General features: G+C 70.2%; 52 protein-coding genes, 1 pseudogene and 1 riboswitch (2 of these 54 only partly in view). Of the genes and pseudogenes, 29 read left to right on the top strand and 24 right to left on the bottom strand.

Translation table 11 applies throughout. The annotated features are described in order from the left end of the window. From PKF00_RS30535 to PKF00_RS30525, 3 genes are all read left to right on the top strand, one after another. A protein-coding gene (locus PKF00_RS30535) for a SpoIIE family protein phosphatase (RefSeq protein WP_271221139.1) crosses the window boundary here: on the top strand, positions 1–1710 show its 3' portion. The gene continues 150 nt to the left of window position 1, outside the view; only the last 1710 of its 1860 coding nucleotides appear in the window; its start codon lies off the left edge, out of view; its stop codon occupies positions 1708–1710. A gap of 157 nt (positions 1711–1867) precedes the next feature. After that, a complete protein-coding gene (locus PKF00_RS30530) occupies positions 1868–3019 on the top strand; it encodes a glycosyltransferase (protein WP_271221138.1) in 1152 nt (383 codons plus the stop codon). A gap of 284 nt (positions 3020–3303) precedes the next feature. Beyond that, positions 3304–3954, top strand: a complete 651-nt coding sequence (locus PKF00_RS30525; RefSeq protein ID WP_271221137.1) for an FMN-binding negative transcriptional regulator — start codon at positions 3304–3306, stop codon at positions 3952–3954. Between the two features lie 35 nt (positions 3955–3989). On the opposite strand, the gene PKF00_RS30520 is transcribed toward PKF00_RS30525, so the two are convergent. After that, positions 3990–4394 (bottom strand): VOC family protein, encoded by a 405-nt coding sequence (locus PKF00_RS30520; protein WP_271221136.1) that lies wholly within the window; start codon positions 4392–4394, stop codon positions 3990–3992. Positions 4395–4450: 56 nt separating this feature from the next. Between PKF00_RS30520 and PKF00_RS30515 the strand changes: the two genes are divergently transcribed. After that, positions 4451–4945, top strand: a complete 495-nt coding sequence (locus PKF00_RS30515) for a MarR family winged helix-turn-helix transcriptional regulator (protein ID WP_271221135.1) — start codon at positions 4451–4453, stop codon at positions 4943–4945. Positions 4946–4960: 15 nt separating this feature from the next. On the opposite strand, the gene PKF00_RS30510 is transcribed toward PKF00_RS30515, so the two are convergent. Further along, positions 4961–6028, bottom strand: a complete 1068-nt coding sequence (locus PKF00_RS30510; RefSeq protein WP_271221134.1) for a PucR family transcriptional regulator — start codon at positions 6026–6028, stop codon at positions 4961–4963. A gap of 93 nt (positions 6029–6121) precedes the next feature. Here PKF00_RS30510 and PKF00_RS30505 point away from each other — a divergent pair, with 93 nt between their 5' ends. Then, entirely contained in the window at positions 6122–7048 is a 927-nt protein-coding gene (locus PKF00_RS30505; protein ID WP_271221133.1) for a proline dehydrogenase family protein, read from the top strand. Further along, entirely contained in the window at positions 7048–8673 is a 1626-nt protein-coding gene (gene pruA, locus PKF00_RS30500) for an L-glutamate gamma-semialdehyde dehydrogenase (RefSeq protein ID WP_271221132.1), read from the top strand. Before PKF00_RS30505 ends, pruA begins: the two co-directional genes overlap by 1 nt. 216 nt (positions 8674–8889) lie before the next feature. On the opposite strand, the gene PKF00_RS30495 is transcribed toward pruA, so the two are convergent. The 6 genes from PKF00_RS30495 to PKF00_RS30470 all read right to left on the bottom strand — a co-directional run bounded on the left by PKF00_RS30495 (position 8890) and on the right by PKF00_RS30470 (position 14526). Next, positions 8890–10125: a PP2C family protein-serine/threonine phosphatase gene (locus tag PKF00_RS30495; protein WP_271221131.1), complete on the bottom strand. Its 1236-nt coding sequence runs from the start codon at positions 10123–10125 to the stop codon at positions 8890–8892. 620 nt (positions 10126–10745) lie between these two features. Then, positions 10746–11201: a GbsR/MarR family transcriptional regulator gene (locus PKF00_RS30490; protein WP_271221130.1), complete on the bottom strand. Its 456-nt coding sequence runs from the start codon at positions 11199–11201 to the stop codon at positions 10746–10748. Further along, positions 11198–12016: an alpha/beta fold hydrolase gene (locus tag PKF00_RS30485; protein WP_271221129.1), complete on the bottom strand. Its 819-nt coding sequence runs from the start codon at positions 12014–12016 to the stop codon at positions 11198–11200. The genes PKF00_RS30490 and PKF00_RS30485 overlap by 4 nt, the downstream gene beginning before the upstream one ends. A gap of 400 nt (positions 12017–12416) precedes the next feature. Beyond that, on the bottom strand, positions 12417–12650 hold the full coding sequence (locus PKF00_RS30480; RefSeq protein ID WP_271221128.1) for a hypothetical protein: 234 nt from the start codon (positions 12648–12650) through the stop codon (positions 12417–12419). 273 nt (positions 12651–12923) lie between these two features. Further along, entirely contained in the window at positions 12924–13796 is an 873-nt protein-coding gene (locus tag PKF00_RS30475) for a glycosyltransferase family 2 protein (RefSeq protein WP_271221127.1), read from the bottom strand. A gap of 151 nt (positions 13797–13947) precedes the next feature. After that, positions 13948–14526, bottom strand: a complete 579-nt coding sequence (locus PKF00_RS30470) for a hypothetical protein (RefSeq protein WP_271221126.1) — start codon at positions 14524–14526, stop codon at positions 13948–13950. Positions 14527–14807: 281 nt separating this feature from the next. Here PKF00_RS30470 and PKF00_RS30465 point away from each other — a divergent pair, with 281 nt between their 5' ends. After that, positions 14808–16010, top strand: coding sequence for a hypothetical protein (locus PKF00_RS30465; RefSeq protein ID WP_271221125.1), 1203 nt, complete (start codon positions 14808–14810; stop codon positions 16008–16010). A gap of 154 nt (positions 16011–16164) precedes the next feature. Here the strand turns inward: PKF00_RS30465 and PKF00_RS30460 are convergent, their stop codons facing one another. Beyond that, positions 16165–16749 (bottom strand): hemerythrin domain-containing protein, encoded by a 585-nt coding sequence (locus PKF00_RS30460; protein WP_271221124.1) that lies wholly within the window; start codon positions 16747–16749, stop codon positions 16165–16167. Between the two features lie 139 nt (positions 16750–16888). Here PKF00_RS30460 and PKF00_RS30455 point away from each other — a divergent pair, with 139 nt between their 5' ends. Together PKF00_RS30455 and PKF00_RS30450 are read left to right on the top strand one after the other, a co-directional pair. Further along, positions 16889–17422, top strand: a complete 534-nt coding sequence (locus PKF00_RS30455; RefSeq protein ID WP_271221123.1) for an Orn/Lys/Arg family decarboxylase — start codon at positions 16889–16891, stop codon at positions 17420–17422. 157 nt (positions 17423–17579) lie between these two features. Next, positions 17580–17735, top strand: a pseudogene (locus PKF00_RS30450) (DUF2243 domain-containing protein); the annotation flags it as partial. A gap of 61 nt (positions 17736–17796) precedes the next feature. Here the strand turns inward: PKF00_RS30450 and PKF00_RS30445 are convergent. The 3 genes from PKF00_RS30445 to PKF00_RS30435 form a co-directional block, all read right to left on the bottom strand. Then, positions 17797–18249, bottom strand: a complete 453-nt coding sequence (locus tag PKF00_RS30445) for a DUF4383 domain-containing protein (RefSeq protein WP_271221122.1) — start codon at positions 18247–18249, stop codon at positions 17797–17799. A gap of 585 nt (positions 18250–18834) precedes the next feature. Then, the gene (locus tag PKF00_RS30440; RefSeq protein WP_271221121.1) at positions 18835–19110 is read right to left on the bottom strand and encodes a DUF2795 domain-containing protein; all 276 of its coding nucleotides are present in this window, start codon (positions 19108–19110) and stop codon (positions 18835–18837) included. A 474-nt stretch (positions 19111–19584) separates the two neighbouring features. Then, complete coding sequence (locus PKF00_RS30435) at positions 19585–19713, bottom strand: hypothetical protein (RefSeq protein ID WP_271221120.1); 129 nt, start codon at positions 19711–19713, stop codon at positions 19585–19587. Between the two features lie 278 nt (positions 19714–19991). On the opposite strand from PKF00_RS30435, the gene PKF00_RS30430 reads away from it, so the two are divergent. After that, a complete protein-coding gene (locus tag PKF00_RS30430; protein ID WP_271221119.1) occupies positions 19992–20675 on the top strand; it encodes a YqjF family protein in 684 nt (227 codons plus the stop codon). Positions 20676–20700: 25 nt separating this feature from the next. Here the strand turns inward: PKF00_RS30430 and PKF00_RS30425 are convergent, their stop codons facing one another. Beyond that, positions 20701–21273: a helix-turn-helix domain-containing protein gene (locus PKF00_RS30425; protein WP_271221118.1), complete on the bottom strand. Its 573-nt coding sequence runs from the start codon at positions 21271–21273 to the stop codon at positions 20701–20703. Between the two features lie 212 nt (positions 21274–21485). On the opposite strand from PKF00_RS30425, the gene PKF00_RS30420 reads away from it, so the two are divergent. Then, positions 21486–22283, top strand: coding sequence for an aldolase (locus PKF00_RS30420; protein WP_271221117.1), 798 nt, complete (start codon positions 21486–21488; stop codon positions 22281–22283). Next, positions 22283–23221: a dihydrodipicolinate synthase family protein gene (locus tag PKF00_RS30415; RefSeq protein WP_271221116.1), complete on the top strand. Its 939-nt coding sequence runs from the start codon at positions 22283–22285 to the stop codon at positions 23219–23221. The genes PKF00_RS30420 and PKF00_RS30415 overlap by 1 nt, the downstream gene beginning before the upstream one ends. Positions 23222–23317: 96 nt before the next feature. On the opposite strand, the gene PKF00_RS30410 is transcribed toward PKF00_RS30415, so the two are convergent. Both PKF00_RS30410 and PKF00_RS30405 read right to left on the bottom strand, forming a co-directional pair. Continuing rightward, positions 23318–24415 carry a sensor histidine kinase gene (locus PKF00_RS30410; RefSeq protein WP_271221115.1) on the bottom strand — a complete coding sequence of 366 codons (1098 nt, stop codon included), beginning with the start codon at positions 24413–24415 and terminating at the stop codon, positions 23318–23320. A gap of 174 nt (positions 24416–24589) precedes the next feature. Next, the gene (locus tag PKF00_RS30405) at positions 24590–25513 is read right to left on the bottom strand and encodes a 1,4-dihydroxy-2-naphthoyl-CoA synthase (protein WP_271221114.1); all 924 of its coding nucleotides are present in this window, start codon (positions 25511–25513) and stop codon (positions 24590–24592) included. A gap of 270 nt (positions 25514–25783) precedes the next feature. Between PKF00_RS30405 and PKF00_RS30400 the strand changes: the two genes are divergently transcribed. Continuing rightward, positions 25784–27052, top strand: a complete 1269-nt coding sequence (locus PKF00_RS30400; RefSeq protein WP_271221113.1) for a hypothetical protein — start codon at positions 25784–25786, stop codon at positions 27050–27052. On the opposite strand, the gene PKF00_RS30395 is transcribed toward PKF00_RS30400, so the two are convergent. From PKF00_RS30395 to PKF00_RS30385, 3 genes are read right to left on the bottom strand one after another with little or no spacing between them, the layout of a single operon-like run. Beyond that, complete coding sequence (locus tag PKF00_RS30395) at positions 27037–27417, bottom strand: RidA family protein (RefSeq protein ID WP_271221112.1); 381 nt, start codon at positions 27415–27417, stop codon at positions 27037–27039. The two genes, PKF00_RS30400 and PKF00_RS30395, sit on opposite strands and share 16 nt — an antisense overlap. Positions 27418–27423: 6 nt before the next feature. Next, entirely contained in the window at positions 27424–28716 is a 1293-nt protein-coding gene (locus PKF00_RS30390) for an amidohydrolase/deacetylase family metallohydrolase (RefSeq protein ID WP_271221111.1), read from the bottom strand. Positions 28717–28753: 37 nt separating this feature from the next. Further along, positions 28754–30073, bottom strand: a complete 1320-nt coding sequence (locus PKF00_RS30385) for a MarR family transcriptional regulator (protein ID WP_271221110.1) — start codon at positions 30071–30073, stop codon at positions 28754–28756. Between the two features lie 203 nt (positions 30074–30276). Between PKF00_RS30385 and PKF00_RS30380 the strand changes: the two genes are divergently transcribed. From PKF00_RS30380 to PKF00_RS30350, 7 genes are all read left to right on the top strand, one after another. Then, on the top strand, positions 30277–31356 hold the full coding sequence (locus PKF00_RS30380) for an ABC transporter substrate-binding protein (protein ID WP_271221109.1): 1080 nt from the start codon (positions 30277–30279) through the stop codon (positions 31354–31356). An 11-nt stretch (positions 31357–31367) separates the two neighbouring features. Beyond that, positions 31368–32891 (top strand): sugar ABC transporter ATP-binding protein, encoded by a 1524-nt coding sequence (locus PKF00_RS30375; protein ID WP_271221108.1) that lies wholly within the window; start codon positions 31368–31370, stop codon positions 32889–32891. Beyond that, positions 32884–33858 carry an ABC transporter permease gene (locus PKF00_RS30370; RefSeq protein WP_271221107.1) on the top strand — a complete coding sequence of 325 codons (975 nt, stop codon included), beginning with the start codon at positions 32884–32886 and terminating at the stop codon, positions 33856–33858. The genes PKF00_RS30375 and PKF00_RS30370 overlap by 8 nt, the downstream gene beginning before the upstream one ends. Next, positions 33858–34802: an ABC transporter permease gene (locus tag PKF00_RS30365; RefSeq protein ID WP_271221106.1), complete on the top strand. Its 945-nt coding sequence runs from the start codon at positions 33858–33860 to the stop codon at positions 34800–34802. The genes PKF00_RS30370 and PKF00_RS30365 overlap by 1 nt, the downstream gene beginning before the upstream one ends. Before the next feature lie 70 nt (positions 34803–34872). Beyond that, on the top strand, positions 34873–36009 hold the full coding sequence (locus PKF00_RS30360; RefSeq protein WP_271221105.1) for a M20 family metallopeptidase: 1137 nt from the start codon (positions 34873–34875) through the stop codon (positions 36007–36009). Continuing rightward, on the top strand, positions 36000–36728 hold the full coding sequence (locus tag PKF00_RS30355; protein WP_271221104.1) for an MBL fold metallo-hydrolase: 729 nt from the start codon (positions 36000–36002) through the stop codon (positions 36726–36728). The genes PKF00_RS30360 and PKF00_RS30355 overlap by 10 nt, the downstream gene beginning before the upstream one ends. After that, a complete protein-coding gene (locus PKF00_RS30350; protein WP_271221103.1) occupies positions 36725–37972 on the top strand; it encodes an alanine racemase in 1248 nt (415 codons plus the stop codon). The genes PKF00_RS30355 and PKF00_RS30350 overlap by 4 nt, the downstream gene beginning before the upstream one ends. A gap of 84 nt (positions 37973–38056) precedes the next feature. Here PKF00_RS30350 and PKF00_RS30345 read toward each other — a convergent pair whose 3' ends face one another. The 6 genes from PKF00_RS30345 to PKF00_RS30320 all read right to left on the bottom strand — a co-directional run bounded on the left by PKF00_RS30345 (position 38057) and on the right by PKF00_RS30320 (position 44358). Beyond that, entirely contained in the window at positions 38057–38848 is a 792-nt protein-coding gene (locus tag PKF00_RS30345) for an ABC transporter ATP-binding protein (RefSeq protein WP_271221102.1), read from the bottom strand. Further along, positions 38845–39933: a FecCD family ABC transporter permease gene (locus PKF00_RS30340; protein ID WP_271221101.1), complete on the bottom strand. Its 1089-nt coding sequence runs from the start codon at positions 39931–39933 to the stop codon at positions 38845–38847. The genes PKF00_RS30345 and PKF00_RS30340 overlap by 4 nt, the downstream gene beginning before the upstream one ends. Further along, the gene (locus PKF00_RS30335; protein WP_271221100.1) at positions 39930–41069 is read right to left on the bottom strand and encodes an ABC transporter substrate-binding protein; all 1140 of its coding nucleotides are present in this window, start codon (positions 41067–41069) and stop codon (positions 39930–39932) included. Before PKF00_RS30335 ends, PKF00_RS30340 begins: the two co-directional genes overlap by 4 nt. Beyond that, positions 41069–42394, bottom strand: coding sequence for an MFS transporter (locus PKF00_RS30330; protein WP_271221099.1), 1326 nt, complete (start codon positions 42392–42394; stop codon positions 41069–41071). The genes PKF00_RS30335 and PKF00_RS30330 overlap by 1 nt, the downstream gene beginning before the upstream one ends. Next, complete coding sequence (locus PKF00_RS30325; RefSeq protein WP_271221098.1) at positions 42391–43587, bottom strand: SagB/ThcOx family dehydrogenase; 1197 nt, start codon at positions 43585–43587, stop codon at positions 42391–42393. The genes PKF00_RS30330 and PKF00_RS30325 overlap by 4 nt, the downstream gene beginning before the upstream one ends. Before the next feature lie 375 nt (positions 43588–43962). Next, positions 43963–44358, bottom strand: coding sequence for a (2Fe-2S) ferredoxin domain-containing protein (locus tag PKF00_RS30320; protein ID WP_271221097.1), 396 nt, complete (start codon positions 44356–44358; stop codon positions 43963–43965). Positions 44359–44560: 202 nt separating this feature from the next. Continuing rightward, positions 44561–44744, bottom strand: a riboswitch (cobalamin riboswitch). A gap of 196 nt (positions 44745–44940) precedes the next feature. On the opposite strand from PKF00_RS30320, the gene PKF00_RS30315 reads away from it, so the two are divergent. The 9 genes from PKF00_RS30315 to PKF00_RS30275 form a co-directional block, all read left to right on the top strand. Then, the gene (locus PKF00_RS30315) at positions 44941–46050 is read left to right on the top strand and encodes an aldo/keto reductase (RefSeq protein WP_271221096.1); all 1110 of its coding nucleotides are present in this window, start codon (positions 44941–44943) and stop codon (positions 46048–46050) included. 705 nt (positions 46051–46755) lie between these two features. Beyond that, complete coding sequence (gene asnB / locus PKF00_RS30310; protein WP_271221095.1) at positions 46756–48594, top strand: asparagine synthase (glutamine-hydrolyzing); 1839 nt, start codon at positions 46756–46758, stop codon at positions 48592–48594. A 61-nt stretch (positions 48595–48655) separates the two neighbouring features. Further along, positions 48656–49510, top strand: coding sequence for a TauD/TfdA dioxygenase family protein (locus tag PKF00_RS30305; RefSeq protein ID WP_271221094.1), 855 nt, complete (start codon positions 48656–48658; stop codon positions 49508–49510). A gap of 11 nt (positions 49511–49521) precedes the next feature. After that, positions 49522–51132 (top strand): GMC family oxidoreductase, encoded by a 1611-nt coding sequence (locus PKF00_RS30300; protein ID WP_271221093.1) that lies wholly within the window; start codon positions 49522–49524, stop codon positions 51130–51132. 110 nt (positions 51133–51242) lie between these two features. Next, positions 51243–52214 carry a DMT family transporter gene (locus tag PKF00_RS30295; RefSeq protein WP_271221092.1) on the top strand — a complete coding sequence of 324 codons (972 nt, stop codon included), beginning with the start codon at positions 51243–51245 and terminating at the stop codon, positions 52212–52214. Beyond that, on the top strand, positions 52124–53470 hold the full coding sequence (locus PKF00_RS30290; RefSeq protein ID WP_309298449.1) for an ATP-grasp domain-containing protein: 1347 nt from the start codon (positions 52124–52126) through the stop codon (positions 53468–53470). Before PKF00_RS30295 ends, PKF00_RS30290 begins: the two co-directional genes overlap by 91 nt. Positions 53471–53515: 45 nt before the next feature. Continuing rightward, positions 53516–54898 (top strand): DUF8614 domain-containing protein, encoded by a 1383-nt coding sequence (locus tag PKF00_RS30285; protein ID WP_271221091.1) that lies wholly within the window; start codon positions 53516–53518, stop codon positions 54896–54898. Positions 54899–54905: 7 nt separating this feature from the next. Further along, a complete protein-coding gene (locus tag PKF00_RS30280) occupies positions 54906–55604 on the top strand; it encodes a class I SAM-dependent methyltransferase (RefSeq protein WP_271221090.1) in 699 nt (232 codons plus the stop codon). A 37-nt stretch (positions 55605–55641) separates the two neighbouring features. After that, positions 55642–56418, top strand: the 5' portion of a protein-coding gene (locus PKF00_RS30275) for a diaminopimelate decarboxylase (RefSeq protein WP_271221089.1). It continues 510 nt past the right edge of the window; 777 of the gene's 1287 nt are visible here — the first part of the coding sequence; it begins with the start codon at positions 55642–55644; the stop codon falls past the right edge of the window.

Raw genomic sequence — 56418 nt, 5'->3', positions numbered from 1 at the left:
GAGTTGCTGGAGGCGTCCCTGCGCGAGCTGCGCAAGGCGCCCAAGCGGTCCGGGGAGCGGGAGAGCGGCTCCCAGCGGGAGCTCAAGCTGCTGCGGCAGGTGTTCCGCACCTTTCCCGTCCCCGTGGTGGTGCTGGACGCCTCGGGGGTGGTCCGGCGGATCAGCGCCGAGACCTCGCAGATGCTCGGCAGCCCGGCCGGTTACCTGATCGGCCGCTCGTTCCCGCTGCTCGTCGACGTCTCCCGGCGGGCGGCCTTCCGCTCGCACCTGACCTCGGTGCAGCAGGGAGGCCAGACCGCGACGTTCCAGACCCGGCTGGCCCACCAGGGCCGCGCGCACACGGTGCAGCTCGCCGTCACCAGGCTGAGCATGCCCGGCGAGCCGCAGGAGATGATCGCGGTCGTGATCCTCCCGCTGGAGGCCCAGGTGACCGGGGAGCGTCCCGGTCCCGTCGACCGGTCGGACGCCTCCCTGGTCATGGCCGCCGCGCGCCGCCAGGAACTGCTGTCCAGGATGACCCGCCTGCTGCTGGACGAGGAGAGCCTGCGCCAGCCGGTGACCGTCACCCGCGCCGCACGACTGCTGGCCGCCGAGACGGCCGACTGGGTGATCGCCGACGTGGTCCGCGACGGCGTTCCCCGGCGGGCCGTCGTGCTGGGGCCGAGCGACAAGCCGGTGACCGAGCTGGTCCGCCTCATCGAGGGCCTGACCCCGCTGACGGCGCCCGCCGTGGCCCACGTGCTGACCGGGGGCTCCGGAGTGGTCCACGAGATGCTGGAGGAGGAGACGCTGCTGGGGGAGGTCCCCGGCGGCCCGCCGCTGCTGCGGGTCATGGGCGCGGCGTCGCTGCTGATCGTTCCGATCCAGGGCGAGACGGGCGCGCTGGGCTCCCTCACCCTGGTACGGCTGCGCGACCGTGAGCCGTTCTCCCTGGCCGACCTGGGCCTGATGGAGGAGATCGGCGCCCATCTCGGGCTCGCCCTGCGCGCGAGGCGCAGTTTCCAGACCCGTTCCCAGGCCGCCGACGCGCTGCGCACCAGCGTCGTGCCCCGGAGCCTGCCCGACATCCCGGGAGTCGAGGCCGCGGCGATCTACCACGCGGGGTCGAGCCCGGTCGGCGCCGAGTTCTACGACGTCTTCCCGGTGCGGAACGGCTGGGGCTTCGCCCTCGGAGGCGCGGTCGGCAAGGGCGAGGAGGCGGCCTCCGTCAGCGCCATGGCGCGCAACGGGCTGCGGGTGCTGAGCGTCTGGGAGTCCGACCCCGCCGAGGCCCTGCGCAAGCTGAACCACGCGCTGGAGGCGCAGAACACCGGGATGTTCGTGATGGCGGTCGCCGGGTTCGTCAGGGCCCGCAGGATCATGCTGGCCAGCGCGGGACACCATCCGGCCGCCCTCCTGCAGCCCGACGGCGGAGTACGGTTCACCGCGGGCGGCGGCGTGCCGCTCGGCATCTCCCCCGAGGCCGAGATGTTCACCGAGGAGCTCACGCTGACCTCGGGCCAGACCCTGGTGTTCTACTCGGACGGGCTGGTCGCGTCGCAGAACGACCAGGGCGAGGCGTACGGCGAGAACCGCCTGGCCGACGTGCTGGCGCGCTGCGTCGGGCAGTCTCCGGCCACCGTGGTCAAGGCGATCGAGGAGGACCGCCACGCCTTCTCCAGCGGACGCGTGTGGGACGAGATCGTGATACTCGCGCTGCGGGTCGTGTAGGCGGACGCCTCAAGAGCCCGAATTGCGGAGAAAGTTTAAGGTTTGCCAAAGGCCGAGAATTGGGTATGGTCATGTTCATCGCAGATGAGTGCCTAAGAAGCAGGCACCCCTGAAGGATCACAGGCTTTTCATGCCTATCTCCTCCCAGAGGTGTGCCGTGAACATTGCATTCGTCTCCTCCGACGCTCCGTCCGCCGACCAGAGCAAGGACGACGTCGCCACGCAGCGGGCCCACCTCATGGCTGTCGCCAGAGAGCTCGGCCGTGAGCACAAGGTCACGATCTACACCCGCAGGAACTCCGACGCCGACAGGCCCCGGGTCCGTGTCTCCCAGGGCGTCACGCTGGAACACCTGCCCGCCGGTCCCGCCGAGGAGCTTCCCGAGGACCGGGTGCTGCCCTACCTGTCGGACCTGGGCGACCAGCTCATGCGCCGCTGGGGGCAGGACCGCCCCGACATCATCCACGCGCACTCCTGGACCGGCGGCCTGGCCGCCATCGCGGGCGCGAACGGCCTCGACGTGCCGTTCACCCAGACCTTCAGCAGCGAGAACACCCGCGACGCCAGGAAGGTCCGGGTACAGCGGGCGATCGGCCGCCGGGCCAGCGCGGTGATCGCCGGCTGCGGGGACGAGGAGTCCACGCTGATCCGCCTGGGCGTGCCGCGCCGCAACATCTCGGTGATCCCCTGCGGGATCGACGTCGAGCGCTTCCGGCGCCAGGGCCCGGCCGCGGCCCGCGGCACCCGGCCCCGCCTGCTGCACGTCGGGCCGCTGACCCAGGACAAGGGCGTGTACACCGCGATCCGCGCCCTGGGGGGCATTCCCGACGCCGAGCTGCTCATCGCGGGCGGACCCGCCGCCGGGGAGCTGGAGCACGACGCGGACGCCCACCGTGTCATGCTGCTGGCCAAGGAGGTCGGCGTCGAGGACAGGGTCACCCTGCTCGGCCAGGTCCCGCACGCCTCGGTGGCCAAGCTGATGCGCAGCGCCGACGTGGTCATGTCGCTGCCGCGGGAGGCCCCCGCCGGCGTCGTGGCGCTGGAGGCCATGGCGTGCGGCGTGCCGGTCGTCGCCTCCGCGGTCGGCGCCCACCTGGACTCGGTCGTGGACGGGGTGACCGGGCTGCTCGTGCCGGCCGACCGGCCCGCGCAGACCTCCCGCCTCACCCGTGAGCTGCTCGCCGACCCCACCCGTCGCACCGCGATCGGCTTCGCGGGCGCCGACCGCGCCCGGTCCCGCTACTCCTGGGAGCGGATCAGCCAGGAGCTGCTCCACGTCTACGAGAACGCGATGGCCGCCCAGCACTGAGCGCGCCGCGACGGGCGCGACCGCGCGAGGCCGGCCACGCGCCGTCCCGCGCGCCGGCCACACCATCGGACCGGGGTCCCGTTCGGGGCCCCGGTTTCGCGTGTCCCCGGTTCTCGCACGGCTCCACCCGCCGGCACGGCCTCACGGCTTCGGACTCGGCGTCCGTCTCGCGTACGACCCCGCCGCGGACGTTCCTCCCCGCGATCCGGCCTCCTCCGTACTCCCCTGCCGCGCGGCCGGAAACCGACTTGCCGATCACATCGAATGGAAATACGTTCGACCGCATGCTGATTCATCCCTGGGACGCCGCCACCGAGGACGAGGCACTCGACTTCGTCCGGGCCAACGAGTTCGGCCACCTGATCGCCTCGGGCCGGGGGCGTGACGTCCCGGTGGTCGTGCCGACCCAGTTCCTGCTCGCCGACGACCGCACGGTCCTGCTCCACCTGGCCAGGCCCAACCCGATCTGGGCCGCCATCGGGGAGAACCCCGCCGTGGTGCTCTCCGTCGCCGGGGACTGGGCATACATCCCCGGAGCGTGGAAGGCGCTGCCCGGCGGCTCGGAGGATCCCCGGATGGGCGTCCCCACCACCTACTACGCGGCGGTCCAGCTCGTCTGCCACGCCGAGGTGCTCTCCGGCGTGACGGACAAGACGGAGATCCTCAGGGCCCAGCTCGCCCGCCTGGAGGCGGACGGCGGCCTGGAGGACCCGTCCGCGCACGAGCGGCGCCTCAGCGGGATCCTCGGCCTGCGGCTGACGGTCAGGGAGATCAGCGGCAAACTCAAGTACGGCGGCAACGCCGACGAGCCGCACCGGCGTCACGTCGCCGACAGGCTGGCCGAGCGCGGCGGCCCCGGAGACGCCGCGGCCCGCGCGCGCGTTCTCCGCGGGCTCGAGGGCCGGACCCCGCCCTCGCGGCCCGGCTCCGCCTGACCGGAGGAGCGGCAGGACTCCCGCCGGGCGTCCGATCAGTAGGACTGGAGCTCGAGCAGGTTGCCGTCGGGGTCGCGCAGGTGGGCCGCGCGCAGCGTCGGCCCCCAGTCAGGACGCCTCCGCGCGGCGGCCACGAGGCTGCCGCCGTGCCGCTCGCACACCCGGAGGGCGGCGTCCACGTCGTCCACCCTCAGCACCAGGGCCACGCCGTCCTGGTCGCGAGGGCGCGGGAGGGGGGCGGGGGCCGCGACGGCGGCCGCCATCGCCGCGCGGTCGTACAGGGAGAGGACCGCGTCGTCACGCAGGTCCCAGCCGGCGTACGGACCGCCCTCGTCTCCCCTGGAGAGGTCCGCCCCGACGATCTCGCCGAGGACGCCGTGGTAGAAGCGGAACATCCCCGCGAAGTCGTCCACGAGCAGCCGGGGGTAGAAGGCGTCCATCCCTCACTCCAATCATTGGTGACTACCAATCATTGGAAGTATCCTACAGTTGAGGCGTGACGACCCCGGACTTCTCCCAGAGCCTCCTGGACCTGGACGTGTTCGTGCTGTCCAATCTCGCCCTGAACGTGCGAAGACGCCTGACCGAACGGCTGGCGGAGCGGGGCATGAACCGCTGGGACGTCGCCGTGCTCGCGGTCCTCGTCGACCACGGACCGACCGTGCAGCGCGCCGCGGCGAGCCTCCTCGGGGTCGACCCGAGCGACATGGTGGACATGGTGGAGCGGCTCGTGAACGCCGGATGGGTCGAGCGGGAGCGCGATCCGTCCGACCGCCGCCGCTACATCCTCACGCTGACGCCCCAGGGACGGGAGATGTTCGAACTGGCCGGGCAGGAGGAACGACGGCTGCGCGAGGCCCTGCTGGCGCCGCTGGACGCGCGGGAACGCGAGGAGTGGCGGGCGCTGCTCCACCTCCTCCACGGCCATCTGCGGGCAGGCGGTCTCGACGCTCCCCCGCCCGCCGCGGGAACGGCGGAGCCCGAGCCGTGACCCCGTGCGGGCGGCTCAGAGAAGACGGGCGGCCTTGAGGGCGAGGTGGATCAGCAGCCTGTCCTCGCCGTCGGCGAGATCGCGTCCCGTGAGGCGCTCCGCCTTGCCCAGGCGGTAGTAGAGCGTCTGACGGTGCACGCCGAGCGCGGCCGCGGACTCCTGCACGTGACCGGCGCGGTCGAGGTAGCCCTCCACGGTCCTGGCCAGCTCCGGATCCTCGGCCAGCCCGCCGCTCTCCCCCGCGAGCTCCCGCAGGTCGGCCGGGGACAGGCGGGTGAGCATCCGGTAGACGCCGAGGCCGGACCAGGCCGCCACCGGGGCGAACCCCGGCACCCTGCCGGCGACCTTGAGCGCCCGCACGGCCTCCCGCCAGCTCCGCCAGGCCTGGGCGGGCTCCGCCCTCGCGTCGCCGACCCCGGCGGCGGTGCCGTACATCTCCTGGACCCTTCCCGCCAGCTCCAGAGCCTGCCCCGCGGGGGCGAGCAGCGCGACCAGCGACTCCCCGTGAGCCAGCGAGGCGGGGTCGGCGAGCACCCCGCGCGGGAGCGTCCAGAGCGCGGCCACCCTGGACGGCGAGCCCAGCACCGCGATCGCCGCCACCGGCCCCGCCAGGTCGAGCTGCGCCAGAGCCCACGAGCGCTCCTCGACGTCGGAGGAGAACAGCTCCCGCAGGTTCCTGCCCAGGTCCTGGCGGCGGCGGACGTCCTGGGCGAGCACCGCCGCCGCCCTGTCCACGAGACCGGAGACCGAGGCGAGGGCGTCGCCGTCGAGCGTGCCGTCGTCCAGCAGCCACAGGTAGCCGTAGGTCACCTCGAGGTAGCGCAGCGGCACGCACACCCTGGCGAGCACGCCGAGTTCGGCGTCCGCAGGGATGCGGACCGGGCCCTTCGCCGCGGCGATGCCGTACCCCTCGAAGTAGGCCCTCACCTCCTGCGTCGCGCGGCGGCGGAGGATGGACTCCTGGCGGACCATGTCGATGTCGCCGCTCTGCGCCGCGTAGGCCAGAAGCTGGAAGGAGCGGTCCTCCAGCGTGGCCGAAGCGCCGAGCCTGGCGGCGATCTCGTCGACTGTCTCCTGTAGCACCCCACCATTGTTGTACATCTGTATGAAACCGGATCCCATCGGTCGTGGCAGATGCACATGGGGTTGACTGATGTGAGGTTTTAGTCTAGAAGCATGCTCGGTTCTCTACTTCTCGCCGGATCGCGAGTGCCGCTGGTGCGGCGCGCGGTCTCCGGTGTCCCGCTGACGCGTAAGGTCGTCGATCGTTTCGTCGCGGGCGAGAGCGTCCAGGAGGCGGTCAAGGCCGTCCATCGGCTGACCGACGCCGGTCTCGCCGTCACCATCGACCATCTGGGCGAGGAGACTCGGGACGCCGGCGCCGCGGCCCAGACGGCCGAGGCCTACATCGTGCTGCTGCGCGCACTGCGCGAGCTGGAGCTCGGCCGCCGCGCCGAGGTCTCGGTGAAGCTCTCGGCCGTCGGCCAGGCGCTCGGCGCGGACGGCGACAAGATCGCCCTGGAGAACGCCCGCCGCATCTGCGAGGCCGCGGACGCCGCGGGGGCGACCGTGACCTTCGACATGGAGGACCACACCACGGTCGACTCCACACTGGCCATCCTGCGGACGGTGCGCGAGGACTTCCCGTCCACGGGCGTCGCCCTGCAGGCCTACCTGTTCCGCACCGAGAACGACTGCCGCGACCTGTCCCACGAGGGGTCGCGGGTCCGCCTGGTCAAGGGCGCCTACGCCGAGCCCGCGTCGGTCGCCCACCAGAGCAAGGGCGAGGTCGACAAGGCCTACGTCCGCTGTCTGCGGATCCTCATGTCCGGGCAGGGTTACCCCATGGTGGCCACGCACGACGACCGTCTGATCTCGATCACCGAGACCCTCGCCGACCGCTTCGGCCGTTCGCGGGGCGACTACGAGTACCAGATGCTCTACGGGATCCGCACCGACAAGCAGCAGGCCCTGTCGGGCGCCGGTCACACGATGCGCGTCTACATTCCGTACGGCGACGACTGGTACGGCTACTTCATGCGCCGCCTCGCCGAGCGCCCGGCCAACATCGCCTTCTTTCTTCGCGCCCTTGGAGGCAAGTGATGGATGCCATCTCCAACGTCCCGACCCCGGCCAACGAGACCGTCCTCGGCTACGCGCCCGGCAGCGCCGAACGCGTGGCGCTCGAGAACCGCGTCAAGGAACTGGCAGGAGCCCAGCTCGACCTGACCATGACCATCGGCGGCGAGCAGCGGATGGGCGGCGGCGCCTCCATCGACGTGGTCCAGCCGCACAACCACGCCTCCGTGCTCGGCCGTACGGCTGACGCCACCGCCGACGACGTGCGGGCCGCGATCGACGCCGCGCTGAAGGCCGCGCCCGCCTGGCGCGCCCTGTCGTTCGACGAGCGGGCCGCGATCTTCCTCAAGGCCGCCGACCTGCTGGCCGGCCCCTACCGGCAGACGCTGAACGGCGCCACGATCCTGGGCCAGTCGAAGTCGGCCCAGCAGGCCGAGATCGACTCGGCGTGCGAGCTGATCGACTTCCTGCGCTTCAACGTCGCCTACGCGCGGCAGCTCTACAGCGACCAGCCGGTGTCGTCCCCGGGCGTGTGGAACCGGATGGAGTACCGCCCGCTCGAGGGCTTCGTCCTGGCGATCACGCCGTTCAACTTCACCGCCATCGCCGGGAACCTGCCCTCGTCGGCGGCCCTGATGGGCAACGTCGTCGTCTGGAAGCCCTCCCCCACCCAGCAGTTCGCCGCCCACTTCACCATGCGCCTGCTGGAGGAGGCCGGTCTCCCGCCGGGCGTCATCAACATGGTGACCGGCAACGGCGCCGCCGTGTCCGAGGTCGCGACGACCCACCCCGAGCTGGCCGGCATCCACTTCACCGGTTCCACCCCGACCTTCCAGCACCTGTGGTCCACGGTCGGCGCGAACATCGCCTCCTACCGGTCCTACCCCCGCCTGGTCGGCGAGACCGGCGGCAAGGACTTCGTGCTGGCCCACCCCTCCGCCGACCCGGCGGTGCTGACCACCGCGCTGGTCAGGGGCGCCTTCGAGTACCAGGGCCAGAAGTGCTCCGCGGCCTCCCGCGCCTACGTCCCGCGCTCCGTCTGGTCGGTCATCCGTGACGATCTCGTCGCCACCGCCGAGTCGCTGACCATCGGCGACGTGGCCGCCGACCTGTCCACCTTCATGGGCGCCGTCATCGACGGGCGGGCCTTCGCCAAGCACAAGGCCGCCATCGACCGGGCCCGCGGGCTCGACTCGATCGACGTGCTGACCGGCTCCTACGACGACTCGACCGGCTACTTCGTGAAGCCGACCATCCTGCAGTCCTCCGACCCGACCGACGAGATCTTCGTCAAGGAGTACTTCGGGCCCATCCTCGGCGTGCACGTCTACGACGACGCGGACTTCGACACGGTGCTCGACCAGATGGAGAGCGTCTCACCGTACGCGCTGACCGGCTCGGTCATCGCCCAGGACCGCTACGCGATCGCCTCCGCGTCGGAGCGGCTGCGCTTCGCGGCGGGCAACTTCTACGTCAACGACAAGCCGACCGGAGCCGTGGTCGGCCAGCAGCCCTTCGGCGGCGCCCGCGCGTCCGGCACCAACGACAAGGCGGGTTCGATCTTCAACCTGATCCGCTGGGTGAACGCCCGCACGATCAAGGAGACGTTCGTCCCCCCGACCGACCACCGCTACCCCCACCAGGGCTGATCTTCCGCGTTCCGGCCAGGGGAAGTCCGGCCAGAACACGCCGGGTTCTCGGACAACGGCGTCCGAACCGGCGACACCCGGGACTCGTGGCGAGTCCCGGGTGTCGCCGTTCTCTCCCCTGCCCATCCTGACCACGCCCAGGGATCGATCCTCGGCGATCGAGGGCCGCCGGCCGGACAGGGGCTCATCACGCAGGCTCTCCGGTCGCCGGGCCGGTCACGTCACGGTCATCCGGTAGTGGGCGGCGCCGTGCCATTCGGTCAGCAGCACGGTGGCGTCGTCCTGCAGGCGGCCGCCGTGGTAGTCGAGCACGCTGTGGATCAGGCGGCGCAGTGTTTCGGGCACCGGCAGGCCGTCGGCGGTGTGGCGGATGATGAAGTCGACGAAGCGGTTCAGGCCGAACTCCCTGCCCTGGGCGCTGCGTGCCTCGGTGATGCCGTCGGTGTACAGCAGCACTCGATCGCCCGGCTGCAGCTGCTCGCGGCACAGCCTGACCGGCAGTCCCAGGGCCAGACCCATCGGGTGGGCGGGCGGACATGCCAGGGAGCTGGTCCAGCGGCCTCCGCGGATCACCACCGGCGGATGATGACCCCGGTTGACCCAGGTCAGCACGCCGGTGGTGGTGTCCAGATCGGCCAGGATCGCGGTGACGTAGCGGGTGGATCGGCCGAACTCGCCGATCAGGGTCTCTTCGATCTTCTCGGTGTTGGCGGCCAGGCCGACGCCGTGGCGGCGGTTGTTGCGGCAGGCGGCCAGCGCTAGGCTGGCGGTCAGCCCGGCCGACACATCGTGGCCCATCGCGTCGAAGATCCCCAGATGCGCCACATCGCCGGCGATGGCGTAGTCGAAGGCGTCCCCGCCGACCTCGTAGGCCGGCTCCATGGCCGCGCTGATCACCACCCCGGTGTTGGCGAAGCTCAGCGGCGGCGTCAGCGTCCACTGCATCTCGGCGGCCACGTGCATCGGCCGAATGCGCGCCAGCCGGGCGTAGGAGTCGCTGAAGGCGCGCTTGCTGACCACCAGCAGCGCCATCAGCGACGCCAGCGCCCGCATGGCCTCCACCTGCGCCTCATCGGCGTCGGCCGGGGCGCTGACACGCAGCATCCCCAGCCGTTCGGTGCCGTCCAGCATCGGCACCCACCAATGTGCGGCCCGCCCCTGCGGGGCGGGCCGCACAAGCACCCGCGTCTCCTGAAAGCCACGCCCGGCCAGCGTCGCGTCGATCCGCAACTCCGCGGGCTCCCCGCCGACGTCCTCACCGGCGTCCTCACCGTGACCGGTCAGCAGCCGCAGCACCTGCTGCTGCAGATCGACCACATAGATCAGCACCTCACCCAGGCCGACGTGTGCGGCGTGCTCACCGGCCAGGGCGGGCATCTCCTCCAGCGCGGCCAGGTGGCTGGCGGCCAGCAGCCCGGCCAGCATTCGCGCAGTACCACACTGGGTGCTCATCGCGGCGTTTTTCCGTGCATGTGACCACCCGTATCCCTTGACGGTCTCTTAGCGCCGAATTTCAGTCTTCACCCCAGCCCAGAGCCCAAACGAAAATCCCCCATCCTTCGCGAACTCCTTTACCCGCCCACAGGGGCCGGGTGAGTCGCTCCGGCTTGGCCCGGCGACAGTGCCGGGAATGCTACGGGGCACGCAAGCGGAACGCCGCGACCGGCGGCTCTCCGTGGGCCGGCATCCTGGACCGCCTCTCCGGCCAACCGGGCCGGCGTCTCACGCCCGAGGACAGGGCGGTTTCGAGGCGCTCGGAACCCGCCTCGCCGAGACGCGGTGGCGGCCCCGTACACGCCTGAGGGCCTCGCCGGTCTGGCGAGGCCCTCAGGTCGGGTGTGCGTACCGGTGTGCGTGTCGCCTCTCGGCGAAAAGCACAACGCGGCTCCAGCCGAACGGTAGTCCGCGAAGGCGATAGGTGAGGCCCGGGGACACAGGGCACACCGGCCACGACATGCACAACCACCGGCGGTCGCCGAATGTTCCCCGGGCGCCGAAATCTCGCAGCCGTGCGCCCACTGCGGCCCGGGTCCGCCCGGCCTGACGGCGCGGTGCCCGGGCGGTCGGCGGCGTCAGGCCCGGGCGGACCCGGGCCGCCGTCGGCGGTATACGGCGAGCATCTGGCTTCCGACGTCGACATAGCCGGCGAACAATCCGATCACATCGTGGAGTCGCTCTTGTGCCGGGCCGGGACTCACCAGGGCCTCGCCCTCGCGCAGGGCGGCGATCAGGGTTCTGGCCCGCGCCTGGCTGGCCTCCAGCAGCGACTCGATTCCTCCGGTGGCTTCAACCAGGAGCCGCCGGCTGCCGGGTTGCGGGATCACCTTGGCCAGTCCCCAGGAATCCAGCTGCCGTACCGCGGTGCTCACCGCTCCCTTACTCAGCTCGAGCTCGGCGGCGATCGTGTCGAGAGAGATCGGCTCCTCGCTGAGAAGTAGCAGTCCGTAGGCGCGTCCGGTCGCGTGCGGGAGGTTCCATGAGGCCAGCAGGTCGCCCACCGAGGCGATGAACGCACGGTGCGCGTTCATCGCCGCGCCTGCTTCGATGCCGGGATCACGCGCAGGAACGCGTCGATCGCTTCATTGACCGCCTGCGGGTTGTCCTGGTTGGCGATGTGGCCCGCGTCGGGAATGACGACCTCCTCGATGCCTTCGGCCTCGGCCCACGAGGGCATGGCCGAGGCGATGTTGCCGGTGCGGTCTTGTTCGCCGCGTATCAGGCACAGGGGCACCGGCGTGCGATAGCCGGGGTCCGGGGAGAGGAACTCGACGGTTGCCCGCCACACCTGGACGAACTCCTCCTTCGACAGCTGGCCGAAGGCCCGTCGGGCATCCGCCTGCGCGTCCGGAGTGATCGCGGAGGCTTCGGCCATCAGCCGCGGAAGCCTCTTGGCCGGGATCGTCGACAACATCGGCGCGGCCGCCTTCACCAGCAGGCGTTCCTTCCAGGACAGCGGTGCGGTGTTCCGCGTCGCATCGATGACGATCAGGGCGCGGGCGAGGTCGGGACGCCGCCGGACGACGGCCTGACTGAGGTTGCCGCCGAGGGACTGCCCCACGAGCACCGGCCGGTCCAGCGCCAGGTGCTCGATCAGCGCGCACAGGTCCGCGATCGCCTGCTCGGCGGTGAACGGGACACCGGCCGGGCGCGAAAGGCCGTGGCCGCGCATGTCCCAGGTGACGACGCGACATCCCCGGGCACGCAGGTACTCCCGTTGGGCGCCGAACATCACGTGGTCGGCCCCGGCCCCGTGCGAGAACACCACCGGCACACCGTCGCCGCCGCTGTCGGCGTAGCGCAGCCGACAGCCGCGGAGAGAGAGCACGAACGGCAAATTCACCATATTCTAAATATAGTGAATATGTCCGCGGAGTGGACCACATCCCTGCTGGACACTCGCGCGACCCGCGACGAGCCGTGGAAGCAGCGCGCCTTCCCCGCTCGGCGGTTCACCGTCAAGGTCGCGCCCACCCCGGCAACGGCCCACCGCTGCTCCTCGTCACGAGGCAGACGTCGGCGTACCGCCGTGGAAAGCGATGATCAGCCGCATGATCGAGCGGGTTCGTCCATGGAGGGCACCCCCTCTCTTCGTCGCCTGATCCGGCTCTTCGAGAGAAACCAACGAGAAAGACCAAGAGGCGGCTGCCGGCGGACGACGCAGACCTCGACCCATGACGGCCGCGGAACCGAGATCCGCGCCCTTTTCCCTCACCTCTCGCCGAAGCCTTGAGAGGACTGGGACGTCACCGACGCGTGCGGTTCTCGATTCGGGCCTGTTCGACCAGCTCCGCGTAAGCGCCGTGGTCATCGGCGTCCGAATGGTGAAGCATCGACACCGACCAGGGGATCGGGCACGGCGGAGCATGGTCCGGATCCGGGCACAGCAGCCTGGTGACGCGCTCCTTGACCTCTTCAGCCTCTTGCTGCGTGGCGTACACGCCCAGGCGGATCTCCCAGACGCTCGGTTCCTCAGACATCGTCATCCGTCCTTGCTGGAGGAGAGCGGGCGAGGTGGCTCGTTCGTTACGAAGCTACCAAATGCGCTTTGTGCCGCAGTGACGCTTGCAGTGGCCCTGCGGCACGGGAATGTTGCGTGCCGCGTCCTGGACGGCGGCCTCCTGCGTGAGGAAATCCGGGCGTGGACGCGAAAGGCGCCCGAAGCGTTGCGGGCCGCTCCGCTGACCTCCCGAACGAGTCGCAGAAGGTGACCTTGGAGACGGGACGAGTGAGCGTCTCATGGCCCAGACCGTTCACGAGCGGCGGCCCCAGGCCTCCAGTGACCTGCGCGCCGTCTCCACCCGTGGCGGCAGCGCCTGACGGCTCGCCAGCGCGGCGGGCAGCCTTCTCACGGCGGCCTGGATGCCCCGCCACCCGGCGGAGCCGCCACGCGCGGCCGACGACACGGTGCGCGCGACCACCGGCCACGGCCGTCGCATGGCGGCGGTGAGGATCGCGTTGCGGGCGGCGAGCGCCCGCCTGCCCTGGGGATCCCGCGCCGGAGAGGGGTGGTGATGGGCGACCACGGCCTCGACGTAGGCCAGCCCCCAGCCGGCCGCCGCCAGGTCCAGGGCCAGGCGCTCCTCCTCCCCGAAGAAGAACACCACGTCGTCGAACCCTCCGGCGGCCAGGTACGCCTCCCGCCGTACCACCGCCCCGCACGCCATGAAGCCCAGCACGCTCGGCCCCGGCAGATCCGGCTCGGCGCCCAGCGGGCAGGCGGCCATCTCGGCGCAGATCGGGTCTGGCCGCTGCTCGGGACCGACCAGCACACGTCCGGCCAGCACCGCCAGGCGAGGATGGGAGTCCAGCACGTCGGCGGCCCGTTCCAAGGCGCCCTCCGCCCACCAGGAGTCGTCGTCGGCGAAGGCGACGTAGGGCGTCTCGGCAAGCCGTACCCCCAGGTTGCGGGCGGGCGCGCCCAGATTGTGTCCCAGATCGACGGTCCGCACGTGGGAAAGGCGCCGCCGCGCCATCTCCACGCTGCCGTCGGTCGAGCCGTTGTCCAGCAGGATCACCGGCCCCTCGTGGCGCGGCAGTGAGCGTTCCAGGTCGTGCCGGCGGTTGCGGCTGACCACCACGACCGTCACCCGCGGCCTGCTCGCCGTTCTCTTCTCCGTTGTCATGCCACCGGCCTCATCTCACGATGCCTCCAGTGGGACTCGCGGCGCGGGCTCCACGAACCATCCACGGCGAGCGCGCCGGCCGTCTCTTCGTCCGGCCCCGCGTTTCCGCCGTCCGACGTACCGGGCGGAGCTCGCCTTCCGGCGCGGACGGTCACGGAGTCGTCGTGGGTGACGGGCTGGAGGAGCCGGTCCCGCTCTGTGGCACCGCGCTGGGAGACCTGGGCGCCGGGGCGGGTGTGGCAGAGCCCAGCGGTGCGGGGGCAAGGGTCGCGAACTCCCCTCGCCTGAGCTTCACCGGCACGTTCACCCGCACGTCCCCGACGTTGGCGAAGGTGAAGGTCATGGACACGTTGCTCGCGGTGCCCGGCACACCGCCGACCATGCCGACGGGCCGGCCCAGGCCCACCGCCCGCTCCGGCGGCAGGTCCACGGGGCCCGCCAGCCTCGCCGTCCCGCCTTGCTGGACGGTGACCTGCTGCAGCCGGTCCGGCCGCCCCTCGTCGTTGATCAGAACGACGTACAGGGGCAGCTGTGCCGGGGGCGCCCCGGGGCGCTCCCCCGCCAGCAGGAAGGCGTTGCGCAGGTGCAGCCCACCCGTGCTGGCGTTGGCCCCCTCGTTCTGCGGATGGTGAATGCGCGTGGTGTCGTCGCGGTCGAACGTGGTCGGCCCCGCGCATCCCGCGGCCGCCACGGCGAGCGCGACGGCGGCGACCATGATGGGACGTGGCATCGGCACGCTCCCTTCTGAGCGGCTGACCTGCCAGAGACCCTTCCACTACCCTCCTCGTCGACGGCCAACCCCGTCGGCCGACGCGGTGACGTTCGCCTCGTGGTCGCCCTGACCGGTGTCGTGACCGCCGGTGCCGCCCGTGGCGCGCTCGGCGAGGCCGACGCAAGCCCGGCTCCGCTGGCCGGCCGCGTTTCCCCCGCGGGACACCGTTTGGTTGGCACTCCGCTGAGGGGGTATGGAGGGCCGCTCACGCCCACCACACCCTACTGAGGAGGGGCGAGATGTCCTTCAACCCGTTGCAGGAACGCGGCATTCCGCTGGACCGCCAGCTGCGCAACTGGCGCGAACTGGACGTGGCGCCGATCGATCCCGATCACGCCGACCCGTACACCCGCTGCCGCGTCATCACGATGAACGGCATCGAGGTCGAGGCGATCCTGTTCAGCCACCAGTTCAACCGGCACTGCCCGGACCCGGCCGTCAAGCAGCAGCTGGCCGAGGTGCGCTTCATCGAGGCCCAGCAGCAGAAGGTGGTCAACTGGCTGCTTCCGGGCCTGTCGTCGGTCCTGGAGACCACCATCGCCTACGAGCAGGTGGCCGTCGACCTGACCGCCTGGGTCGCCCGGATGGAGCCCGACCCCTATCTCAAGCGGGCCTACCAGTTCGGTGTGCTGGAGGACTTCGACCACCTGTACCGCTACGCCAACCTGTACGAGATGATCGAGCACCGCAAGGCGGAGAAGATCGTCGACAACCTGACCGAGGTCATGCCGGGCAGGCCCACCTACCTGCATCACCGCCACCCGATCGACAACCTGCGCGAGCCCTACGACAGGAACGCCACCGCGCCGATCTCCAAGCTGCACGCGCTGACGATCATGTCGGCCGAGCAGCAGACCATGAACTTCTACATGAACGTCGGCCCGACCTACATGGAGCCGATCGCCCGTCAGCTGTACCAGGAGATCGGGCTGATCGAAGAAGAGCACGTCACCCACTACGAGTCGCTGGTCGACCCCGGCGAGACGTGGTGGGAGATGCTGCTCAACCACGAGTACAACGAGTGCTACCTGTACCACTCGTTCATGGAGACCGAGTCCGATCCCAGGGTCAAGGCGATCTGGGAGTTGCACCTGAACATGGAGCTGGAGCACCTGCGCATCGCCGCCGAGCTGTTCAAGCGTCACGACGGCCGGGATCCGCAGGAGGTGGTCGCGCCCGTGCTGCCCGCGCCGGTGACCTTCGAGCCGAACAAGGGCTACCTGCGGGATCTGATCGCCACGCAGATCGACTACACCACGATCGGCACCGGTTACGTGCAGGAGGCCCACGAACGCTTCGAGAGGTACCAGGAAGCGATCATGGGCGGGGAACGGCCGGCCAGCGAGGTGGTCATCGACGACAACCGCGCCAAGTCCGGCGAGGAGTACCGGCTGGAGACCGAGGGACCGCATCCGGTGCCCAGCCTGCGCGCCGAACGCTAGGACCGGCCCCTGCGGCCCGGGTCGCCACCGCCCGGGTCCGCACCGGCACCAGCACCGGCACAACGTACGGCCCCCGCCCCGACGTGGATCGGAGCGGGGGCCGCACGGCCCCGGAGGGGGCGTGAGCGGGCACGGAACGGTCCGGCGACTCCTGTCAGCTCGCCTTGCCCATGGCGTCGCGGATCACGTCGCGGGCCCGGTCCATGATCGCGATCGGTGTGCCGACCAGCAGGTTCTTGGTCGCCGACTCGACTCCCGGATGCGGGTGGGTCGGCGCCATCGCCTCGGCGGCCTTCACCCCGGCCGCCATCGCGCGCCGCTCGGCCTCGGAGGTCTCCGCGCGCAGCTGGGTGAACTCGTACCGCTCCTCGGCGCGGGCGTGGGCGGTCACCGCCGCACGCAGCGCGGCGAGGTCGGTCAGGAACCGCGGATCCTCGGCCCCGGCCTCGTCCATCCGCACGAGGAGCTGCTTGGCCTCCTTCTCCTCGGCCAGCCGGTCCTCGACCACGGCCTCGCCACCGTCGATCTTGTGGCGCGCGTACGGGTGGACGATCTCCTCCTCGGCCGTCTCGTGCACCGCCAGCAACCGCACCAGCCGCCGGAACGGCTCGGCGCGCTCACCGGCGGGCGCTTTCTCGACCTCGTCGAAAAGATCACGGATCAGCGCGTGCTGCCGCAGCAACAGGTCCACCACATCGTTCTCACCCATGACCTCGGGGACGGTCTGAGACTTGCCCATGACGTTCTCCCTTCGTGTACGACCCGCCGTACCCTCACAGGGCCTGCTTATCTGCCTCACCCTGTCGAATGAAGGTCGCCTTCATCCGCGGCCTCACGGACGAGAGACGGATCCGGCGCAGAGCCCACGAGTCAGCGCGGTGCTGGGCGAGGCGGTCTTCCGCGCCGACCCGCTCCAGGTGGTGATCGACGTCGGCGCCCTGGGCACGGGCGGCTACCAGGTGGCCGACTGGCTGCGCGAACACCACGGTGTCAACGTCGGCCTGTCCGACCACCGCCGCATCGCCGTCCAGCTGACCCACGCCGACGACGAGCACACCACCGCCCGCCTCCTCGCCGCCCTCCGGGACCTCGGCGAGCACACCGCCGAACTGCCCTCCGCTCCCGCGATCGAACTGCCCGCACCACACGAGCTGCGACTGGAGCAGGCCATGACGCCGCGCGAGGCGTTCTTCGGCCCGGCCGAGCACGTCCCCTGGCACAAGGCCGCTGGCCGGATCACCGCCGAGCCGCTGACCCCCTACCCTCCGGGTGTCCCCGCCGCGCTGCCCGACGAACGCCTGACGGAGGAGGTCCTGAAGTACCTGCGCAGCGGCGTGGAGGGCGGCATGGTCGTCCCGGACGCGGCCGACCCCACCGTGGAGACCGTCCGCGTCGTGGCCGGGAAACGCTGAAGAGCGCCGCGCGGAGGCGCTGGAGCAGGCCGTAGGCGAATGCGAGGGGCGGGGGTGCCCAGGCTCCGGTCCGCGCAGGCGCCGGACTTCCGCGGGGCCGGTCGGACATCCCGCCGTCGGCAGGAGTGATCTGGCCTGAGAAGGAGACCAAGGACACATGACCGATGTCCACGCACACCCGTCCCCGGCCGCCTCCGGCGGACCGGGAAGGTCCAGACGGCTCGCGGGACTGGTGCTCGGCGCCGGCGTCGGGGGCTTCGTCGACGGAATCGTGCTGCACCAGCTCATGGGGTGGCGTCACATGCTGAGCGGGCCGCCTGAGCCCACCGGGACGGCCGCTCGAGCGGTCGGCCGGAGCGCCCGCTCCCGCCGGATCAGCGACGGTGCGGGCCCACCGCGGTACGGCGGGACAGCAGGAGGCCCAGGGCGATCATGCCGACGCCCAGGACGAGGTGCAGCCAGTTGTCGGCGTTGTTCAGCGGCACGAAGTTGGCCGCGCTGTCGCGGTCGATCAGCAGGCCGTACAGCCACAGCAGCAGATAGATCACACCTCCGACGACCAGGAAGTTGCGGGCTCCGGCCCAGGTCCGTGACAGCAGGATGCCCGCGACGCCGAACAGCAGGTGGACGACGTTGTGCAGGATCGACACCTGGAAGACCCCGAGAAGGAGAGCCTCGGAGTGGTGGCCGGCCACCTCCAAGGCGCCGTAGTCCGTGGTGACGCCGGGGACGAAGCCCAGCACCCCCACCAGGAGGAACACCGCGCCCACGATGAGGGCGGCCAGTTGCACCGGGGACCGGGTGGCCCGAGTGGGTGTCGTGCTCATGGAGGACTCCCATCGGTTCGTCTGTGAGACCGACCGCCTACCCCCGCGAATGCGATACAGGCGCCGAAATCCATCCCGGTCTGGAAGATTCCTCGTTCTGTCACGTTGACCCGGCGATGAAAGCGGAGAGGCCGACGACGGAAAAGCCCCCGGTATTCGGATCCGGAAAGGTCGGCGGGCCTTCGACTCCGCGAGGGCGCCGCCAACCGGCGGGGCCGCGCACACCATGGGCGCAAGCCGTCAAGGACGCGGCGAGCTCCGTGTCCAGGCTCTGCTCCACCCCCGATGCGAACGACGGCCTGACGCCGCGACGCACTTCTCGCACACCTCGTTCACCTCCTCTGCCGCGCCGCCCGACTCGGGAAAGGCGTCAGGCCAGCGCACGTGGGAGAAACGCAGCAGTTTCGACCGGCTGATCGCCAGTCCGCACAGTGTCTGGTTCGTCCCTGGATACCAGGCATGCGCCTCACCTGAGGGCATCCGTACGCCGTTCTGGTCTCGCCACTGTCGTGAGGCCGCGACCGAAGGCTCTCCGCGTGCCGGCATCTCTGACCATCTTCTCTATGAGCGTCACAGACGCGTCTGTCATCCCTGTCCGCTGTCCTCCTTGCCGTATCCCAGTGTCTCGGCGACCTCCGCCAAGGTGGTGAAGGTCCTCTCCGGCAGGGAACGAACCGCGCCGATCACCGAGTCGGGCGCGTTCTGCTCCTCGGCGCGGGCCAGCAGGGCGGCTCGGTCCGCAGGAAAGACGTCGGCTCCGCTGATCCACCTGGCCAGCTCACTGCGCGCCTCCACCCCCTGCGGACTGATGCCCTGCGGCGTACCGGGTTCACGACCGGGCGTGTGCGACGTCGATGCCATGTGGTTCTCCCTATGTGATCGCAGTGCGGACTCGCCGACCGGTGAATCCGCTGTCCGTGTCCTGGACGGGCCGGCGAACCGGCGCGTGCGCCGGTTCCGGTACGCGCCGGCGTTCTTCCCGCTCACGGCTGACGCTCCCTCCGGCGCGACCGGGTCCTACCCTCTCCTGCGTGGGGAAACATCCGGGCCTCGGTGAGGCGCTCGTCGGGCAGCCGATGGATACCGGCGGGTGGGCGGAGGGCGGGCGTCTCCACGACGATCAGGGGCTTGCCGCGTTCGTGGCGGGTCCGGGCGACGGCGGCCGGGTCGAAACAGGTGGCGTACGGGGCGGGGGTTCGAGGGGGTGCACCGCCCCGTGGCCCACCAGGGTGCTCTTGACCGGACCGGGAAGCGCCGTGTTCCGGCGGACGTGGTCTTCGTCGTAGAAGAAACGCGCCGCGTCCGGCCCGCACAGTGCCACCACGCGTTGCCCCATCAATCGGGTGCGGACCACGTCGTCATCAATCGGGTGCGGACCACGTCGTCGCCGACGCGCCGCCGACGGTCAGGCAGCCAGCCGTAACCTTCCAGCAGCAGGAACAGGGTGTCATCGAAGACAGGCATGCGATCGTGCCTGCCCATCTGCCCCGCTGGAAAACAGCCCGCTCCCGCATCAGCCGTTTCCCGTTCCCTCCGTTCGCCCGACGTCGTTCGGGCCGCGCGGAGACGGGCGGACGAAAGGCACGACCCCATTGGGAGGAGCGAAGACGCCGACCATGCGGGAGATCGTGACGGCGGGCGCCTGATGCGCTGGACGGGTCCCGCCGGGGTAGGGATCAGGGATGCGAGCTGCGCAGTCTCCAAGACCGATCCGGCCGGTGATGTATCACCAGTGGTCTCATATGACCTTCGTCCATTGGCGCTATCCCTCCGACGTGGTCCAGTCGCTGCTCCCCGACGGACTCACCGCCGAGGAGTTCGACGGCTCCGCCTGGGTCGGGCTGACCCCCTTCCTCATGGAGGACGTACGGGTGCCCGGAACACCGGCGTTGCCGTGGCTGTCGCGGTTTCCCGAGACGAACGTGCGCACCTACGTGCGGGACGGGCAGGGACGCGGTGGCCTGTGGTTTCTGTCGTTGGACGCCGGGCGGCTTCCTCCGGTCCTCGGCGCCCGGGCGACCTACTGGCTGCCGTACCACTGGTCCGACATGTCCGTGCGGGTCGAGGACGAACGGCGTTCCTACCGCTGCGGGCGCCGCTGGCCCGGGCCCGCCGGTGCCCGATGTGACGCCGACGTGCGGGTGGGCGCGCCACTGGCCGACTCCGAGCGGGACAGCCTGTCGGTCTTCCTCACCGAACGCTATCGCCTGTTCACCCGCGTCGGAGGCCGGTTGGCCCATGCCGAGGTCGAGCATCGGCCCTGGCCGTTGCACCACGCCCGGCTGGTCCACCTCGACGAGGGGCTGCTCAGGGCGGGAGGGCTCACCGCTCCGGAACACGACCCGATCGTGCACGCCTCTCCAGGCGTGCGGGTGCGGGTGGGGATGTGGAGCTGGAACCAGGCCGCCCCCTCCCGGAAGATCTGACTCCGCCCTTCCGGTCTCGGCGGGCTCAGGGCAGGTGCGCGCGGGAACCGTCCGGGGCGTTCTCGTCGCCGCAGACCAGGAGCAGCACGGAGGCTCGGGACTCGCCCAGCGAGCGGACCTTGTGCGGTGTCGTGGCGTTGAAGTAGACCGAGTCGCCCGGCCCGAGCGCGATGGCGTGGGACGGGAGGAGGAGTTCGGCCCGCCCTTCGTGGACGAAGAGGAACTCCTCGCCCTGGTGGTCCCGGAAGGGGACGCGGTCGGCGTCGTGCGGCGGGTACAGCATGAACGGCGTCATCCGCTTGGCCCCGGCCTGGAGCGCGATGCCCTCGTAGTGGGAACCGGTCTCCCCGTCCGCCGTGAGCGGGTGCCGCTCCCCCGCCCGGGTGACCGTGACGTCGCTCAACCGCTCGGAGTCCACGAAGAGCCTGTCGAGGTGCACGTCGAGCGCCCGCGCGAGCGCCACGCCCACGGCGATGGACGGCGTGCTCTGACCGCGCTCGACCTTGGAGAGATAGCTCTTGGTCACTCCGGCGCGCTCCGCGAGGACCTCAAGGGTCATCAGCCGCTCCTTGCGCAGCTGCCGTACCCGATTGATCACCTTGCAATCCCTTCGCGCCCGCCCGACAGGGCCGATGTGCGGCTGTGGAAAGCGTATCGCCGCTCCCCGACCAGGCGACCGGTCGAGGCGGCCTTCCCGGGGGCCTCTTCCTTTCATGAAACCTTGTGTCATATAGTTGCCCATGTGTCCTAACGGGGCGACACCAGACGACTGGGCGAACGGAAATCCCGGCGCCCGGAAGTGGAGATGACATGGCGAAGACACTGCGAGAGAAGAAGGACGTGCTGGTCGACCGCGCCCAGCGGCAGATGCGCGAGCACTTCGGCGAATCGAAGCTGACGATCCGGCAGAAGCTGGCCCTGACCTGCCGCATCCTGTTCGACGGCGGTCACGACTCGGGGCTCGCCGGGCAGATCACCGGCCGCGGCGAGAAGCCCGGCACCTACTACACCCAGCGGCTCGGCCTCGGGTTCGACGAGATCACCGAGGAGAACCTGCTGCTGGTCGACGAGGACCTCAACGTCCTGGAGGGTGAGGGCGTCCCCAACCCGGCGAACCGGTTCCACTCCTGGATCTACCGCGCCCGCGAGGACGTCAACTGCATCGTGCACACGCACCCGCTGCACGCGGCGACGCTCGCCATGCTGGAGATCCCCCTGGAGATCTCCCAGATGGACACCACGCCCCTGTACGACGACTGCGCCTTCCTGAAGGAGTGGCCGGGCGTGCCGGTGGGCAACGAGGAGGGCGAGATCATCTCCTCGGCCCTCGGGGACAGACGGGCCATCCTGCTCGCCCACCACGGACAGCTCGTGGCGGGCGCCACGGTCGAGGAGGCGTGCAACCTGGCCGTCCTCATCGAACGGGCCGCGCGCATGCAGCTGCTGGCCATGTCCGCGGGAACGATCAAGCCGCTGCCCCCGGCCCTCGCCAGGGAGGCCCACGACTGGACCTCCACCCCCAAGCGGAACCAGGCGAACTTCGCCTACTACGCGCGCCGTGCCCTGCGCGACCACCCCGACTGCCTCGTGAACGGAACGGAGATCTGATGACCGTCCCGCCCCTGAAGGGGATCATCGCCTATCCCGTCACCCCGTTCGCCGCCGACACCGGCAGGCTCGACCTGACGGCGCTGCGCAGGGTCACCGACGCGCTGGTGGAGACGGGCAGCCACGGCGTCGCTCCGCTCGGCAGCACCGGCGAGAGCGCCTACCTCAGCGAGGCCGAATGGGACGCCGCCTGCGAGACCGCGCTGCACACCGTGGCCGGGAGGGTGCCGACACTGGTCGGCGTCGCGCACTGGAGCACGGAGACCACCGTACGGCGTGCCCGCCTGGCCGAGCGCTGCGGAGCCACCGCGATCATGATGCTGCCCCTGGCCTACTGGAAACTGACCCCGGCGGAACTCGAACGGCACTTCGCCACGGTGGCCGCGGCCACCGACCTGCCCATGATGCTCTACAACAACCCGGCCACCAGCGGAGTCGACCTCTCCCCCGAGACCGTCGTCGCGCTCGCCGAGAAGATCCCCAACCTCACGATGGTGAAGGAGAGCTCGGGTGAGGTCTGGCGCTTCCGCGCCATCCGGGAGCTGTCCGGGGGCTCCCTGTCGGTCTACAACGGCAACAACCCGGTCGCGCTCGAGGCCTTCCGCTCCGGCGCGGCCGGATGGTGCACCGCGGCCCCCGGCCTGCTGCCGCGCTGGTGCCTGGAGCTCTACGCCGCCGTACAGCACGGCGAACACAGGCGGGCCGACGAACTGCTGGCGGCCATGCTGCCGTTCCTGCGGTTCATCGTCGCCCAGGGCCTGCCCAGGGCGATCAAGGCAGGGCTGGTGCTCCAGAGCCGGCACGCCGGCCCCCCGCGTCCGCCGCTGCTGCCCCTGCCGGCCGAGGAGACCGAGCGGCTCCAGGAGCTGCTGGAACTCCTCGGATCACACCCGCTGCTGGAGAACGCGGCCACCGGCGCGGCGGGCGTCGCGAGCTGAGCCCGGACCGGCGGGCCGGTTCCGTGGTGGGCGGGGCGCCCGCGACCTCGGAACCGGCCCCGACCGGGGCGCGGTCGTCCACCGGCGGCACGCCGACTACAGCGGCAGCCGCGCCCGGACCTGGAAGCCGCCGTTCTCACGCGGCCCCGCCGTCAACTCCCCGCCGCACAGCGCCACCCTCTCGGCCATCCCCACCAGTCCGAAGCCTCCGGACGAGAACGGGTCCGCGACCACTCCGTCGTCCAACACCTCGACCTCCACCGTCTCCCGCTCGTAGCCGATCCGTACGGTGGACCGCGCGCCCGAGGTGTGCTTGCGGGTGTTGGTGAGCGCCTCCTGCACGATCCGGTAGATCGCCCGATCGATCGCGGCGGGCAGCGTGACCGGCTCGCCCTCCAGCACCAGGCTCGTGGGCAGCCCCGCGGCGACGGCCTGCTTCACGAGGACGGGCAACTCCGCCGTGCCCGCCCCCAAGGTCTCTCCGTCACCGGACTCGTCGGTCCGCAGCACGTTCAACAGGTGCCGCATCTCGGTCAGGGCCTGCCGGGCGGTCCGCTCGGCGGACAGCAGCGCCTCCCCGGCCTCGAGCGACTCCCGCGGCAGGGTCGCACGGGCCCCGCCGACCAGTGAGCTGATCACACTGATGTGATGGGCGACGACGTCGTGCAGCTCACGGGCGATCCGGCGACGTTCGAGGTGGACGGCCTCCTCGGCGCGCCTGCTTTCCTCACGTTCCCGCGCTTCGGTTCTGGACCTGACCGACAGGCCGACGCCGGCGGAGAGCACGTAGAAGAAAGGACTGGCGTTCTGGTAGTTCGTGTCGGCGAACAGGGAGACGTAGGCGGCCGTCGCCAGGCAGGCGGTGACGACCAGGGCCTGCCTGGCCGCGACGTAGCGGCCGACGCCGTAGAGGGCGATCGTCGCGGGGATCAGTGTGCTGGGGGTGATCGTGAGGTTTCCCGCGATGTCGAACGCGGAGGTCACCACGGCGACGGGGATCGGGTGGCCGCGCCGTACCAGGAGGGGAAGGGTGGAGGCCAGGAAGAGGCCCACGCCCGCGGCGACGCCGGCGTCATGGTCCAGCAGAGAGCCGATCAGGGGGCGCAGCGAGCTCAGCCACAGCACCACGACCAGCGCCGTGTCGAACACACGGGGTCGTCTGAGGAACAGCCATGCCCTTCGCCCCGCACGCATGAAACGATCTTATTTTACGCCGGGCCGGGTGCGCGGCCTCTGTCACCGCCCGGGACTCGGAGGTCCGAGGCCCGGGCGTCGCGCTTTCCCTCCTTTTCGCGGTGCGCCCCGAAGGACGGCTCCCCTGGGTGCCGAACGACCGGGATCCGGCTCCACGGGGCGCCCGCGGACGGGTCAGTAGTAGTACGGGAACGGCTCCCAGTCGGGGGAACGCTTCTGCAGGAACGCGTCACGGCCCTCGACGGCCTCGTCGGTCATGTACGCCAGCCGGGTCGCCTCGCCGGCGAACACCTGCTGGCCCGCCAGGCCGTCGTCGACCAGGTTGAAGGCGAACTTGAGCATCCGCTGCGCCTGGGGCGACTTACCGATGATCTTCCAGCCCCACTCCAGGGCGGTGGCCTCAAGCTCCGCGTGCGGCACGACCCGGTTGACCGCGCCCATGGCGTGCATCTGGTCCGCGGTGTACTCCTCGCCGAGGAAGAAGATCTCCCGCGCGAACTTCTGCCCCGTCATGCGCGCCAGGTACGCCGAGCCGTAGCCGGCGTCGAACGACCCCACGTCGGCGTCCGTCTGCTTGAAGCGGGCGTGCTCGGCGGAGGCCAGGGTCAGATCGCACACCACGTGCAGGGAGTGCCCGCCTCCGGCGGCCCAGCCGGGCACGACCGCGATGACGACCTTCGGCATCGTGCGGATCAGCCGTTGCACCTCGAGGATGTGCAGCCTGCCCGCCTGTGCCGGGTCGATGGTGTCGGACGTCTCGCCGCTGGCGTACTGGTAGCCGGAGCGCCCGCGGATGCGCTGGTCGCCGCCGGAGCAGAAGGCCCAGCCGCCGTCCTTGGGCGACGGGCCGTTGCCGGTGAGCAGGACACAGCCCACGTCGGAACTCATCCGCGCGTGGTCGAGCGCCCGATAGAGCTCGTCGACGGTGTGCGGCCGGAAGGCGTTGCGGACCTCCGGCCGGTCGAACGCGATGCGGACGACGCGCTTGCCGCCGCGTGCCTCCGCTGAGCGGTGGTAGGTGATGTCGGTGAACCCGAACCCCTCCACCTCACTCCATTCGAGTGGATCGAACAGCTCGGAAACATTGGCGTCTGCCACGAATATTCATCCCCAATCATGCTGACCAATCAACCGTATCCACACCGTCGAGGACCGCCTCCGCTTTTCACGGCGCCGTCCGTGGGAGCCCGAACGCTCTCGAGCGTGCGGCGAAGGGCGTTCCGCGGCCCGGCGAGGCGATCCACGCGTTGTCGCCGAACGTCGCTGGACACCGTACCGACCAGCCCGGCGGGTCGGACGCGGGGGCGGATCCCACCGATCGTCCATGCTGGTGAAGTCGCTCCGGCGGCTCTGTGCGACCATCTCCACATGCTCACCAGATCCACCTCCTCCGGCGACCGCCAGACCGGTACGGCACGCAGCAGCCTTTTCGTCTTCCCATCGGATCTCGTCGTCGAAGGCGTGCGGGAGGTGCTGGCCCGCGTGCGCGAGCGAGGCGTCGAGGCGGTCACCGTCGCCGTCGCCTACCACCAGGCACGGGACGTGATGCCGCACGCGAGCGTCCGCAGGGTGGTGCACCGCCACGACGGCGTGTTCCTCCCGCTGCCGCCGGAGGTGTGGGAGGGAGTGCGGTTGCGTCCCGCGGCGCAGCCCGCGGAGGAGGTCGTCGCGGTGGCGCGGCTGCTCGAGGACACGGCGCCCGGTGAGGTGCTGGCGTGGACGGTGTTCCTGCACAACACGACGCTGGGCACCGCGCACCCGGACGTGTGCGCCGAGAACTGTTTCGGCGACCGGCTGCTCGCCGACCTCTGCCCGGCGAACCCGGACGTCGCCGACTACGCGGTCGCGCTGGCGCGCACGGCGGCGGCGGCGGGGCCGGTCGTCGCCGAGGCGCTCGCCTACGGCACGTTCGACCACGGTCACCACCACGAGCGCAGTTTCGTTCCCCTGGGGCCCGGTGAGCGGCTGCTGCTCGGGCTCTGCTTCTGCGCGCACTGCCGCCGGGCGGCCGGCGCGGCCGGAGTGGACGCCGACCGCCTGCGCGCCGCCGTCGCCGGTCATCTCGATCGGGTGCTGGGCGGCGAGGAGGTGACCACGTCCGACGACCCCGCCTCACTCAGCGCGGCCGTGGGCGAGGACCTCGCCGGATTCCTCGCCGTCCGCCAGGACGTGGTGACCGCGCTCACCCGCCGGGTCGCGGACGCGGTGCACGCCGACGGCGGCCGGCTGGTCTACCTCGACCTGACCGGGGCTCTGCTCGGCTACGGCAGCGGCACGCCGGAGGGGCCGTCCGCGGCCGAGCAGGGCTGGCGGACCGGGGTCGACGCCTCGGCTCTGGCGCCGCTCGTGGACGGCTACGCCTACCTGGGGTACGCGCGGGACGTGGAGCGCCTGCGCGTCGACGTCGCCTCGGTCGTCGACGCGGTCGGCGGGCGGTGCCCCGTACGGGTGGTGCTGCGGCCGGGGCACCCGGACACCGGCGACGCCGCGAACCTGGCGGAGAAGACGGCCGCCTGCGCCTCTCTCGGCGTGGCGGCCGTCGACTTCTACAACTACGGCATGTATCCGTGGCCGGTGCTGGACAGGATCCCGGCGGCCCTCACGGCCGCCGGCGACCCGGATCAGTCTCCGGTGTAGAGGATCGCGTCGATCTCGATGTCGAAGCCCTTGAGCGCCACCGGGATGGTGGTCCGGACCGGGAGGTTCTCCGTGCCGAAGAACTCCACGTAGATCTCGTTCATCTCGGGGAAGTCGTCGAAGTCCCGCAGGTAGACCCCCACCCGGACCACCTGCGACAGGTCCGCCCCCGCCGCCTTGGCCACCTGCGCCAGGTTGGTGAAGGCGAGGCGGGCCTGCTCGGCGAACGAGCCGCGCACCCACGTGCCGTCGGGGAGCACCGGGCAGGCCCCGGCGAGATAGACGTGGTCGCCGGCGACGACGGCCTGCGAGTAAGGTCCGCCGGGCGGGGCCGCGTCGGGGGTGCTGATGATCTTCTTGGGCATATCTGGTCATCCTCCTGAGGACGTGGTGGGATCTGCGGGGAATCGGGGGTACTGTTCGGCCAGCCCTTCGAGCCCGACGAGCGGGGCGGAGAGCAGGTCGCGGACACGACGCTCGCGCAGGCGCAGCGCCTCGTGCTGCGCGTCGGTGAGCGGGATCCACGGCTTCGGCCGCGACGGGAGCCGGGGCGGCAGCGGACGCCCGGCGACGTAGGTGACCTCGTTGACCAGCCGCCGGTCGGAGGTGCGGCGCTGCCGGTGCACGTCCACCACCTCGAAGTCGCCTTCCTCGACCGTGAAGACGGCGAGGTCGGCGCGGGCCCCGACGGCCAGCGTGCCGGCTCCGTCGGGCAGGTTCAGCGCCCGGGCCGGATGGGCGGTGACCGCGGCGACCACCTGCTCGAGGGACAGGCCGACGGCGAGCAGCTTCGTCATCGTCGTGGGCAGGTCGAACACCGGCCCGTACAGGCAGCGGGCGTGCAGGTCCGAGGAGATCGTGTACGGCACCACGCCGGCCTTCAGCTGCGCTTCGAGCACGTCGAACGCGAAGCCGCCGGATCCGTGTCCGATGTCGAACAGGACGCCCGCCGCGTGCGCCTCGACCACCGCCGACGACAGGTCGGCCCCGTCGAGCATGCCGGTGGCCAGCCCGCTCGCGCAGTGCGTGACGATGTCGCCGGGGCGCAGCAGTCCCAGCACCTCGTCCACGGTGGGCGGGGCGACGCCGATGTGGACCATCACCGGGACGCCGCCCGTCTCGGCCACCGCGATCGCCCGGCGCAGCGGTTCCAGCCCGTTCCGGCCCACCGACTTGCCGTCCATGCGGACCTTCACCCCGACGATCAGGTCGCGGTTGGCCGCCAGGGTCGACGCGGCGAGGTCGACGTCGCAGTTGGCCAGTTCCCGGTTCTCCCCGTCCGGAGCGGTCAGGCCGACCGCGGAGACGTTGAGCAGCGCCACGACGCGTACCTGGAGGTCGCGGACCACGGCGCGCAGGGATTCGACGTTGTAGGCCCCCGCCGAGCCTGCGTCGACCCACGTGGTGACCCCGGTGTACCAGGCGACGGGGTCCGGATCGATCCCCCAGTAGGTGGCGTCGGGATGGATGTGCGTGTGCATGTCGATCAGCCCGGGTGTGATCAGCCTGCCCGTGGCGTCGATCACCTCGCGGGCCTCGTGCCGGGGCAGGCCGGGGGCCACCGCGGCTATCCGGCCGCCGCGCACCGCGACGTCGTACCGGCCGACGTGCCCGCCACCGACGTCGATGACCTCACCGCCGGTGAGCAGCAGATCGTAGGACAATGATCCTCCTAGGGCTTTCAACGCGTGTGGAGCCTTTTCAGGAAGGCGTGGCCTCGTCCGTGAGGGCGGTGCCGATGCCCAGGCGGTAGAGCCGCGTCGGGCGGCCCTTGCGGTGCACCTGCTCGCTGCCCTCCTCGGTGACCAGGCCGGACTCGTTGAGTTTGCGGATCAGCCTGCGGCCGCTCGGGTCGGTGATCCCGAGGGAGCCGGCGAGATCGCTGGGCGAGATGAGCCGCCCCTCGAGGCTGCGTTCGAGGGCGGCGAGCCGGGAGAGGGTCGCCGGGCTCAGGCCGACGCGGCGGGCGAGCCCCTCGATGTCCCCGCCGTGGTCGCGGTAGGTGAAGGCGAGGGGGTTTGCCGAGCCGCTGCTCATCGGGCCGATGATGACCCCGTTGTCCTGGACCAGGTACGCCGAGGGGATGCTCTCCTGTTCCGCCCGTGCCGCCGCCCATTCGGCCAGTTGCACACAGGTGCGGGCGGACACGCCGATGCCGAATCCGGCGGCCAGCCGTATGCCGAGCGTCTCCTGGGCCTCTCCGAGGGTGGGAAGGGAGATCCAGTTCTGGGTGGCGTGTTCGAACAGCGCCTTGTGCGCGAAGACCACGACGCCGCGCCGGTCCCGGTTCTCGATCCACGCTTCGCCGAACTCGGGCGTGTTGACCAGCAGGTTCATCAGCCCGATGCGGGCGCGGTCCAGGTCGGCCTGGGCGTCCTGGGTGACCACGCGGAAGACGCCCGCGGCGAACCGTGACGCGTTGGCCTGCCGGGACTGGATGCGCAGCGCGAGTTCGTGAAGGTTCGTCCGGATCGTGGCCGGACCGTAGAGCGCGTTCACCACGGGAACCGAGTCGGCCAGCCGCGCGGTGACCGCGGTGCGCAGGCTGATGGCGTAGGCGGCGCCGGTCTTCTCCATGAAGCGGCGGTGGAAGCCCACGATCTCCTCGACGCTCTGCCGTGGGTTGTACGGCAGGCAGGCGACCTGGCTCCGGTCGAGCTGGAGCGCCTGGACGACCTCGTCGACCGTCTCCTGGTCGAAGGTGTCGATGCTGACCGGGGCCGCCCGCCACCCGCGCGCCGCCGCCCGGAAGAAGGCGATGGACAGGTCGAGGCCGGCTGACTTGATGACCGCGACCGACACGTCGGCCGGGAGCAGGTCGCGGGATTCGGCGAAGGGGACCTTGCCGAGGAGCAGCCCGTCCACCTGCTCGCGGCCGAGGAACTCCCGGACCAGCGGCTGGATCTCGTTCTCGTGCCGGTAGGTGACCCACTCCAGGCGCACGCCGGAAAGGGTGCGGGCCGCTTCTTCGAAGATGGTGCGATGACTCGCGTGGATGACGAGCCCGATCACGATCGTCATGACACCTCTATGCGACCTATGTTCGGAAGTGGTTCGTACTGGCCCCACTATACGAGCAGGGAGGCCGCCGAGGGAACCTGACTGTCAGATGTACGAAATGCATCATTTTGGTAGCAAGCTGTTGACCGGGAGCTCCTGGTCGGAGCATCCTGAGCGCACCCTACTACGAACCATTTACGAACCAAGTCCATTGAGGAGACTCGATGACAGGAACGACCCGGCGCGCCCTGATCGCCGCGGCGGCACTCGGCGCCCTGCTGACCACCGGGGCGTGCAACGTCGACTCCGGCGGCACCACCCCCAGCGGCGCAGCGAGCTCCGACCCGAGCGGCGGTACGGCGGGCACCGCCAAGGCCCTCAAGGTCGGCTGGTCCACGATCTACCTGGCGCCGTCGTGGATGCAGCAGACGCTCAAGATGCTCGAGGAGGACGTGGCGAGGCTGAAGGGCGAGGGCAAGGTCGCCAGCTACGAGACCTTCAACGCCAACGGCGACACCTCCCAGCAGATCGCCCAGATCCAGGCGATGATCCAGCAGAAGTACGACGTCATCCTCGTCGACGCAGGCTCCTCCACCGCGCTCAACCCGGTGCTGGAGCAGGCCGTGGCCCAGGGCATCACGGTCGCCAACTTCGACAGCCTGGTGACCAGTGACAAGGTCATCAGGGTCGGCACCGACCAGGTCGAGTGGGGCAAGATGACCGCCCAGTGGCTGGCCGACAAGCTCGGCGGCAAGGGCGAGATCATCGCGATGAACGGCCCCGCCGGCGTGGCGGTCAGCGAGGAGCGCTGGAAGGGAGCCGAGGAGGTGTTCAAGAAGTACCCGGACATCAAGATCTCGGCGAACGTGCACAGCGAGTACAACCTGGCCCCGGCGGCGCAGGCGTTCGCCTCGGCCTACTCGGCGCACCCGAACATCACCGGGGTCTTCTCCCAGGGCGGCGCGCTGTCCGCCGCGGCCCTGCAGACCCTGGTGAAGCAGGACAAGAAGCTCGTCCCGATCACCGGGGAGAACTACAACGGGTTCCTCAAGATGTGGGCCGACAAGCGCAAGGAGGGGTTCTCCTCGCTGTCCACGGCGCAGCCCAACTACCTGTCGGTGATCGCGCTCGAGGCGGCGGTGGCCAAGATCGGCGGCACGGCGGTCCCGATGGACATCACGGTCCCGCTCCCGAAGATCACCGACGACAACCTCGACCAGTACGCCAAGCAGGACCAGCCCGACGACTCGTACCCGATCCAGCCGATCCCGCAGAGCGAGATCGACAAGCTCATCGGCAAGTAGAGGAACCACGGATGACCCTGCTGAACGTCGAGCGGGTGTCGAAGTCCTTCGCCGGGGTCACCGTTCTGCGCGAAGTCAGTTTCGACATCCAGGCCGGCGAGGTGCTCGCCCTGGTGGGAGAGAACGGCGCCGGCAAGAGCACCGTTCTCTCCCTGATCACCGGCCTGCTCACCCCGGACTCCGGGACGATCAGATACGACGGCGAACCGGTCCGCGCGTGGTCTCCGCACCGCGCCCGGGCCGCCGGGGTCGCCTCGGTGCACCAGGAGTTGAGCCTCAATCCGCACCAGAGCGTGGCGGAGAACGTGTTTCTCGGCGCCTGGCCCAGCCGCTACGGCCTGGTGCGCCAGGGTGACCTGGTGGCCCGCGCACGCCCGCTGCTGGAACGGGTCGGCCTCGACGTCGACCCGCGCACCCCCGCCGGGCGGTTGCCGCTCGGCGCGCAGCAACTGGTCGAGCTCGCCAAGGCGCTGACCGCAGACCCGCGTCTGCTGATCCTCGACGAGGCGACGTCCGCGCTCGACGACGACCAGGTGCGCGCGGTCTTCCGGGTGGTCGACGACCTGCGTGAGCGGGGCCGGTCGGTCGTCATCGTCAGCCATCGGATGGGTGAGCTGCTCACCGTCAGCGACCGGCTGACCGTCCTGAAGGACGGTGAGGTGATGGCCACCCGGCGGCGCGACGAGACCGACCACGACGATCTGGTGCGGCTGATGGTGGGGCGGGAGCTGTCAGACCTGTTCCCGGCCAAGGCCGCGCCGGACAGCCCGCAGGCGGACCCGGTGCTGCGCGCCGCCGGGCTGTCCATCCCCGGCGCCTGTGCCGGCGTCGACCTGGAACTGCGGCCCGGCCGGATCATCGGGCTGGGCGGACTGCAGGGCCAGGGGCAGCGCGAGGTGCTGCGGGCCCTGTTCGGCCTGCGCCATCACAGCGGACAGACCGAGGTGGACGGACGGCCCCGCCGGCTCGCGTCGCCCAGGGAGGCGATCCGCCGGGGCATCGCCTACGTGCCGGAGGACCGCAAGACCGAGGGGCTGCACGTGGTGCGGAGCGTCAGGGCCAACCTCGCGCTGCCCAGCCTGCGTGTGCTCGCCCCCGCCCGCGCGCTCACCACCGTCTCCCGGCGGCGTGAGAACGAGCTGGTCGAGGAGCTGATCCGGCGGATGCAGGTCAAGACGGCCTCACCCGCCCAGGAGGTCCGCCGGCTGTCCGGCGGCAACCAGCAGAAGGTGGCCCTGGCCAAGTGGCTGCCGGCTCGGCCCCGCGTGCTCCTGCTCGCCGAGCCGACCCGCGGCATCGACGTCGGCACCAAACGCGAGATCTACCACCTGCTGCGCGAGCTGGCCGACGAGGGCATGGCGGTGCTCGTCACCTCGGGAGACACCATGGAACTGGTCGGACTGTGCGACGAGGTCCTCGTCATGTACGAGGGCGCCGTGGTGGAACGGCTGGCCGGAGCCGAGCTGACCGAAGAACGCCTGGTCCACGCCTCGGTGGTGGGCCACAGCACGGCTGAGGAGACGTCCCGTGCGTAACCGACTCGAAACGGCGGTCCGGCTGTCGGGCCGTGCCGCACGAGGCAACCTCGACCTCGTCGGACTGTGCGGGCTGCTCGTCGTGGTGCTCGTCGTCTACCAGCGGCTCGATCCCACCCTGCTCGAACCGGCGACGATCACCATCCTGTCGGCGCAGTTCCTGCCGTTGATCCTGGCCGCGGTCGGGCAGACCATCGTCATGCTCACCGGCGGCATCGACCTGTCGCTGGGGGCCGTGCTCTCGCTCGGCATGGCCGTGTTCGTCATCAACACCGCCGACGGCACGATGAGCGTCGTGACCGCGATGGTGATCGCCCTGGCGGTCACCGTGCTGGCCGGCGCGGCGAACGGGGCACTGGTCGCGTACGCCGGACTGCCGCCGATCATCGTCACGCTCGCCGCGTCGTTCCTGTGGGGCGGGGTCACGCTGATCGTGCTGCCCCAGCCCGGCGGGCACGTGCCGACCGGGCTGGTGCGGGCGTACAACCTCGGCTGGTACGGCCTCGCGCTGCCCGCCATCGCCATCGCCGTGGCCCTGGTCCTGTGGAAAGTGGTCAAGACGACCCGGTTCGGGCTGACCCTCTACGCGGTCGGCGGCAACGAGCACGGCGCGTTCGCCAACGGCGTCAACACCCGCCGGGTCAAAATCGTCGCCTACGGCCTCGCCGGTCTTTTCACCGGGCTGGCCGGCATAGGACTGGCGATCCAGACCGGGTCGGGCGACCCGACGATCGGCACGCCGTACACGCTGAACTCCATCGCGGCCGCGGTGCTCGGCGGAATCAGCTTCTTCGGCGGCATCGGGCAGATGCGGGGCACCCTGCTCGGCGCGCTCCTGCTCGGCCTGCTCACCAACCTGTTGCTGTTCACCGGGATCTCGACGTTCTACCAGATGATCCTGCAAGGAGTCGTACTCGTCGCCGCGGTCGCGGTGAAGACGCTGGCGACCAGAGAGAGGGTGGCATGATGGCGTCGACCATCCGGGGGGCGCTGCGTGACAACCGGGCCCTGTGGGCGTTCGGCGTGCTGGCGCTGACCTGGCTGGCGGCGATCATCTTCGCCCAGGGGTTCAACAGCGTCGCGAGCGTGCACTACCTCGTCCAGACCGCGTCCTTCCTCGGCATCGTCGCCGTGGGGCAGACACTCGTGGTGATGATGAGCGGGATCGACCTGTCGGTCTCGGCGGTGGTGGCCCTGTCGGCCGTGGTGTGCGCGCAGGTCAGCGCGGGATCGGGCGGCGCCGTCGCCATCCTGACGGCGCTGGCGGTCAGCGTGCTGGTCGGCCTGGTCAACGCCGCGGGACTGATCTGGCTGCGCCTGCCGCCGATGGTGATGACCCTGGCGACCGGGACGGTCATCGCCGGCGCGCTGCTCATCTACACCAACGGTTCGCCCAGGTCGGCCCAGATCCCGCTGCTGGACTCGCTCGCCAACGGCAGCGTGGCGGGGATACCGCTGGCCACGATCCTGTGGCTGGCCATCGCGGCCGCCGCCGTCTGGCTGCTGCACCTGTCCCGCCTGGGACGCTACGCCTTCGCGTTGGGCACCAGCGAGCCCGCCTCGCGGGCCTCCGGCGTGCCGGTCCCGGTCACCACGTTCGTGATGTACGCCGCCTGCGCGCTGCTCGCGGGAGTCGCCGGGCTGGTCCTGCTCGGCTTCACCGGCACCAGCTCCCTGACCATGGGAAATCCGTACCAGCTGCTGTCGATCGCGTCGGTCGTCCTCGGCGGCACCTCCATCCTGGGAGGACGCGGCCACCTGCTCGGCACGGTCGCGGGCGCGCTGCTGCTGACCCTGCTGACCGCGCTGCTGGTGGCGTGGAACCTCAGCGAGGGGCTCCGCCAGGTCTCGCTGGGACTGCTCATCATCGTGCTGCTGCTGGTCTACGCCCGTGAACGGCGCACGACGTGACCGCGCGGGCGCGCCGCGCCGGCGAGGACAGGCGGTGCGGCGGCGAGAACGAAGGACAGAGGGAAAGCGTGTGAACGACGTCGAAGCCCTGCTGGGCGAGCTGGTGAGCACCCCGAGCGTCAACCCGCGCGAGGGATCCGGCGGAGGCGAGGCGGCGCTGGCCGGGGTCGTCCGGCGGTGGCTCGCCGACCACGGGGTCGCGGCGGAGCTGGACGAGGTGCTGCCCGGCAGGCCCAACGTCGTGGCGGTGGTGCCCGGCCGCGACCCGCGCGTCATCCTGCTGGAGTCGCACCTGGACACGGTGGAGGTCGACGGCATGACCGTGGACCCGTACGCGGCCCAGGTCCACGACGGAAGGCTCTACGGCCGGGGCGCCTGCGACGCGAAGGGCCCGCTCGCCGCGTTCATGCTCGCCGCCGCGGAACTGGCCGCAGGGCCGGTCCCGCCGTACACCGTGATGCTCGCCGGTGTGATCGACGAGGAGTACCGCTACCGCGGCGTGCTGGGCCTGCTCGACACCCTGCCCGGAGCCGAGGTCGTGGGAGCGGTGGTCGGCGAGCCGACCGACCTGACGGTGGCCACCGCGCACAAGGGCGTCGTCCGGTACACCGCGCGCACGCTGGGCGAGGCGGGCCACACCTCCCGGCCCGCCGAGGCGGTCAACGCCGTCTCGCTGATGGCCCGTGTGATCGCCCATCTCGACGCGACCGGGCCGGAGATCCCCGGACACCCGCTGCTCGGCCCGGCCACCAGGTGCGTCACCCGCGTCCACGGCGGCACCGGCCCCAACATCGTCCCGGGGCGCTGCGAGATCGACGTCGACCGGCGCACCCTGCCCGGGGAGGACCCGATGGCCGTGTGGCGGCGCGACGGGGAGGAACTGGAGAGGCTGCTGCCCGGCCGGATCGAGCTCGATCCCCCGTTCAACGTGGACTACGCGCTGGACACCCCGGCGGACAGTCCGGTCGTCGCCGCGCTGTGCGGCGCGCTCGCCGCCAGGGGCGGCGACGGGGGCGTGCACGGCATGCCGTTCTGCACCGACGCCAGCAAGCTCGCGCGGGCCGGCATCCCCGCGGCGGTCTTCGGGCCGGGATCGATCCTCGACGCGCACTCCGCGGACGAGTCGGTCGCCCTCGCCGACGTGCGGTTCGCGGCCGAGGTCGTCGTCGACATGGCGCGGCGGGTCGGGGTGGGCGCGTGCGGCTGAACGACCATGTCGACCTCGTCGGCAGCGGCGCCGCCGGATTCGACCTCACCGACCCCCTGGACTGCCACGTCTACCTGGTGCGGGGAACCCGGGCCAGGGCGCTGATCGACGCCGGGGCGGGGCGCGACGTCGAGGCGATCCTGCGCAACGTGGGCGCCGACCTCCCGGAGTACCTGCTGCTGACCCACGGCCACGCCGACCACGCCGGCGGCGCCGCCGAGCTGGCACGGCGGGTGCCGGGGCTGCGGGTGCTCGCCGGTCCACCGGCGCACCGGTGGATAGCGGACGGAGACGAGCGAATGATCAGCCTCGACCGGGCCAGGGCGGGCGGCGTGTACCCCGGCGACTACACCTTCCCCGCCTGCCCGTCGGCGGAGCCGATCGCCGACGGCGAGCGGATCGACCTGGGCGGGGTCACGCTGCGCGCGGTCGCGACGCCCGGCCACGCCGACGGCCACACCTGTTACCTCCTGGAGGCCCCCGGACACCGCGCCCTGTTCTCCGGTGACTGCGTCTTCACCGGCGGGCGGGTGTCGCTGCAGAACCTCCACGACTGCCGGGTGCCGGAGTACGCCGCCAGCCTGACCCGGCTGGCCGAGCTGGAGGTGGACGCGCTCTTCCCCGGCCATCACGAGATCTCGCTGAACCGCGCCCACCGGCACCTCGCCACGGCGCGTGACACCCTCACCCGCGGACTGCTACCGGAGAGCACGACATGACCGACTCCCTGACCATCCCGCCGGAGCGGATCGACTGGCGGACCAAGGGGCTGTGGTGGCCCGGCCCGGCGATCTCCCTGGAGGAGTTCGCCGCCCTGCGGCCCGGCCTCTTCGACGGGGCGTTCACCTGGCCGCTCATGGTCGCCGACCAGGCCGCCATCGCGCACAACATCGACACGATGGCCCGCTTCTGCGCCCGGCACGGACTGGAGTTCGCCCCGCACGGCAAGACCACCATGGCGCCCTCGCTCTTCGCCGCCCAGCTGCGCGCGGGAGCCACGGCGATCTCCGTGGCCACGGCCGGTCAGGCGCTGGCCTGCCGCGCCCTCGGAGTGCCCGAGGTGCTGCTGGCCAACGAACTGCTCGACCCCGTCCCGCTGCGCTGGGCGGCCGAACAGGTCGAGCAGGGGTTCGGCTTCGCCTGCTTCGTCGACTCGGTGGCCGGGGTGCGGACGATGGCCGAGGCCATCGCCTCCGTACCGGGCGACCGGCCGGTACGGGTGCTCGCCGAGCTGGGCCATCCTGGCGGGCGCACCGGATGCCGTACCGTCGCCGAACTGACCGAGGTGGCGCGGGCGGCGGTCGAAGCCCCCCGGATCGAACTCGCCGGGGTGGCCGCCTACGAGGGCGGGCTGCCCGACGCGGAGGCGGCGGGCCGCTACCTGGACGAGGTGCGGGAGGCCGTCCGCCACCTGGCGGCCCAGGGCCTGCTGGCCGAGGAGGTGGTCGTCACCGCGGGCGGCAGCAAGTACTTCGACGTCGTCGCCGACCGCCTGGCGGGCTCGTGGCTGCCCGGCCACCGGCTGCGCACGGTCCTGCGCAGCGGCGCCTACGTCTCCCACGACGACGGGGTCTACCGGGAGTGGACGCCGTTCCGGCGGATTCCCGGGGAGGGCTCGCTCGACGCGGCGCTCCAGGTGTGGGCGCAGGTGATCTCGACTCCGGAGGACGGCCTGGCCATCATCGGCATGGGCAAGCGCGAGGCGCCCTACGACGAGGGGCTGCCGACGCCTCAGCGGGTCCGGTCCCTGGACGGCACGCTACGGCCCGCCACCGGCCTGCGCACCAGGGCGGTCAACGACCACCACGCCTACGTCGAGGTGGCCGCGGGCGCCGAGGTCGTGCCGGGAGAGCTGATCTGTTTCGGCCTCTCCCACCCGTGCACCTCCTTCGACAAGTGGCAGGTGATCCCGGTGGTGGCGGACGACCACACCGTGGTGGACCTGATCCGCACCTACTTCTGATCGTCCTGTCCGGGGCCCGATCCGGCTCGTGGCGTCGCCCGGCTCATGGCCGAGGCCGCCGTGAGCCGGCTCCGCCGTTCCGGCTCACGGGCCGGCGCCGTCTTGGGGGCGGAGGATGAGGTGGGGGACGTCGGCGTCCGGGACACGGGTGACATGGGCGTCGACGCCGAACACCTCCCTGACGAGCCGCGGGGTGAGGATGTCGTGCGGGGGGCCGTGCGCGACGACGCGTCCCTCGGCGAGCACGTAGAGGTGGTCGCAGTAGGCGGCGGCCAGGTTGAGGTCGTGCAGAGCGGCGACGACGGTGGTGCCGGTCGAGCTGACCAGGTCGAGCAGTTCGAACTGGTGGCGGACGTCGAGGTGGTTGGTGGGTTCGTCGAGCACCAGGATGGGCGCCTGCTGGGCGAGGGCGCGGGCGAGCAGCACGCGCTGTTTCTCGCCGCCGGACAGGGTGGTGTAGCGGCGGTGGGCGAGCTGGAGGACCCCGGCGTGGACGAGGGCGTCGGTGACGACGGCGGTGTCCTCGGCGGTGTCCGGGGCGAAGGGACGCTTGTGCGGGGTGCGTCCCATCGCGGCCATCTCCCAGACCGTGACGTCGAAGTCGGCACGGGTCTCCTGGGGGAGCGCGGCGACCAGCTGCGCGGCGCGGCGCGGGGTGAGCCGCCACAGGTCCTCGCCGCCGACGGTGATGCGTCCCCGGGCGAGGGGAAGGTGCCGGTACACGGCCCGCAGGAGGGTGCTCTTGCCGCTGCCGTTCGGGCCGATGATCCCGACGCGCCGCCCGGACGGCACGGTGAGGTCGACGCCGGTGACGACCGGCGTCCCGGCGATGGTGACGTGCACGTCGTGCAGGTCCAGGTTCGTCACGGTGATCACAGTCCGGTGGTGTCGCGGGCGCGGGTGTGCACGAGCCAGAGGAACAGCGGGGCGCCGATGACGCTGGTGACGACCCCGACCGGCAGTTCCTGCGGGTGCAGGGCGGTGCGGGCCGCGATGTCGACGAGGACGAGGAAGCCCGCGCCGGCGAGGGCCGCCACGGGGAGCAGGCGGCGGTGGTCGCTGCCGACGAGCAGCCTGGCGGCGTGCGGGACGATCAGACCGATGAAGCCGACGCCGCCGGCGAGGGCGACCATCACACCGGTGAGCAGGGCGATGAGCAGGAACAGGTGGCGGCGCAGGCGGGCGGCGGGGATGCCGAGACTGGCGGCGGTCTCGTCGCCGAGCAGAAGGGTGTTGAGAGGTCTCGCCTGGGCGAGCAGGGCGATCATCGTCGCGGCGAGGACCGCGGCGGGCAGCCCGAGCGCCGCCCAGTTCGCCTCGGCCAGGCTGCCGAAGAGCCAGAACAGCACCGAATGGGTGGTGCCGGGGTCGTCGGCCTGCAGCACGAGGAAGCTGGTGACCCCGGACAGGGCGTAGGTGACGGCCATGCCGGAGAGGATCAGTCGCAGCGGGGCGAGGGTGCCTCCCGCGCGGGCGAGGGCGTAGACGACGGCGAACGCGCCCAGCGCGCCGAGAAAGGCGGCCACCCCGGTCGAGACGCCGCCGAGCGGGGCGACTCCGGTGATGACGACCGCCACCGCGCCGACGGCCGCCCCGTAGGTGAGACCCAGGACGTACGGGTCGGCCAGCGGGTTGCGCACGAGTGCCTGGGTGGCGGTGCCGGAGACGGCCAGGCCCGCGCCGACCAGCGCGGCGAGCAGTGCCCGGGGCAGCCGCAGGTTCCACACCACGGTGTCCTGGCTGACGCTCCACGCTCCGGGATCCCCGTGGCCGGTCAGGTGCCAGACGATGATGCGGGCCACGGTGCCGGCGGGCACCTCGACCGTGCCGAGCAGGACCGAGGCGGCCAGGCCGATGACGAGCACTCCGGCCAGGACGGCGTGCGCCGCACGGGTGACGCGGCGGTGAGGGGGGCGGGGGCCGGTCGGCGCCTTCGGCGGGCCGGGCCGAAGGGCCGTCATCCGGCGGAGGTCAACTGGCCGGCGAGTTCGACCACGGCGTCGGCGTTGCGGACGCCGCCCACCGAGGCCGACTCGTAGACCAGCCGGGCGAACCGTTTCTCGGTCACCGCTCGTACTCCGCGCAGCGCCGGGCTGGTGAGCAGGAACCTCTCGGCTTCGGCGAAGTGGGCGGCGTTCGCGGCGGGGTCGCCCCGGTCGTAGATGACGACCAGGATGACCCGCGGGTCGCGGGCGACCACCTCCTCCCAGCCGACCTTGGTGTACGCCTCGTCCCGGTCGCCGAAGACGTTACGGCCGCCGGCGGTCTCGATGACCGCGTTGACGGCCTGCCGGTTGCCGGGCGCGTAGGGGGTGGCGGTCCCCTCGTCGTACTCGAACGGGAACACGGTGGGCCGTTCGGCGTCCTTGGGCCGCCCGGCCTCCGTCTCCACCGTGGCGATCTTCTGCCGCATCCCCTCGACGACCCGCCGGGCCCGGCCGGGCACCCCGAAGATCTGGCCGAGGTTCTCCAGGTCCCGCCACACCAGGTCGAAGCCGGTCTGCGGGGCGGTCACCGCCGACTTGCACGCGGTGGACAGGGCCAGGTAGGACGGTATCCCGTTGGCGGCCAGCTCGTCCTGGGACATGGCGCCGGCGGCGTTGAAGTTGCTGCCGAATCCGCCGAGGACCAGATCGGGTTCGACGGACAGCAGTTCCTCCCGCGGCACCGGCTTGTATCCACTGCCCGCGGTGTACTTGCCGGACAGCGACCGGATGGCGGCGACCTGTCCGGAGAAGCGCTGCGGCAGGCTGCCCGGGCGGGGCTCCTGCCCGATCGCCGCGACCCGGTCACCGAGATCGAGCCAGAGCATCAGCTCCAGCACGCTCGGCGTGAGCACCACCACCCGCCTGGGCGGGGACTTGACGACCGCTTTGACCCCGTTGCAGTCGGTGACGGTGACCGGGACGGAGCCGGGCGCCCCGCTTGCCCGGACCTGGCTCTGCGAGGCGCCCGCGCAACCGGCGGCCAGCAGCACCGCGGCCATCGCCGTCACCGACACGGCGGCGCGGACGGCCCGGCCACGTCCGGCACCGTCGCGGGAGACGTCGGCGTCCCGGGATCGCCGGCGGTCGAACCGGCGCGCCAACACGTGCATCAGGAACCTTTCTCGGACGGTTGATCGGCGCCCACCGGCGGCGGCTGAGGCGCCGGGGTGGTTCCGGCGGCGATGAGGGTCTCATCGGGGGCGGTGCCGGCGTCGGGGGCGGGGGTGGGAACGGCGTCGGGGATGGGGGCGGCGAGGGGCTTCGCGCCGGCCGCGGCGACGACGGCGGCCAGCACGGCGAAGCCCGCGGCCGCGGCGAACACGAAGGGCGTCGGCGCGCCCGCGCCGACGAGCGCCCCGGCCACGAGGTTGCCGAGCGCCGATCCGGTGAAGGTGGCCGTGATGCCCCAGGCGAAGGCCTCGGTCAGGGTTCCCTCGGGCGCGCACCGGCCGATGAGTTCGAAGTTGCAGATGACCAGCGGGGCGAGGAAGAACCCCGCGGGCGCCGACAGCGCCACCAGCACCGGCACGTTCGGGGCCGCCGCGAGCAGCCCGACGCCGCAGGCGTACCCGGCGAGGATCACCCGCATCCGCACGGCGGCGTCGGGACGCCACGACCGCGCGCCGTACACCAGCCCGCCGAGCAGGCTGCCGGCGCCGAACGCCGCCAGGGCCAGGCCGCCCGCGGCCGGATCGGACCTCCCGTCGGCGAACTCCACGAAACCGAGCCGCAGCACTCCCAGCAGTGCTCCGGTGAGCACGGAGACGGCCAGCAGCACGACGACGCCCGGGGACCGCAGCGGCCCGGCCAGGCCGCCCCCGCGACGGGCCGGGACCCAGGACCGCGACGGCGGCAACGCGCTGAACCACAGCGTGCCGCCGAGCAGCACCACCGCGCAGCCGCCCACCGCCCAGCCAGGACCGGCCGCCGTGCTGACGGCGGTGACCAGCAGCGGCCCGGCGATCAACGCGACGTCGAGCACCATGGCGTCCACCGCCAGCGCGGTGCGCCGGATCCCGTCGTCGGCGATCACCTTCGACCACAGCGCCCGCGCGGCGGCGGCCACCGGCGGCAGGGAGAGCCCCACCGCCGCGGCCCACCCGGCGAGGGCTCCGACGGTCGGCCGCAGATGAGCCGTCGCCAGCAGGCCGGTGAACGCGACGCCGTTGACACCGGCCGCGATCGTCAACGGCCAGGTCTGACCGAACCTGTCGACGAGCCGGCCGTGCACCGGCACCCCGGCGGCGTAGGCCACACCGCTCGCGGCGGTCACCACGCCCGCCGCCGCGTAGGAGCCGGTCCGCTCCACCGCCAGCAGCAGCACCGCGAAGACGTACGCCTGCAACGGCACCCGGGCGCACACGCCCACCAGCAGCAGGGACGGCACCCACCGGTGCCGCCACAACCGCCGGTACGCCGACGCCGCCTCACTCACCCGGCAGCGCCACCCGCCGGAACGTCGGCGGGATGAGTCGCGACGAGCCTGCCCGGATCGGTGAGCCGGGCCCGGGTGATCCCCGCGGGCATCCCGGTCTCCCCCAGCACGGGCACCCCGGCGCCGAACATGTACAGGACCCCCTCGGAGAACCCGTCCACCCCGAGCGCCTCGTCGAGCTCCTCGTCCCGGAACGCCGCGCTCTGCCAGGCGCCCAGCCCGACCGCTGTCGAGGTCAGCACGAAGGTCTGCCCCAGATGCCCGGCCGACAGCAACGTCACCCGCAGCGCCCTCGAATGCCGGTACTTGTACATCGTCCGTTCGAACACCACGGTCACGAAGCAAACGAACGCCGACGGGGTGCACATCTCCGACTCGTATGTCAGCCGGTGCAGCCGTGCCCTGTCGAAGTCGGGGTCGACGAGCTCCAGCGCGTGAGCCTCGGCGTTGTAGTGGTACAGCCCCGGCGGAACGTCCTGGACGTCGAGCACCGCGACATAGCCCTCCAGCTCGTGCCGGGCGCCGCCGCACGGGCTGGTCCGCAGCATCAACGTGCCCAGGTCCCCCGCGTCGTAGAGCTGCATCGGCGCGAAGGTGTAGAACAGCGCCGTGGACAGCTGCGCCAGGCTCACCGCTTCGCCGGTGAACACACGATGCGTCCGCCGCCGCGTCAGCACCTGCCCGAACTGATCCGTCAGCGGCAGGAACGTCCGCGGCAGGTAGACCCGCGGCGCGTCCGGATAGGACTTGAAGATGGCCGGCGGGGTCCCGCCGGTCTCCCGTACCCAGCGGGCGTCAGCGCGGCGTTGTTCCAGGCTGTCGCCGGTGTAGATCGTGTTGCGGGTGCCGAAGTGGAAGAAGCGGGCCTCCTCCCCCCAGTCGTGCCAGGCCTCCAGGAAGCGCTCCTCGCGCTGCGCGCCGGTCCGGTCGACCAGCAACCCGGCGTCGGCCAGCGCCAGGACCGCGTCGCGCACCGACGCGGCGTCGAACTCACCGAGCGCGGCGGCCACCTTCTCGACGGTCGACCAGTCCGTGAAGTGCTCCAGCAGCTCCACCGCCTGCGCGTCCACGGCCACCGCGTTGTCGGCCTCCGCATCGGTGGAACGGCTCTCCAGGTAGTTCTCGGCCGTCAGCTCCCCGTCGTGCCAGTAGATCATCAACGTCTGCGCCCGCCGGAACTCCGTCTGCGTCACACACGCTCCCTCGGCTCACGTCGTACAACGACAATCTGACCCGACCGGTCGCCGCCGGCAACCCCCGGCGGCGACCGTCCTACCAGCCTGGACCTGTCAGCCGTGGTTGTTCAGCAACCGGCTGCGGGTCTTCTTCCGACGTACCACGATCTTGAGCGGCTTGATCATGACGATCCTCCTCTCCCGGAAACGACTCGGTCGGCTTCCGGTTCTGGGTAGCGGATGTTCCAGTAGTCGGCCGCTGAGCCCCGGCGGTTCCCGGCAATCAACGAATTATTTGTTGATATGTACGGACCTCGTGTGAACCATCGGCCACCTGCACGCACACCCGCCTCAGCGAGGCGGCGGTCACGAGGGAAGGTGAGCGTCGGCTCGTCATGAACGGGGTCCCTCCGCCGGGACCGCGGAGGACTCCTGGAGGAGGCGGTCTCTGCCCGCTCCGCCCCGGCCCGGCGGGGTGAGGGCGTGCAGGGCGAGGATGTCGGGCATCGGCGCGAGGCCGGGGCCGCCCGCCCGGATCCATCCGGCGATGTCCTCCGCGGCCTCCGGATGGTTGACCAGTCCGAGCCACACGGGCCGCCCACCCGCGGCGCGCCCGGCGGGCGAGGGCCGTACGACGACGACGTTGGCCTGCTCGCACACGTCGAGACAGTCGCTGACGCGGACGTCGGCGACCTGTGACAGGCGGCGGAGCTGCTCGTCGTGGTCGAGGCCGGGCACCTTGCGGGCGCTGCCGCAGCAACAGCCCCGGCAGACGGTGATCCTGCTCATGCGTGTTCGCGTCCTTTCCGCGTGCGGTCCGGCTGGTCGGACACCGGTCCGGAGGATGTGGCGCGTGCTGACGGAGTGCCCGCGGCGGATGGGCGGCCGGATCACCGGTTCGGACCCGCCGGGCAGACGCCGGAAGAGACGTCGCGCCGGACGAGCGGCATGGCGACCACCGTTCCTCTCTTGGGGAGATCCGCCCCAATTCCTGTGAGGAGGCGACCGCGTGAGTCTCCTGGCTCTCGGGTCAACGCTCGTCCCGGCCTTCCCGCCCGTGGGGCAGTGGCCTGTTCGGGACTCGCTCACCGATCACAGTGGCGGGACCGCGCCGGACTCACACCGGCTTCCTCGATCCGCCGTCACCTACGCGCACATCTTCTCACAGGTGAAAAAGAGATTCACGGGACTGCAAAACCGGGCGCTCTCTCCACCCTCCCGGCACCGGCGGTGACGCCTTCCCGAACGCGGGCATGGCGGCGTTCACGGAGAAACACGCGCCCGCGTCCCCGGGCCCACTTCTGGACTTGCTAGTCCATTTTTCGCCGCGCACACTGACACGAGTCCACCCTCGAACGGAGTAACACCCTCATGTCTCTGAACCACTACTACCTGCTCGGACGTTCCGGCCTGCGTGTCAGCCGAATCGCGCTGGGCACGATGAACTTCGGCACCGGCGGCTTCCACGCCGCGTACGGCAGAAGCGAGGACGAGGCCCGCCCCGTCTTCCGTCGCTACCTCGAAGCGGGCGGGAACTTCATCGACACGGCCGATTTCTACACCGCCGGCGAAAGCGAGACCATCCTCGGCAACCTCGTCGCCGAGGCCAAGGTGCGCGACAGGGTGGTGCTCACCACCAAGTTCACCAACAGCGTCGCCCCCGGAGACCCGAACGCGGGGGGCAACGGCCGCAAGCACATGATCAGAGCGGTCGAGGCGTCGCTGCGCCGCCTGCGCACCGACTACATCGACCTGTTCCTGCTGCACACCTGGGACCGGATCACTCCTGTCGAGGAGGTCATGCGGACCTTCGACGACCTCACCAGGGCGGGAAAGATCCGGTACGCGGGCCTGTCCGACGTGCCCAGCTGGTACGCGGCGCGCGCCCAGACCCTTGCCGAGGCCAACTCGCTCGTGCCGCTGGTCAGCCTGCAACTGCCCTACTCCCTCATCGACCGGACGATCGAGGTGGAGCACGTCGCGATGGGGCAGAGCCTGGGACTCGGCATCACCGCGTGGAGCCCGCTCGGCGGCGGCTTCCTCACCGGCAAGTACCGGCACGCCGACCAGGGCCTGGCCGGGGAGGGCCGGCTCGGCGGTGACGGCTCGCCCGGCGGATCGTGGACGGACCGGGAATGGCGGCTTCTGGCGACGCTCGAGAGCGTCGCCGGCAAACTCGACGTGACGATGGCCCAGGTCGCCGTCAACTGGGTCGCCACCCAGCCCGGGGTCGCCTCGGCGATCATCGGGGCGAGCAACACGGACCAGCTCGACGCCAATCTGGCCGCCCTCGACTTCGAGCTGCCGGCCGAGCTGCGCGCCGAGCTCGACGAGGCGAGTTCCGTGCCGCCCCGGTCGCTCTACCGCATGTTCACGCCCGCCTACCAGAGCTGGCTGGTCAGTCCCGGCGTCAGGGTCGGCGACAAGCCGAGCGGGTACGCCCCGGCCGTACGGAACTGGGTGTCCGAAAGCGGGGGTTGACGGACCTCGCCGCCCACTCACCCGTCCAGACGGGGCACCACGCCACCATCATCCCTATTCGGGGATTTTTCAGACATCCTCTAACGCCCCTGGCCGTTCGACTGCTGCTCAGGCCCTGATTCCATGGCAGCTCGGGCCTACCAAAATGCCGCCAGGGTGGCGATTAATCCGGAACCGCTGGAGGGGTTCGTCAGGGGGGAGAAGAAAAAGATGCTCCACAAAGGGGATAAAAAGCCCCGACGAAAGAGTCAGACGAAAGCGACACCGAGGCAGGAGCACGCCGATAACTATGCCAACAGCGCCAAGTCCGGCTGAAGACCGCTAAAATGGGCCGCTCATGGTGCCGGCCGACCAGCAAGACCCACCTGCCCGCCGTCCTTCCTGCTCACGCCGGGACAAGCCGCCGACAGCCTCCGTTTCACCGCCGTACTGGACGGTAGAGTGCCGTAAGGAATGGCGCGGCCGACCTTCCGCTTCGACAAGACATCGGAAGATTCCTGAGCCTTAACAGTCGAAAACTATTTCAGCCCAGGGTTGTGACATGTCAGCTCTTGACCTAATGTTTACAGCGCAACCTTGATCCAACCGAGATAGTCTCGCAGTTGAACACGCAACTCGACCCGACCTTGACTCAAAGTAATCCAACGAGCGCCACTCTGCTTCACATTCGGCGGAGGTGGACGGCGTGTCACAGGAGATGATTCAATGAGCGGCTTGGTGGGCTGGATTGATTTCCGTCACGATCTGGGCACCCAGGAAAGCGTCATCCATGCGATGACGAATACGATGCAGAGCCGTGGTCCCGATGCCAAGGGAATCTGGATTTCCCGGAACGCCGCATTGGGCCACCGAGCCCTGACTGTCTCCGGACTCCCGGCTGAGCAGCCCCTACAGGAGCGAATCGGAACGGAGACGGTGGCCGTCGCCGTCGCGGGAGACATCTACAACCTGCCGGAGCTCGCCCGCGAAATCGAAGGTGCCGGTGGACTCCTCAAGACCGGCGGCAGCCCGGAAGTTCTCCTCCAAGCATACCTGCTCTGGGGCGACCGGTTCGTGGACCGCGTCAACGGCGTCTTCGGATTTGCGATCTGGGACGGGCGGACGCAAAAGGTCCTGCTCGGCCGCGACCGTCTGGGGATCAAGCCGCTCTACTACTACGAATACCCCGGCGGCATTCTCTTCGCGTCTGTTCCGAAGGGCATCATGGCCAATCCGCGCTTCAAGGCGCGGCTCGACCTCCACGCGCTTCCGATCGCCCTCCAGCCGCGGCTGGCCATGCCCGGCGAGACACCGTTGGCCGGGCTCCGCGAGGTGCCGCCCGGACACGTGCTGACGTACGCGGAATCCGGTCTGACGCGACGCCGCTACTGGCGCCTGACCAGCGAGCCCCATCACGACTCCTTCGACGACACCGCGCGCCGTGTCCGGGATCTGCTGGACGACGTCGTCGGCCGCCAGCTGACCTCGGCCGGGCCGCTCAGCGCCATGCTCTCGGGCGGAGTCGACTCGACGTCGATCGCGGCGCTCGCCGTCCGTCGGCTGCGCCAGGACGACGCCGACCGGACGCTCGACACCTACTGCATACAGTTCGAGAGTGATCCAGCGCACTTCGTGGCCACCGAGCTGCGCCCGGACGTCGACGCGCCCTACGCGGCCGCCGCCGCCGATTTCATCGGCAGCCGCCACCACACCCTGACCGCCACGGTGCATGACCTGCTGGACGTCGTCCGGGCCACCCGCAGTGCCCGTGACCTCCCGGGGTGGGGCCAGTTCGACGCGTCGATGTACCTCCTCTTCCGGCAGATCCGCAACAGCTCGGCCGTCGCGCTGACCGGCGAGGCCGCGGACGAGGTCTTCGGCGGCTACCCTTACTTCTTCAAGCAGGACGTGGTCGAGCGCGCCCGTTTCCCCTGGCTCGGAGACGGCCCCAGACTCTCGCGCTATCTCTCCCCGGAACTGACCGCACTGATCAAGCCGGAGGAGGACGAGCGCGCGCGGTACTCCCAACTGATGTCGGACGTCCCCCGGCTGCCCGGCGAGGACGCCGAGAACGCACGGATGCGGGAGATCTTCTATCTCGGCCTCTCCGGGCCGCTCGCCGTCATCCTCGACCGCAAGGAGCGCATGAGCGCCTCGCTGGGCTTGGACGTACGGGTGCCGTTCTGCGATCACCGGCTGGTCGAGTACGCATGGAACGTACCATGGGCCATGAAGTCGAAGGGCGGCGTGAAGGGCCTTCTCAAGGCGGCCATGGCGGATGTTCTTCCGCCGGGCACCGTCAATCGGAAGAAAAGCGCCTACCCGCATGTCCAAAACCCTTCCTACGACCGGACGCTCATCCGCGAGGCGTTGTGGATTGTCAACGACAAGGCGTCTCCCCTGGCAGGGCTGTTCGACACCGCGGGGATGAACGGACTCATCCGGCAGATAAGCGCCAACGCGATCCGTTCGGAGCTGCCGGGCGGATCGAACCAGGCCGCGCTGCTGATTCAACTGGTCGAACTGCACAACTGGGTCCATGAATACGGGGTGTCGCTCGGCTGACGCCGGCCGGAGCACCTTGTGAACACCTTATTTCCCACAGGAAACCCAAGGGAGTTCCTTCATGCTTGAGCTCGTACCCATCACCGATGGTATCGGCACTGAAGTACGCGGAATCGATGTCACGAGCGACATGTCTGACCATGATTTCGAGCGTATCTACCAGGCATGGTTGGACACGACAATTCTCCTGTTCCGGGGCCAGACCATGACTCCCGCGCAGCACATCGCGTTCACCAAGCGATTCGGCGAGATCTACACCTACACCCGCTCGCAGTTCAACGAGAACGAGCACCCTGAGATCCTGATTCTGTCCAACATCAAGAAGGAGGGGAAACCGGTGGGCTCGGCGTACAGCGGCCGTGTCTGGCACAGCGACGGCCACTTCCTCACCGATCCACCGGCCGGTTCGATGCTGTACGCCCGTACGGTGCCGCCCGTCGGAGGCGACACCTGGTACGCCAACATGTACGCCGCCTACGACGCCCTGCCCAAGACCCTCAAGAGCCGCATCGCAGACCTCAAGGTCGTCATCAGCCGGATCCAGTCTCGCCCGTACAACTATCCCGACCGCCCGGCGCCCACCGCCGAGGAGCACGCCGCGTGGGTCGACGTGGCCCACCCCATCGTCCGTGTCCACGAGGAGTCCGGCCGCAAGGCCCTCATGGTCGGCGGCAACGTGCCGTGGCGGATCGAGGGAATGCCCGAGGAGGAGAGCCTCCCGCTGGTCACCTTCCTCCAGGAGTTCGCCGTTCAGCCCCGGTTCACCTACTGCCACAAGTGGCAGCCGGGCGACATCGTCCTGTGGGACAACCGCAGCGCGATGCACCGGGCGACGTACTACGACGACGTCGCGCACACGCGCTTGATGCACCGCACCACGATCTCGGGTCGGCAGTCGGCCTCCGCCGCGGCGTGAGCGGGCCCGCCATGAAGACACACGACTACATCATCGTCGGTGGGGGCGCCGCGGGCTGTGTGCTGGCAGGGCGCCTCACGGAAGACCCGTCGATCAGTGTGCTGCTGCTCGAGTCGGGCAGCGAACGGCACAGCCCGCTCCTCTCCATCCCGGCGGCCGAAACCGTGCTGATGGGCAATCCGAAATATGACTGGTGCTTCGAGACGGACGCCGATCCGACCATCGCGGGGCGCAGCGTGCGGATTCCCCGAGGTCGGCTCCTGGGCGGATCGAACGCCATCAACGGCATGATCTACGTCCGCGGCCAGAAAGAGGACTATGACGACTGGGCGGCGCTCGGCAACCCCGGCTGGTCCTGGGCTGACGTGCTTCCGTACTTCAAGAGCCTGGAGCACGCGCCCGAGATCGGCGGCGAGAACCGCGGCAGGAACGGCCCGATCTCAGTCGGTCTCCCCCGCGAACACGACGAACTGTGCGACGCCTTCCTCAAATCGGCCGTCAAAGCCGGCTACCCGGAGAACCCGGACTACAACTCCGGCAACCAGGAAGGCTTCGGCTACTACCAGGTCAACCACGCGGAGGGGCGCCGCTCCTCTGCGGCCGGCACCTATCTGAAGCAGGCCCGGCATCGCCCGAACCTGACTCTCCTGACGGATGCGCACGTCGGCGTGCTCCGCTTCGCCGACAAACGCTGCACCGGTGTGGAGTTCCGGTACAAGGGCGGGGTCCACCAGGCCCGTTGCCGCCGCGAAGTGATCGTCAGCGCGGGCACGGTGCAGTCGCCCCAGCTGCTGGAACTCTCCGGCATCGGTTCAGCGGAGATCCTCACCGCCGTAGGAGTGCCCGTCATCCACCACCTCCCGGGTGTCGGCGAGAACTTCCGGGACCACTTCGCCGCCCGGCTGCGCTGGCGGGTACGACAGCCGATCACCTTCAACGAACGCTCCCGTGGACTCGGTCTCGTCCGGGAGATCGCCAAATACGTACGCAACCGGCGCGGGCTGCTGAGCCTGCCCATCGCCCTGGGCCACGGCTTCGTCAGCTCCTCGGACAAGGAGACTCGCCCCGACATCCAGTTCCACTTCGCCCCGGCCAGTTACGGAGCCGGATCGACCCGGCGCCTCGACACCTCCCCCGGCATGACATTGGGCGTGTACCAGCTACGTCCCGAGTCGAAGGGTTCCGTCCACATCCGCTCCCGCAACCCGTTGACGCCGCCCGCGATCCGACCGCGCTTCCTCGACACGGAACTCGACCGGACCACGCTCGTGGCAGGCATGCGGATCGCCCGCCGGATCGTCGAGGGGCCCGCTCTTGACCCCTACCGCGAGTACGAGCTGACGCCAGGCCTCGAAGTCCAGACGGACGACGAACTGCTTGAGTACGTGCGCAACCACGGTGACACCTCGTACCACCCCGTCGGCACCTGCCGTATGGGCAGCGACACCGGCGCCGTGGTCGATGGGCGGCTACGTGTGCACGGCGTGGCCGGCCTGCGCGTGATCGACGCATCCGTCATGCCCGCCATCGTCTCGGGCAACACCAACGCCGCGAGCCTCATGATCGGCGAGAAAGGCGCGGCCCTGGTGCTGGAGGACCACCGGAAGGGGTCCGCCGCATGACGGGAGACGGCACCGGAGCGGGGGAAACCACACCTTCGGGCATGCCGGGCGCGGCCCCTTCTGCTCGTACCGTGAGGACCTCCCCGGCATCTTCATGGAGAGACACCTGAATGTCTGAGGTGGAAACGCGCGCGGATTCGGAACGCGCCCCTGGGGCCCCGCCCAAAAAGGGCTCCTCGACACTCGGAATCACCTATGTGGGGGCCTTCCTCGTTCTGGCGAACGCCAATGCGGTGTTCTCGGGGAACCTGCTGCAGAGCATGCATCCATTTACGTTCCTGTTCTGGAGCTTCTTTGTCAGCACCATATTCTTTGGGATTCTGCTGGCAGCACGGAACGGGCTGCGCGCACTGAAGATCGACAGACGGTCCGTCATGCCGCTGCTGATCCTCAACACGACCAGCGCTTTCAACTGGATCGGCTACTTTTATGCGCTACACTTCATCGAGCCGGCCATCGTGAGCGCAATCATGGGTGGACTGGGCCCGCTGTGCACCATCGCACTCGAGCGTTTTCTGCGCAAGCGGCGGTTTTCCGGCCGGATTTATGTGCCGGCCACCGGCGTCCTGCTGGGCGCGGTGCTGCTGGCCTGGGCCTCGCTCACCGGGCAGTCGGGGCTCAAGGACGTCAGCGTCGCGGCCTCCGCGATCGGACTGCTGGCCTCGGCCGTCGGCGGCGTCTCTCAGGCGCTGAACACCGTGGCCACGAAGCAACTGGCGGACCAGGCGTGGAGCGCCACGCGGATCATGACCCACCGTTTCCACCTGCTGATCCTCGTGGCGTCGGTACTCTCCCTGACCGGTCCCGGCCTTTCGGTCGGGGGCACCTCGCAGGCCGGTCTGCTCGCGATCGCCACCGTACTCGGAGTCATCGCGCCGCTCTGGCCGCTGCAGCGCGGAATCATCCTTTCCGAGCCGTTCACGGTGGCCGCGCTCCTTTCACTGGCTCCGATTCTGACCTATCTGTTCCAGGGATTCGACGATCGGACGGAATGGTCCGTCGCGTCCGCCACCGGATGTGTCGTGGTCGCAGTGTTCACCATCTATGGCACACGAATGATCCACAAGGGGAAGCTGGCGTGAACACAGCAAAACAGAAAGTACTGGTCGTGGTGGACGGATACTCGTCCGGGTCGCAACTGCCGACCACCATGGCCGAGCGCGGCTGGAAGTGCATCCACGTGTCCGCTCTGAAAAGCATCCCTCCGTACTACCAGGCCACCTTCGACCGGGATGCGTACATTGGCCATTTCACATGCGAAAGCGATGTCGCCGGTCTCGCTCGGACGCTGGAGGGTTACGGCCCTTCGGCTGTCCTGCCCGGCACGGAAAGCGGCGTGATCGTCGCCGACCTGCTGGCCGACGCTCTCGGACTTCCGGGTAACGCCCCGGCAGACAGCACTTCCCACCGGGACAAGTACGAAATGCACAACCGCCTCAAGAAGGCGGGCCTGCGCAGCATGGACCACTATCTCGCCCATGACCTCGAGGGACTCCTCGACTGGGCGCGCACAGGGAACTGGCCCGTGGTCCTCAAGCCCCCGGCGAGCGCGGGTACGGATTCCGTGGCCGTCTGCAAGGGTGAGGCCGACCTGGAAGCGGCGTTCCGTCGTCTCCACGGAGCCACCAACCAGATGGGTGAGCGCAACGACGCGGCACTCGCCCAGCGCTTTCTCACCGGGCAGGAATATTTCATCAACGGAATCAGCGGACACGGCCGGCACGTCATCACGGAGATCTGGCGCACCGACAAGCTCCAGGTCCCGGGCGCAGGACTGATCTACGATCGCAGCGTCCTGCTGGACCCCGCCACCCCTGAGATGGGGACGATCGTCGAGTACGTCCACGGAGTGCTCGACGCGCTCGGGATCCGCTGGGGCGCCCACCACACGGAGCTGATGGTCGACGACGAAGGCCCGACGCTCATCGAATGTGCCGCGCGCCTGTCCGGCGGACTCAACCGTCCCGCCGCGAACTATGCGGTCGGCATCAGCATGCTCGACCTGGTCGCGAACCTGGTGGTCGAGGGCGAGACGTACGCCGAGCGATTCGCCGGAACGTACCGGGGGCACCGGTACCCGTTGCGGCAGGTCCAGTTCATCTCCGACCGGGCAGGCGTGGTGAAGGAGTCCTTCTACGCCGAACTGCTCGCAACGCTCAGCAGCCGGACCTGGCTTCAGAAAGCCCCCGCCCCCGGTGACCGGGTGGACGTCACCACGGATCTCTTCTCCAGTCCCGGCATCGTCTTCATGACCCATGCCGACGTCGCGGTCCTCCAGGAGGACCACGCGACCATTCGTGGATGGGAACGCGAGAACAAGCTCTTCACGCTCGAGTAACCAACGGTGACTGACCGAACGTGCTTCTCCAGAAGGGGAGACGCAATGCCTGAAGAACTCGCAGTCGATCGCTTCAGCTATGCGCACAACCTCGGCAGGGCGGGTACTTATCGCGAACACCGCAGCGCCTTCTGGCCGCCCGCCTCCAGCTACGAGATCTCGTGTCTGAATCTCGCGGAGCACACCCCCGATTTCGGACCCGACTTCCTGCACAGCCTCACCGTCCTGAAGTCCGCGGTGGAGGCGGAGTGGCAGAAGGTCAAAGAGGTCGGCATTTCCACTCGCCGTCGCTTCAACGACCCGCGGCCCATCGCGGACGCCATGCGCGCCGTTGGCGCGCACCTGCCGGGTGAGGACGACCGCAAGGCCGTCACCCTCCGCGCCACCGCTGTCCAGGAAGGCTACAACGACGAGGCGCTCAAGCAACTCGCCGTCCTCAAGGAGGAGTTCACTGTCGTAGCCGGCCAGATTTCCACCTGGTACGGCAAGGAGGTCAAGGGCCTTCCGACGGCGTTCGCCTGCCGCCGAGACGCGAGCGGCCAGGCTCTTGTGGATCGGGCCCTGGAGGACAAGGGCGAGGTCGAGGCGTGCCTGCGGCGCCTCCATGCCGATCTCCGCCTCGGAGACGTGCCGGGGTTCGGCGCGACCCACCTCTTCCACATGGCGGGTGAGGGGAACCTGCATCCGAAGCACATCGCCTACTTCCTGCCCGAGGACGAGGGCGTCAAGTACTCGCCCTTCAAGAAGACGTTCTACTTCGGCAACACGCACCGTGCGCTGCTGAAGAACATCTCGGCGCCGTTGGCGGCTCGTTATGTGAACATCGACACGAAGTTCGACCCGCACGACGCACGCTTCGACGCCATCCCGGTTCTGGGCGTGCTCAGCCACGAGCTGGGCCACTCCGTGCACCGTCCGGTCACCGGCTACAAGAATCTGAACGCGGCCGACCGCTGGGCCTCCGTCGTCCTGCAGGAGGTCGCCGCCGACGTCTTCGGCATCGTGATCCTCGCCGAGGTATGGGCACCGGTGTTCGGCCTGGCGCCGGCCGACGTCGTCGCCTACTACCTGGCGGAGTGCCTGCGCTACGTCGACCGCGGCCTCGGCCACTTCCCCGACAGTGACGGCATGCTGCTGCAGCTGTCGTACTTCGTCCAGCTCGGCGCGCTCTTCCTCGACGAGGAGAACGGGCCCCGTCTGACCGGCGACCCTGAGGCGGTACTGGCCGGCCTGCGCTCGCTGGCCCGGGTTCTCGCCGACACGCTGCTCGCCGATCGGGCCGACGCGGCGGTCGCGCTGCACCGGAACTTCGGTCCGGCCAATTCCGCCTCGATGCGGGCGCTGGTCACCGAGCTGCGCCGGCTCTCCGCCAAGTCGATCGAGTACACGCAAGAGCACATCCACACCACCGACGGCTCCGCTGCCTAGGAGGACGATGATGATTCCGGCGAAACAGAATCTCGACGCGGTACGCGACTACTACACCACCCGGCGCGTCGCCGGCCAGGCCGACGAGACCATCTACGCCATCTGGGAGCGCGGCGAGGCCTTCAACGACTCCGTCACGCCCTCCACGTACGTCCCCGAGTACCGGTCCCACATGCTGCTCAAGCTGATGTCGCTGACCGAGAACGGCGCGAACGTCTTCTCCCTCGGCTGCGGCAACGGCTTCGTCGAAGGTGACCTGGCCGCTCAGGGACGCCTGGTGCGTGCGATGGACGTCAACGAGGAAGCGGTCGAACTCACCCGGAAGAAGGGCGTCGACGCCTTCGTCGCCGACTTCTACACGCTGCAGCCGGAGGACGTCGCCGGGGTCGACGTGGTCTACGCGGACGGGTTCCTCGGTCACCTCTTCGACGCGGAGGACCATGCTCGGCAAGCGCTGCGAAAGTTGGAGAGCCTCAACCTCAGGCCCGGCGCTTACCTGGTGTTCTCCAACGACGCCCCGTTCGACCGCGATGCCGCCTTCGAGCCGCACCAGCGCGTCCAGGACTTCTGGTTTCTCTCCAAGGACTACCTCCAGGAGAGCCTGGAGTCCTTCGGGTTCTCTTCCCTGGAGAGCTACTACTTCCCGTACCTGCGCCCCATCAGCGGAATACGGAACCGGACCATCTGTGTTGCGCGCGTCCCGTAGCTGACGTGTCCGAGTCCGGGAGGAAAGAGGGAGCGCGTTGCCCATATCGGATGGGTTCGCCCAAAGGCTTCTGCCGATACTTGACGACATCGTCGCCGCGTACGACACTCCGTTCCACATCTACGACGCTCGTGGCATCGCCCACACCTACCGAGGCATGGTGGAAGCCTTCGCGGGTGTGCCGATGCGGCAGTACTTCGCCGTCAAGGCCCTGCCGAACCCCGCCGTACTGTCTCTTCTGCTGGCCGAGGGAAGCGGCCTCGACTGTGCTTCACCTGTCGAGCTCGAACTGGCCCACCGGGTCGGCGCGGCAGGGGACGATGTGGTGTTCACGTCCAACAACACCTCGCTCGCGGAGTACGAGCAGGCACTCAAGGCCGGGGCCTTGATCACATTCGATGACCGGGCGTTCTTCGAAAGAGTGCACTCCCTGCCGGAAACCGTGGCCTTCCGGGTCTCGCCCCACGGCCTGGCGGCAGGTTCGGCCCTCATGGGGGACGCCGCCCACACGAAGTTCGGCGTTCCCGCCGGGGAGCTCGTCGACGTCTACCGGGAGGCCCGTCGAAGAGGAGCAACCCGCTTCGGCGTTCACGGCATGATCTGCGCCAATGAACTGAACGTCGACCGGGCCGTGCAGGCCGCGGTCGACGTGGTCGAGCTGGGGGCCCGGGTGGCCGCTGCGGCGGACATCGAGCTCGACTATGTGAACATCGGCGGCGGCCTGGGCATCCCGTACAGGCCCGAGGATGAGCCGTTCGACTTTCCCGCCTATGCGGACGCGGTCACCCAAGCCCGGCGGCGCTCCTTTCCCGGA

Source organism: Streptosporangium carneum (assembly GCF_027922005.1).
Taxonomy (GTDB): domain Bacteria; phylum Actinomycetota; class Actinomycetes; order Streptosporangiales; family Streptosporangiaceae; genus Streptosporangium; species Streptosporangium carneum.
Note: the sequence above shows the minus strand (reverse complement) of the source record. Positions and strands in the feature narration are given on the sequence as shown.

Bases quoted from the DNA above. Each gene is read 5' to 3' on its own strand.
- PKF00_RS30525 (WP_271221137.1), top strand. From the start codon at position 3,304: ATGCTGATTCATCCCTGGGACGCCGCCACCGAGGACGAGGCACTCGAC.
- PKF00_RS30520 (WP_271221136.1), bottom strand. From the start codon at position 4,394: ATGGACGCCTTCTACCCCCGGCTGCTCGTGGACGACTTCGCGGGGATG.
- PKF00_RS30505 (WP_271221133.1), top strand. From the start codon at position 6,122: ATGCTCGGTTCTCTACTTCTCGCCGGATCGCGAGTGCCGCTGGTGCGG.
- pruA (WP_271221132.1), top strand. From the start codon at position 7,048: ATGGATGCCATCTCCAACGTCCCGACCCCGGCCAACGAGACCGTCCTC.
- PKF00_RS30495 (WP_271221131.1), bottom strand. From the start codon at position 10,125: ATGAGCACCCAGTGTGGTACTGCGCGAATGCTGGCCGGGCTGCTGGCC.
- PKF00_RS30490 (WP_271221130.1), bottom strand. From the start codon at position 11,201: ATGAACGCGCACCGTGCGTTCATCGCCTCGGTGGGCGACCTGCTGGCC.
- PKF00_RS30485 (WP_271221129.1), bottom strand. From the start codon at position 12,016: ATGGTGAATTTGCCGTTCGTGCTCTCTCTCCGCGGCTGTCGGCTGCGC.
- PKF00_RS30480 (WP_271221128.1), bottom strand. From the start codon at position 12,650: ATGTCTGAGGAACCGAGCGTCTGGGAGATCCGCCTGGGCGTGTACGCC.
- PKF00_RS30475 (WP_271221127.1), bottom strand. From the start codon at position 13,796: ATGACAACGGAGAAGAGAACGGCGAGCAGGCCGCGGGTGACGGTCGTG.
- PKF00_RS30470 (WP_271221126.1), bottom strand. From the start codon at position 14,526: ATGCCACGTCCCATCATGGTCGCCGCCGTCGCGCTCGCCGTGGCGGCC.
- PKF00_RS30465 (WP_271221125.1), top strand. From the start codon at position 14,808: ATGTCCTTCAACCCGTTGCAGGAACGCGGCATTCCGCTGGACCGCCAG.
- PKF00_RS30460 (WP_271221124.1), bottom strand. From the start codon at position 16,749: ATGGGCAAGTCTCAGACCGTCCCCGAGGTCATGGGTGAGAACGATGTG.
- PKF00_RS30445 (WP_271221122.1), bottom strand. From the start codon at position 18,249: ATGAGCACGACACCCACTCGGGCCACCCGGTCCCCGGTGCAACTGGCC.
- PKF00_RS30440 (WP_271221121.1), bottom strand. From the start codon at position 19,110: ATGGCATCGACGTCGCACACGCCCGGTCGTGAACCCGGTACGCCGCAG.
- PKF00_RS30435 (WP_271221120.1), bottom strand. From the start codon at position 19,713: ATGCCTGTCTTCGATGACACCCTGTTCCTGCTGCTGGAAGGTTACGGC.
- PKF00_RS30430 (WP_271221119.1), top strand. From the start codon at position 19,992: ATGACCTTCGTCCATTGGCGCTATCCCTCCGACGTGGTCCAGTCGCTG.
- PKF00_RS30420 (WP_271221117.1), top strand. From the start codon at position 21,486: ATGGCGAAGACACTGCGAGAGAAGAAGGACGTGCTGGTCGACCGCGCC.
- PKF00_RS30415 (WP_271221116.1), top strand. From the start codon at position 22,283: ATGACCGTCCCGCCCCTGAAGGGGATCATCGCCTATCCCGTCACCCCG.
- PKF00_RS30410 (WP_271221115.1), bottom strand. From the start codon at position 24,415: ATGCGTGCGGGGCGAAGGGCATGGCTGTTCCTCAGACGACCCCGTGTG.
- PKF00_RS30400 (WP_271221113.1), top strand. From the start codon at position 25,784: ATGCTCACCAGATCCACCTCCTCCGGCGACCGCCAGACCGGTACGGCA.
- PKF00_RS30395 (WP_271221112.1), bottom strand. From the start codon at position 27,417: ATGCCCAAGAAGATCATCAGCACCCCCGACGCGGCCCCGCCCGGCGGA.
- PKF00_RS30385 (WP_271221110.1), bottom strand. From the start codon at position 30,073: ATGACGATCGTGATCGGGCTCGTCATCCACGCGAGTCATCGCACCATC.
- PKF00_RS30380 (WP_271221109.1), top strand. From the start codon at position 30,277: ATGACAGGAACGACCCGGCGCGCCCTGATCGCCGCGGCGGCACTCGGC.
- PKF00_RS30375 (WP_271221108.1), top strand. From the start codon at position 31,368: ATGACCCTGCTGAACGTCGAGCGGGTGTCGAAGTCCTTCGCCGGGGTC.
- PKF00_RS30365 (WP_271221106.1), top strand. From the start codon at position 33,858: ATGGCGTCGACCATCCGGGGGGCGCTGCGTGACAACCGGGCCCTGTGG.
- PKF00_RS30350 (WP_271221103.1), top strand. From the start codon at position 36,725: ATGACCGACTCCCTGACCATCCCGCCGGAGCGGATCGACTGGCGGACC.
- PKF00_RS30340 (WP_271221101.1), bottom strand. From the start codon at position 39,933: ATGACGGCCCTTCGGCCCGGCCCGCCGAAGGCGCCGACCGGCCCCCGC.
- PKF00_RS30335 (WP_271221100.1), bottom strand. From the start codon at position 41,069: ATGCACGTGTTGGCGCGCCGGTTCGACCGCCGGCGATCCCGGGACGCC.
- PKF00_RS30320 (WP_271221097.1), bottom strand. From the start codon at position 44,358: ATGAGCAGGATCACCGTCTGCCGGGGCTGTTGCTGCGGCAGCGCCCGC.
- PKF00_RS30315 (WP_271221096.1), top strand. From the start codon at position 44,941: ATGTCTCTGAACCACTACTACCTGCTCGGACGTTCCGGCCTGCGTGTC.
- asnB (WP_271221095.1), top strand. From the start codon at position 46,756: ATGAGCGGCTTGGTGGGCTGGATTGATTTCCGTCACGATCTGGGCACC.
- PKF00_RS30305 (WP_271221094.1), top strand. From the start codon at position 48,656: ATGCTTGAGCTCGTACCCATCACCGATGGTATCGGCACTGAAGTACGC.
- PKF00_RS30300 (WP_271221093.1), top strand. From the start codon at position 49,522: ATGAAGACACACGACTACATCATCGTCGGTGGGGGCGCCGCGGGCTGT.
- PKF00_RS30295 (WP_271221092.1), top strand. From the start codon at position 51,243: ATGTCTGAGGTGGAAACGCGCGCGGATTCGGAACGCGCCCCTGGGGCC.
- PKF00_RS30290 (WP_309298449.1), top strand. From the start codon at position 52,124: ATGGTCCGTCGCGTCCGCCACCGGATGTGTCGTGGTCGCAGTGTTCAC.
- PKF00_RS30285 (WP_271221091.1), top strand. From the start codon at position 53,516: ATGCCTGAAGAACTCGCAGTCGATCGCTTCAGCTATGCGCACAACCTC.
- PKF00_RS30280 (WP_271221090.1), top strand. From the start codon at position 54,906: ATGATGATTCCGGCGAAACAGAATCTCGACGCGGTACGCGACTACTAC.